Annotated in this window: 47 protein-coding genes (1 of these 47 running past the window's edge); 31 read left to right on the top strand and 16 right to left on the bottom strand. The window is 63.7% G+C overall.

Going from position 1 to position 57,671, the window contains the following annotated elements; genetic code table 11:
* The 7 genes from JWR51_RS18355 to JWR51_RS18325 all read left to right on the top strand — a co-directional run.
* Window positions 1–1,077: the 3' portion of a glycoside hydrolase/phage tail family protein gene (locus JWR51_RS18355; protein ID WP_299750824.1), read on the top strand. It extends 2,652 nt beyond the left edge of the window; the window shows 1,077 of its 3,729 coding nt (coding positions 2,653–3,729); its start codon lies beyond the left edge, outside the window; its stop codon occupies window positions 1,075–1,077.
* The gene (locus JWR51_RS18350) at window positions 1,070–1,837 is read left to right on the top strand and encodes a glycosyl hydrolase 108 family protein (RefSeq protein ID WP_299750821.1); all 768 of its coding nucleotides are present in this window, start codon (window positions 1,070–1,072) and stop codon (window positions 1,835–1,837) included. The genes JWR51_RS18355 and JWR51_RS18350 overlap by 8 nt, the downstream gene beginning before the upstream one ends.
* Before the next feature lie 178 nt (window positions 1,838–2,015).
* Window positions 2,016–2,303, top strand: a complete 288-nt coding sequence (locus tag JWR51_RS18345) for a hypothetical protein (RefSeq protein WP_299750818.1) — start codon at window positions 2,016–2,018, stop codon at window positions 2,301–2,303.
* 28 nt (window positions 2,304–2,331) lie between these two features.
* Window positions 2,332–2,991, top strand: a complete 660-nt coding sequence (locus JWR51_RS18340; protein ID WP_299750815.1) for a response regulator transcription factor — start codon at window positions 2,332–2,334, stop codon at window positions 2,989–2,991.
* Window positions 2,992–3,165: 174 nt separating this feature from the next.
* Window positions 3,166–4,533: a HAMP domain-containing sensor histidine kinase gene (locus JWR51_RS18335; protein WP_299750812.1), complete on the top strand. Its 1,368-nt coding sequence runs from the start codon at window positions 3,166–3,168 to the stop codon at window positions 4,531–4,533.
* A 74-nt stretch (window positions 4,534–4,607) separates the two neighbouring features.
* Complete coding sequence (locus JWR51_RS18330; RefSeq protein WP_299750809.1) at window positions 4,608–5,084, top strand: hypothetical protein; 477 nt, start codon at window positions 4,608–4,610, stop codon at window positions 5,082–5,084.
* A gap of 90 nt (window positions 5,085–5,174) precedes the next feature.
* Window positions 5,175–6,362: a hypothetical protein gene (locus tag JWR51_RS18325; protein WP_299750806.1), complete on the top strand. Its 1,188-nt coding sequence runs from the start codon at window positions 5,175–5,177 to the stop codon at window positions 6,360–6,362.
* Here the strand turns inward: JWR51_RS18325 and JWR51_RS18320 are convergent.
* Both JWR51_RS18320 and JWR51_RS18315 read right to left on the bottom strand, forming a co-directional pair.
* Window positions 6,324–8,372, bottom strand: coding sequence for an FAD-dependent oxidoreductase (locus JWR51_RS18320; protein WP_299750803.1), 2,049 nt, complete (start codon window positions 8,370–8,372; stop codon window positions 6,324–6,326). The genes JWR51_RS18325 and JWR51_RS18320 overlap by 39 nt on opposite strands.
* Entirely contained in the window at window positions 8,369–9,451 is a 1,083-nt protein-coding gene (locus tag JWR51_RS18315; protein WP_299750801.1) for a hypothetical protein, read from the bottom strand. Before JWR51_RS18315 ends, JWR51_RS18320 begins: the two co-directional genes overlap by 4 nt.
* Window positions 9,452–9,574: 123 nt before the next feature.
* On the opposite strand from JWR51_RS18315, the gene ccmI reads away from it, so the two are divergent.
* The 8 genes from ccmI to JWR51_RS18275 all read left to right on the top strand — a co-directional run bounded on the left by ccmI (window position 9,575) and on the right by JWR51_RS18275 (window position 20,672).
* Window positions 9,575–10,660 (top strand): c-type cytochrome biogenesis protein CcmI, encoded by a 1,086-nt coding sequence (gene ccmI, locus JWR51_RS18310; RefSeq protein WP_299750798.1) that lies wholly within the window; start codon window positions 9,575–9,577, stop codon window positions 10,658–10,660.
* Window positions 10,657–11,139 carry a cytochrome c maturation protein CcmE gene (gene ccmE, locus JWR51_RS18305; RefSeq protein ID WP_299750796.1) on the top strand — a complete coding sequence of 161 codons (483 nt, stop codon included), beginning with the start codon at window positions 10,657–10,659 and terminating at the stop codon, window positions 11,137–11,139. Before ccmI ends, ccmE begins: the two co-directional genes overlap by 4 nt.
* A complete protein-coding gene (locus JWR51_RS18300; RefSeq protein ID WP_299750793.1) occupies window positions 11,139–13,112 on the top strand; it encodes a heme lyase CcmF/NrfE family subunit in 1,974 nt (657 codons plus the stop codon). Before ccmE ends, JWR51_RS18300 begins: the two co-directional genes overlap by 1 nt.
* A complete protein-coding gene (locus tag JWR51_RS18295) occupies window positions 13,109–13,573 on the top strand; it encodes a cytochrome c-type biogenesis protein (RefSeq protein WP_299750790.1) in 465 nt (154 codons plus the stop codon). The genes JWR51_RS18300 and JWR51_RS18295 overlap by 4 nt, the downstream gene beginning before the upstream one ends.
* Window positions 13,574–13,792: 219 nt before the next feature.
* Entirely contained in the window at window positions 13,793–15,322 is a 1,530-nt protein-coding gene (locus tag JWR51_RS18290; protein ID WP_299750787.1) for a Do family serine endopeptidase, read from the top strand.
* 96 nt (window positions 15,323–15,418) lie between these two features.
* Window positions 15,419–16,090: a response regulator transcription factor gene (locus tag JWR51_RS18285; protein WP_299750784.1), complete on the top strand. Its 672-nt coding sequence runs from the start codon at window positions 15,419–15,421 to the stop codon at window positions 16,088–16,090.
* Between the two features lie 3 nt (window positions 16,091–16,093).
* A complete protein-coding gene (locus JWR51_RS18280) occupies window positions 16,094–17,503 on the top strand; it encodes a HAMP domain-containing sensor histidine kinase (RefSeq protein WP_299750782.1) in 1,410 nt (469 codons plus the stop codon).
* 289 nt (window positions 17,504–17,792) lie between these two features.
* Window positions 17,793–20,672, top strand: coding sequence for a bifunctional [glutamine synthetase] adenylyltransferase/[glutamine synthetase]-adenylyl-L-tyrosine phosphorylase (locus tag JWR51_RS18275; RefSeq protein WP_299750779.1), 2,880 nt, complete (start codon window positions 17,793–17,795; stop codon window positions 20,670–20,672).
* 37 nt (window positions 20,673–20,709) lie between these two features.
* On the opposite strand, the gene JWR51_RS18270 is transcribed toward JWR51_RS18275, so the two are convergent.
* Both JWR51_RS18270 and pepN read right to left on the bottom strand, forming a co-directional pair.
* Window positions 20,710–22,305 carry a PAS domain-containing sensor histidine kinase gene (locus JWR51_RS18270; RefSeq protein WP_299750776.1) on the bottom strand — a complete coding sequence of 532 codons (1,596 nt, stop codon included), beginning with the start codon at window positions 22,303–22,305 and terminating at the stop codon, window positions 20,710–20,712.
* A gap of 243 nt (window positions 22,306–22,548) precedes the next feature.
* Window positions 22,549–25,188 (bottom strand): aminopeptidase N, encoded by a 2,640-nt coding sequence (gene pepN / locus JWR51_RS18265; protein WP_299750773.1) that lies wholly within the window; start codon window positions 25,186–25,188, stop codon window positions 22,549–22,551.
* 323 nt (window positions 25,189–25,511) lie between these two features.
* Between pepN and JWR51_RS18260 the strand changes: the two genes are divergently transcribed.
* The 3 genes from JWR51_RS18260 to JWR51_RS18250 all read left to right on the top strand — a co-directional run bounded on the left by JWR51_RS18260 (window position 25,512) and on the right by JWR51_RS18250 (window position 31,553).
* Window positions 25,512–27,362 (top strand): ABC transporter ATP-binding protein, encoded by a 1,851-nt coding sequence (locus tag JWR51_RS18260; protein ID WP_299750770.1) that lies wholly within the window; start codon window positions 25,512–25,514, stop codon window positions 27,360–27,362.
* A gap of 318 nt (window positions 27,363–27,680) precedes the next feature.
* A complete protein-coding gene (locus tag JWR51_RS18255; protein WP_299750767.1) occupies window positions 27,681–29,543 on the top strand; it encodes an ABC transporter ATP-binding protein in 1,863 nt (620 codons plus the stop codon).
* A 135-nt stretch (window positions 29,544–29,678) separates the two neighbouring features.
* On the top strand, window positions 29,679–31,553 hold the full coding sequence (locus JWR51_RS18250) for an ABC transporter ATP-binding protein (RefSeq protein ID WP_299750764.1): 1,875 nt from the start codon (window positions 29,679–29,681) through the stop codon (window positions 31,551–31,553).
* A 182-nt stretch (window positions 31,554–31,735) separates the two neighbouring features.
* Here the strand turns inward: JWR51_RS18250 and JWR51_RS18245 are convergent, their stop codons facing one another.
* The 3 genes from JWR51_RS18245 to JWR51_RS18235 form a co-directional block, all read right to left on the bottom strand.
* Complete coding sequence (locus JWR51_RS18245) at window positions 31,736–33,715, bottom strand: EAL domain-containing protein (RefSeq protein WP_299750762.1); 1,980 nt, start codon at window positions 33,713–33,715, stop codon at window positions 31,736–31,738.
* A 235-nt stretch (window positions 33,716–33,950) separates the two neighbouring features.
* Window positions 33,951–34,268 (bottom strand): hypothetical protein, encoded by a 318-nt coding sequence (locus tag JWR51_RS18240; RefSeq protein WP_299750760.1) that lies wholly within the window; start codon window positions 34,266–34,268, stop codon window positions 33,951–33,953.
* Window positions 34,269–34,300: 32 nt separating this feature from the next.
* On the bottom strand, window positions 34,301–35,041 hold the full coding sequence (locus JWR51_RS18235; protein ID WP_299750757.1) for a metalloregulator ArsR/SmtB family transcription factor: 741 nt from the start codon (window positions 35,039–35,041) through the stop codon (window positions 34,301–34,303).
* Window positions 35,042–35,261: 220 nt separating this feature from the next.
* On the opposite strand from JWR51_RS18235, the gene JWR51_RS18230 reads away from it, so the two are divergent.
* The 3 genes from JWR51_RS18230 to JWR51_RS18220 all read left to right on the top strand — a co-directional run bounded on the left by JWR51_RS18230 (window position 35,262) and on the right by JWR51_RS18220 (window position 39,868).
* Window positions 35,262–37,745 carry a glycoside hydrolase family 2 protein gene (locus JWR51_RS18230; RefSeq protein ID WP_299750754.1) on the top strand — a complete coding sequence of 828 codons (2,484 nt, stop codon included), beginning with the start codon at window positions 35,262–35,264 and terminating at the stop codon, window positions 37,743–37,745.
* Window positions 37,746–38,035: 290 nt separating this feature from the next.
* Window positions 38,036–38,950 (top strand): DMT family transporter, encoded by a 915-nt coding sequence (locus JWR51_RS18225; RefSeq protein ID WP_299750750.1) that lies wholly within the window; start codon window positions 38,036–38,038, stop codon window positions 38,948–38,950.
* 3 nt (window positions 38,951–38,953) lie between these two features.
* Complete coding sequence (locus tag JWR51_RS18220) at window positions 38,954–39,868, top strand: DMT family transporter (protein ID WP_299750746.1); 915 nt, start codon at window positions 38,954–38,956, stop codon at window positions 39,866–39,868.
* On the opposite strand, the gene JWR51_RS18215 is transcribed toward JWR51_RS18220, so the two are convergent.
* From JWR51_RS18215 to JWR51_RS18205, 3 genes are all read right to left on the bottom strand, one after another.
* A complete protein-coding gene (locus JWR51_RS18215; protein WP_299750743.1) occupies window positions 39,865–41,127 on the bottom strand; it encodes an NAD(P)/FAD-dependent oxidoreductase in 1,263 nt (420 codons plus the stop codon). The genes JWR51_RS18220 and JWR51_RS18215 overlap by 4 nt on opposite strands.
* A gap of 79 nt (window positions 41,128–41,206) precedes the next feature.
* The gene (locus tag JWR51_RS18210; protein WP_299750742.1) at window positions 41,207–42,568 is read right to left on the bottom strand and encodes an FGGY-family carbohydrate kinase; all 1,362 of its coding nucleotides are present in this window, start codon (window positions 42,566–42,568) and stop codon (window positions 41,207–41,209) included.
* Window positions 42,569–42,675: 107 nt separating this feature from the next.
* Window positions 42,676–43,605 carry an alpha/beta hydrolase gene (locus JWR51_RS18205; RefSeq protein WP_299750739.1) on the bottom strand — a complete coding sequence of 310 codons (930 nt, stop codon included), beginning with the start codon at window positions 43,603–43,605 and terminating at the stop codon, window positions 42,676–42,678.
* 164 nt (window positions 43,606–43,769) lie between these two features.
* Between JWR51_RS18205 and JWR51_RS18200 the strand changes: the two genes are divergently transcribed.
* Together JWR51_RS18200 and dusA are read left to right on the top strand one after the other, a co-directional pair.
* On the top strand, window positions 43,770–44,675 hold the full coding sequence (locus JWR51_RS18200) for an AraC family transcriptional regulator (protein ID WP_299750737.1): 906 nt from the start codon (window positions 43,770–43,772) through the stop codon (window positions 44,673–44,675).
* Window positions 44,676–44,740: 65 nt separating this feature from the next.
* Entirely contained in the window at window positions 44,741–45,754 is a 1,014-nt protein-coding gene (dusA, locus tag JWR51_RS18195) for a tRNA dihydrouridine(20/20a) synthase DusA (RefSeq protein WP_299750735.1), read from the top strand.
* Here dusA and JWR51_RS18190 read toward each other — a convergent pair.
* Both JWR51_RS18190 and JWR51_RS18185 read right to left on the bottom strand, forming a co-directional pair.
* The gene (locus JWR51_RS18190) at window positions 45,715–46,401 is read right to left on the bottom strand and encodes a TIGR02281 family clan AA aspartic protease (protein WP_299750732.1); all 687 of its coding nucleotides are present in this window, start codon (window positions 46,399–46,401) and stop codon (window positions 45,715–45,717) included. The genes dusA and JWR51_RS18190 overlap by 40 nt on opposite strands.
* A 73-nt stretch (window positions 46,402–46,474) precedes the next feature.
* Window positions 46,475–47,317, bottom strand: a complete 843-nt coding sequence (locus JWR51_RS18185; RefSeq protein WP_299750729.1) for an adenosylcobinamide-GDP ribazoletransferase — start codon at window positions 47,315–47,317, stop codon at window positions 46,475–46,477.
* 64 nt (window positions 47,318–47,381) lie between these two features.
* Here JWR51_RS18185 and cobT point away from each other — a divergent pair, with 64 nt between their 5' ends.
* A complete protein-coding gene (cobT, locus tag JWR51_RS18180; RefSeq protein ID WP_299750726.1) occupies window positions 47,382–48,407 on the top strand; it encodes a nicotinate-nucleotide--dimethylbenzimidazole phosphoribosyltransferase in 1,026 nt (341 codons plus the stop codon).
* 304 nt (window positions 48,408–48,711) lie between these two features.
* On the opposite strand, the gene JWR51_RS18175 is transcribed toward cobT, so the two are convergent.
* Complete coding sequence (locus JWR51_RS18175) at window positions 48,712–50,241, bottom strand: HAMP domain-containing sensor histidine kinase (protein WP_299751306.1); 1,530 nt, start codon at window positions 50,239–50,241, stop codon at window positions 48,712–48,714.
* A 205-nt stretch (window positions 50,242–50,446) separates the two neighbouring features.
* On the opposite strand from JWR51_RS18175, the gene JWR51_RS18170 reads away from it, so the two are divergent.
* From JWR51_RS18170 to JWR51_RS18160, 3 genes are all read left to right on the top strand, one after another.
* Complete coding sequence (locus JWR51_RS18170) at window positions 50,447–50,992, top strand: thermonuclease family protein (protein ID WP_299750723.1); 546 nt, start codon at window positions 50,447–50,449, stop codon at window positions 50,990–50,992.
* Between the two features lie 145 nt (window positions 50,993–51,137).
* Window positions 51,138–51,617 (top strand): Lrp/AsnC family transcriptional regulator, encoded by a 480-nt coding sequence (locus JWR51_RS18165; protein WP_299730360.1) that lies wholly within the window; start codon window positions 51,138–51,140, stop codon window positions 51,615–51,617.
* Complete coding sequence (locus JWR51_RS18160; protein ID WP_299750721.1) at window positions 51,614–52,018, top strand: VOC family protein; 405 nt, start codon at window positions 51,614–51,616, stop codon at window positions 52,016–52,018. The genes JWR51_RS18165 and JWR51_RS18160 overlap by 4 nt, the downstream gene beginning before the upstream one ends.
* A gap of 103 nt (window positions 52,019–52,121) precedes the next feature.
* On the opposite strand, the gene JWR51_RS18155 is transcribed toward JWR51_RS18160, so the two are convergent.
* The 3 genes from JWR51_RS18155 to JWR51_RS18145 all read right to left on the bottom strand — a co-directional run bounded on the left by JWR51_RS18155 (window position 52,122) and on the right by JWR51_RS18145 (window position 54,237).
* Window positions 52,122–52,502: a GFA family protein gene (locus JWR51_RS18155; protein WP_299751303.1), complete on the bottom strand. Its 381-nt coding sequence runs from the start codon at window positions 52,500–52,502 to the stop codon at window positions 52,122–52,124.
* A gap of 20 nt (window positions 52,503–52,522) precedes the next feature.
* Window positions 52,523–53,548 (bottom strand): GTP 3',8-cyclase MoaA, encoded by a 1,026-nt coding sequence (gene moaA / locus JWR51_RS18150; RefSeq protein WP_299750718.1) that lies wholly within the window; start codon window positions 53,546–53,548, stop codon window positions 52,523–52,525.
* A 95-nt stretch (window positions 53,549–53,643) separates the two neighbouring features.
* Entirely contained in the window at window positions 53,644–54,237 is a 594-nt protein-coding gene (locus JWR51_RS18145; protein ID WP_299750715.1) for a L,D-transpeptidase, read from the bottom strand.
* Window positions 54,238–54,482: 245 nt separating this feature from the next.
* Between JWR51_RS18145 and rpiA the strand changes: the two genes are divergently transcribed.
* The 4 genes from rpiA to JWR51_RS18125 form a co-directional block, all read left to right on the top strand.
* Window positions 54,483–55,175: a ribose-5-phosphate isomerase RpiA gene (gene rpiA / locus JWR51_RS18140; RefSeq protein ID WP_299750711.1), complete on the top strand. Its 693-nt coding sequence runs from the start codon at window positions 54,483–54,485 to the stop codon at window positions 55,173–55,175.
* A 44-nt stretch (window positions 55,176–55,219) separates the two neighbouring features.
* On the top strand, window positions 55,220–55,732 hold the full coding sequence (locus JWR51_RS18135; protein ID WP_299750708.1) for a DUF2059 domain-containing protein: 513 nt from the start codon (window positions 55,220–55,222) through the stop codon (window positions 55,730–55,732).
* 100 nt (window positions 55,733–55,832) lie between these two features.
* Complete coding sequence (gene gorA, locus JWR51_RS18130) at window positions 55,833–57,206, top strand: glutathione-disulfide reductase (RefSeq protein WP_299750705.1); 1,374 nt, start codon at window positions 55,833–55,835, stop codon at window positions 57,204–57,206.
* Between the two features lie 89 nt (window positions 57,207–57,295).
* Window positions 57,296–57,671 (top strand): 3-deoxy-7-phosphoheptulonate synthase (locus tag JWR51_RS18125; RefSeq protein ID WP_299750702.1); only part of this gene is annotated, 376 nt, incomplete at its 3' end.

Genomic DNA, 57,671 nt, shown 5'->3' with positions numbered 1-57,671 from the left:
CCGGGGGATGTCATCGATCTCGGCATCGCCGAAGGACCATTCGAGGTCACGGAAATCCGCGACGGCGCGGTGCGGCGGGTGACGGCGCGAACGTTGGTCGCACCGGTGCCGATCGCAGTGGCGGTCGATGGGGCGAGGACGGGCGGGGCGAGCAGCTTCACGCAATCGCGGCCGGTCGTGGTAGCGGCGCATCTGCCGCCGGTGCCGGAGGATGCAGGGCGGACGCGGCTGGTGCTGGCGGCGCATGCGCAGCCTTGGCCGGGCGTGGTCGCGATTGCCGATGGCAATGGGGCGAGCCTCGCGCGATTGGGGCGGCGCGCTGTGATGGGCGAAACCGTGGGCGGATTGGCGGCCGGACCAGCCGGACTTTGGGACCGGGCGGCAGCTCTGACGGTCAAGCTTTACGCAGGGCATCTGGCGGCGCTGGATGAATTTGCGGTGCTGGCGGGGGGCAATCGTATTGCGGGGCAGACGATCGGCGGGGATTGGGAGGTCATCGGTTTTGCGCAGGCGGAGCTGATTGCGCCCGCGACGTATCGATTGAGCCGGCTTTTGCGCGGACAGGCCGGGACAGTTCCGGCGATCGGAACAGTGGCGGATGGAGCTCCCGTGTTTCTGCTGGATTCGCGGGTCGGCGTGTTGCCAGTGAGCGCGCAATGGCTGGGGACTGAAGCGAGCCTCATTGCCTATGCGGGAAGCGATGATCTGAAGGGAACCGGCTTCACGGCGGATTTCGCCCTGGCGCCGGTTTTGCCGCTAGCGCCAGTGCACCTTCGAGCCAAGCGGGCAGGGGGCGATATTGCGCTGAGCTGGACCCGTTGCAGCCGGGCCGATGGCGATGGCTGGGGGGCGGGCGATGCGCCGCTCGAACATATGCCGGAGCGTTATGCGGTCAGCATCTTCGATGGGCTGACGCTGCTGCGCAGCTTTGAACGCAGCACTCCGGCAGGGACCTACGCGGCGGCCGATCAGGTCAGCGATTTCGGCGGGCCGGCCTCGGCATTCCAATTCACGGTTCAGCAGATCAGCCCGGTATTCGGGGCGGGCCATAGCGGCAGGGGACAATTCAATGGCTAGGACGCGGTTCGATATCTGCCTCGATCAGGTGCTGCAATTCGAAGGCGGCTATGTCGATCATCCCAGCGATCCGGGCGGCGCCACCAATTTGGGGATCACCCGCAAGACGCTGGCACGCTGGCGGGCGGTTACGCCGTGGTGGGGTTTGGCCAAGAGCGAGGTGCAGAGCCTCGATCGCGCCGAGGCGGCCCAGATTTACAGGGGCGGCTATTGGGATCGCAGCAATGCCGGGAAGTTGCCGCCGGGGCTCGATCTGGCGCTATTCGATTTTGCGGTCAATTCGGGCCCGGACCGGGCGATCAAGACACTGCAAGGGCAGCTCAAGGTCGTGGCAGACGGGCAGGTCGGGCCGCTGACGCTGGGCGCGATCAAGACCGAGATCGCGCTGCGCGGAGCGGCGGGGCTGATCGATGCGCTCTGCGGCAAACGCCTCGATTTCCTCACCCGGCTGGCGACCTTCGCGGTCTTCGGCAAGGGCTGGACGGCCCGCGTGGCGGCCATTCGCAAGGCCGCACTGGCGGCCGCGGGAACCCAATCTTCGACCACTGTTCAATCACCAAACTGGAGTGACACCATGGCTGCATTGTCGGGCTACAAGACCTATATCGTCGCCGCCTTCATGCTGATTGCGGGCCTAGCCCAAGTGCTGGGCATCGACCTGCCGACGCTCGATGGCGGCTCGGCCGGACACCTGATCATGGAGGCGCTGGCGGTGATCTTTTTGCGCAAGGGGCTCAAGGGCGATATCGGCAACGCTTGACCGCTGCCGCCAGCGGCGTAGATGTGGGTGACCCGATATTGCTTATCGTGGCAACGGGTCGCCCGCAGCGGCGTTGGGAACCGGCGTGGCCGTTTCCTGAAAGAGGCGAAATTTTGAAGCTCATGAAGATCTTGTCGTATTCATGTCCCATTCAGCAACATCGTCCTAAGTTGCAAACATGAAAACCCTGACCCAGAAAATTCTTGCGTCGCTGGTGCTTTGTCTCGTCCTTGCGGCGACGACAATCGGCACCGCGCAGGCTGCGTGCCTGTCTCCGCTCGACGCCCAAAAGGCTGCCGAGTCGGGAGAAATCAAGTCGTTCGACCAAGTATTGGCCGAGGCAGGCATCGACGACAGCGTCAAAATTCTCAATCGTCAGGTCTGTGACGAGGGCGGTCGCCTCGTTTATATCGTGGGCATCTTCCAGGATGGACAAGCACAGAACCTGGTGCTTGACGCTCAATAAAAGCTGGCATGGGTTACGGGGGCAAACAATGCGCATTCTGGTCGTTGAAGACGATACCAATCTGAACCGACAGCTCAAGGAAGCGCTGACAGAGGCCGGTTATGCGGTCGACGTCGCCTTCGATGGCGAGGAAGGACACTTCCTCGGTGACACCGAACCCTATGATGCGATCGTGCTCGATATCGGGCTACCGCAGATGGACGGGCTTTCGGTGCTCGAAGAATGGCGCCGGGCGGGCAAGACCACGCCGGTGCTGCTGCTCACGGCGCGCGATCGCTGGAGCGACAAGGTGCAGGGCATCGACGCCGGCGCCGACGACTATGTCGCCAAGCCATTCCATATGGAAGAAATCCTGGCCCGTATCCGCGCTTTGGTGCGTCGTGCGGCCGGGCTTGCCTCCAATGAGATCGTGGCCGGCGCCGTCCGGCTCGATGCCCGTTCGGGCAAGGTCACGGTGGACGGGCAATCGGTGAAGCTGACCAGCCACGAATTGCGGCTGCTCAGCTATCTGATGCACCACAAGGGCAAGGTCATCTCGCGCACCGAACTGACCGAGCATCTCTACGACCAGGATTTCGACCGCGACAGCAATACGATCGAAGTGTTTGTCGGTCGCCTGCGCAAGAAGCTGCCGGAGGATTGCATCCAGACGGTGCGTGGACTGGGTTACCAGATCGCCGAGGATTAAGCCCATGGGGCAGGTGCATTTGCCCGGACGGTGGCACATCGGCACCTCTCCCTTTGGGGGAGAGGTCGACCCTCTTGGGTCGGGTGAGGGGGCCTTCCCCGGACACCTCACCCAGCAAAGGCCCCCTCACCCGGCGCTGCGCGCCGACCTCTCCCCCAAAGGGAGAGGTGAAGCGTGAGAAAGGGTTCGATCGCGGCGTCGCTGTTCTGGCTGTCGGCGGGCTGGCTGATCGTAGCGCTGGTGGCGACGGGCTTTTTGCTGACCGACCTCTATTCGCGCGCGCTCGACACCAGTCTGTCCGAGACGCTGGAATTTCACGTCGAGAGCCTGGCGGGCGACCTGCTGGAAAGCGGCGATCCGCTTAGCCAGGCCATTGCACTGACCGATCCGCGCTTCGACCGGCCGCGGTCGGGCTGGTACTGGACCATCAGGGATGCGGATGGCCAGCTCTACAATCTCTCCACCTCGGTGGTCGGCATCGTGCTGCCGGCGATCGAGGGGCTGGCCGACGCCTCAGGCATGCGCACCGGTGTGGTGGACGATGCCTTTGGCACCCGCATCCGCGTGGTCGAGCGGGCAGTAACCATCGGGGCTAAAACATACGAAATCGTGGTGACGGGCAGCCTGAGCGAAGTGCTCAAGCTGGTTGACGATTTCCGCGGACAGACCTTCATCGTGCTGGGCGCGGTGGGGGCGATGCTAGCGATCATGAGCGTGATCGTAGCGCGTATCGCCATGCGGCCAATCTCGCGGCTGCGCAAGGCCATCGAGCGGGTGCGCGAGGGCGACGCAGTGGCGGTGGACGGCACCTATCCCAACGAAATCGCGCCGCTTGCCGAGGAGGTCAACGAACTTCTGCGCTCCAATGCGCAGATCATCGAGCGGGCCAAAAGCCAGGTCGGCAATCTGGCCCACGGGCTCAAAACCCCGATAGCCGTGCTGCGTAACGAAGCCGCCGCCAAGAAAGGTGCGCTCGCGGACGTGGTGGCGGCCGAGACCGAGAAGATGAGCACCATGGTGTCGACCTACCTGGAGCGGGCCCGGCTGGCGGCGCGCACCTCGGTGGTCGGCAAGAAAGCCGACAGCACCATGATCATGTTGCGGCTGACGCGGGTGATGCGCAAGATTCATCCCGATGTGACGGTGGCATTCCAGCGCCCCGACGCGTCGCTGCCCTGGTTCCGGGGGGACGAGGCCGATCTTGAGGAAATGGCGGGCAATCTGCTCGACAATGCCTGTAAATGGTCCAAGGGGCAGGTGGGGGTGCGCTTGTCGGCCGAACGCGGCGATACCGGCGTGATGCTGCTGATCCGGATCGATGATAATGGGCCCGGGCTTTCCGAGGAAGACGCGCAGAAAGTGTTGCGCCGCGGTGTCAGGCTGGACGAGAAAACGCCCGGAAGCGGACTTGGGCTCGATATCGTCAAGGAACTGGTAGATGTGTATGGTGGCAGCCTGCAACTCACGCGTTCGGCGCTTGGCGGCCTGCTGGTGGAACTGCGTCTGCCCACTTCCAGGCTCACCGGGATGACCAAGAGCTGAAACAACTGGAACCAACCGACGCACTTTCGCCTTATTGCGAAAACATCAAGCCTAGACGCTTCAGAGACCCAGATATGACCCTTGCCCTCCGCTTCGCTACCCCATTGCTCGCCTTGACCCTGGCCGCCTGTGCCAGCACCGGCTCGACCCAGGTAGCGCAGGCGCCCGTGGCGGTTGCCGCGCCAACGTTCATCGCCCCCGTTGGGCCCAGCCCGGCGCAGACAACCCAGGTGGCGCTGGCCGCGACCAGCATCGCCAACGGCTTTGTCGATCCGGCAGCACTGGCACTGATGACAGCCAAGGATTCGGCGGAAGCCAATAGCGCGCAGTTCTATGCGCTGCAGTTCGGCCGTCCGGGCGCGCCACGCCAGTGGTCGGGCGACAAGGGTTCGACCGGCACTGTCGGCGTCGGCCCCTACGTGCGTGTCAACAATCTCGACTGCCGCGACTTCACCCACACCGTCAAGATCGGTGGCGCGGAATACGTCAAGAAGGGCACTGCCTGCCGCGAGAGCGGCAACAACTGGACGGTGGTGCAGGGCGCCGCCTGATCGGTAACAATCGAGAGGCCAAAGCTCAAACATTGTTTACTTCGGCGGGGTAGGGTTTGGGACCTCTTTTTCCTAACCCCGTCTATTTCCATGTCCTCACTTGCCGACCATAGTCCCGCCAGCGCCCCCCTGGAACAACGCCAGCCGACAGCGGCGCCGCAGCCCTTTCTCGGGCTGATCGAGGCGGTGACCGTCGAGGATCCGGTACTGTTTCCATTCGATGGCTCGATCCTGCGCAAGCATGCGCAGAACGCCTGGATCTGGGCAGCACGCGACCTGTGTCCGGACCTGCTCGGCGAAGTCGAGACCATGTCCCAAGCCGATCTCGAAGCGCTGATGCCGCAAGTGGTGACCCGCATGCGCGATGGCCTGAAACAGGCCGAGGATTATGAAACCGGACGCCGGTTGCGGGCCCAATTGGGTGGTCCCGAGGCGCTGGAGCGCCTGCCTTTCGTGATCAACGCCCTGCACAGCCGTGCCTTGCTGATCAAAGCGGAGGCGTTCGGCAAAGCCGCCAATGGCATCGACAACGATCATACGCTCGGTACGGCGCTGCAGGCCATGCCGCTGCAGGATGCTTCCGCCACTGCATTGCTGATGCATGTGGCAATCGGCCAGATCGCCAATCCCACAAGGCTCGTCACCACCGCGCTGCGCATAGCGGGTGGCGGCAGTGAAGCCGCGATTCAGCGCGGTGGTTTTGCGCCGCTGGTGGACGCGATCCTCGCCCATGCGCAGAACCAGCTCCATGCCTTGCAGCAGACCGGCCCCTTCGCCGATGTTGACATGACCTGCCGGGCGCTGGACCGGTTCCACAGGCTGATCCGCTCGCTGACAGGCTACGTCGAATTTGCGCGCAATAGCCGCTGGACCATGGTTCTGGCGGCGCTGACCAAGCACACATCGGACCGCATCGAGCAACGCCTCAAGGAGGTGGTGCCCGATTTGAACCAGGGGTTGCGTAAGATGCCGGGCACGGACCGGCTGGATCATGACCGGCTGCTGTCGGCGCTGAACGGCATGTACCTGCTGGCGGCGGTGCGCGACAGTCGCGACTCGCTGGCGGTCAATGCCCTGTTCGACCATGCCTGGAGCCAGTCGGGCGAGGCGCTGGAACTGCATCTCACCCGCAATCTGGAGCTGCTCAAGCTCAATCCGGATGATGTGCTGATCGGCACGCGGTTGGATGCGGCGATCAAGATGGCCGAAATCCGCTTCAACCCCGAATATGCCGAAACGCTACGCCGGGCTCGGCACACCGCTGAACGTCGGGCTTGATTGCGGCGGGGCGACCGGCTCGACCAGCCTGATCGCTATGGAGCGGCCCTGATCGCGCAGGGTCAGGCCTTCACCGGCATGAGGCGAGGCTTTGCCGATCAACGCGATGGCGCTGTCGCCATCGTGGCCGACCACCGCGCCGATTGCCTGGCGAGAATCGGACTGATCGGAATTGACGAAGATCAGCGCGCCGACCGGCAGGATGCGCGGCTCGGCTGGCGCCACCATCCACACCTGTTGCTCGGGGCCGAAGCGGCCGACGAGAAAAGCTGGCACCCGTGGGGCGGGCGGCGCCGGACGCAGATCGGGCAGCAGAGCCAAGCGAGCCGCATCAATCAGGTCGCCGCTGGCCACGGTGCGCTCCTGCGCCACGATGCCGGCGCTCTCCACCGGGATGCCCCCCAGTTGCACGCCCGCCGCAACATCGACAATGCCCAGCGAACGCGGCTGGTCGGCGAGCGACCACGTCGGCTCGGGCCGGCGGAACGGCCACCAGGGACGCTTGGTTGACGGGCGAGGATCGGGCGGCTGAATCAGGTTGAGGCCGGCATCCAGATAACTCACCTGCTCAGTAGTTTCGGAGCGCGGCACCTTGGGTGTCGGCGCGTCGAGGGTCTCGTAGGCCGGGTCGATGGTGAGTTCGACCACCGGGGTGCGCGGCGCACCGAACAACTTATCCACCGCATCCTGACCGCTCAGCAGGCAGGCATGCTTGCTGAAATGGCCGGCAGCGCTGCCCGCAAGGGCCATCTGTGGCAGGGCGCCGATGGGTTCGATGCGGTGGCGCTCGGCATTCCAGCGGCTGCGGCCGCCCGCCATGTGCCACAGCGTCAAATCCGGCTGCCAGCCGCCGCAGACCAGCAGAAGATCGGTGGGGACCGGCGCTTCGGCATGGGCGGCATAGCCGTCGAAGAACAGCTGTAGTGTGACCGAGAGACCAAGGCCCTTGGCGGCGGGCGCAGCCAATGCCGGGATGGTGCCACCGGCCTGCATGATGCCGTAGGCGCGGGAAAATTCGATGAACCGCGATTGCGGATCGGTCCGGGAGTCGGCGATCTTCTGGGTCGCGACGCCCGCATCGGTCAGCAGCATCGGCAGGCGATAGGCCGCGCTGTGGACGGTGGCGAGGATGGCCGATCGACCGAGCCAGACGCCATAGCGCTCTGCCAGCAGATAGGCCTCCAATGTCGTCATCACGCGGGGCTGGCGATTGCCCGGGAACACCGGCAATCGCTCGATGGCGCCGGTGGCGAGGATGATGCGCGGCGCGGCGAGATCGATGACTTCACCGGTGACTGTGGTGCCGTCCACGAGTACCCGGTGTGCCCTGACCCGGCCGGAATGCACGGCGAGGACCTGGGCGCGCAGGATCACGGTGATCGCGTCGGTTACGGCGATCGCGGCACTGAGTTGGCTGATCGTCTGATCGGGGGTCTCGTCGCCTTCCTGGGAGCCGAAATAGCGGGCGCTCCCGCCCAGCAACGGCGAGGCCTCCAGCAGGGTCACGCTGGCGCCGGTGCGGGCGGCGGCCAGGGCCGCGATCATGCCGGCCACACCGCCGCCAACCACGACCACATCCGTAGTGATCAATGCATGCGGCTGCTGGTCATGCCATGGGGAGGCGAGGGCGGCGCGGTCGAGATTTTGCTGTAGCGAACGGCGCTTGTTGCCGAAAGCCGGCAGGCGCAATCGGCGGAGCCGGCCCCCGAAGGTATGAAATTCCGCCCCGTCGAGGGCAGGGGTGCGCTGCATGGGCAGGGTCTGTGCGGCCTTGCCGCGCCTCTGCGTCATGGCGGGGGAGAACCGCCCGCTGAGCCCGATCGGCTGGCCGTCAAATTCCCCAACCATGTCGATGCCCGACGCCAATGCGGCGCTCAGCACCGTGTCGCCGGCAAACCCCGAAATGGTGCGGCCATCAAGGTGGAATTTCAGCGGCTTGCTGCGATCGATTTCAGTGCCATGAAAGCCATGCTGCTTGTCGATGCCGAGGCGGTTGGGCTGACCCTTCATGCGGCGGCCAGCGCGGCATGTGGTGCATAGTCGGCAACGGTGGAGTGCGCCATTGGCCGGCCCGGTATCCTGGCGGCGAAATAGGCTAGCTCGTCGGTTGTCGCGGCGCCCACGAACCAGCGGGCCAGCGCCGGCGCGAGGAATGCCCCCGTTGCGCCGAGACCAGCCAGCAGTTCGGGGCCAGTCCCATTAATGCTGCCGACAATGGGCGCGCCGTCGTGGCTGCGCAGGCTATCGTGGCTGTTGCCGCCGGCCTGGCGCAACTGGCGATTGGCGCCGAGCAGGACGCCGATGTGGGAGACGCAGGCATCGTGGCCGCCCGCGCCGATGGCAATCACGCCGCCATGACTGCCCTGTGTGAAGCTCAAATCCGCATCGATCTGCAACATGACCCGCGCCGCCAGCGGAAAGGTTGGCTCGGTCAGGATCGTGGTCATTGCCTGGCGGTAAAATAAGCTCGCTACCGCTTCGGGCGGCAGGTGCCCGAGGATGGCCTCATCATCAGCCAAAATGGCGCGGGTGGCCTCGGTGACCTTGCCCTCTAGGTCCATGCTGGCACTGCCATTGGGCGCGATGGTGAGACGAACCTGCACAAGCGGCAGACGGGTTACGCCAAGGCCCTCCAGCCAGCGATCCAGCACCGGCTCCAGCCGGTCGCGCTGCAGATAAAGCGCGTCGCGCAATACAATGCCCTCGCGGCCTTTGCCCAAATGCTCGCTGGGCAGCGGCTCGATGGCCGCACTGAACCCGGCCGCGCTGCTGCACACAAAGGCCATGGCTTGCTGGCCAATAGGCGTATCGGCAAAAAAGATCGGATCGAGCCGCATCGTGCTGGCCTTGCCACCTGCCTTGGCCAGCAGTTTGACCGTCTCCGGCACGGCCTGGCTGAGCAGCGCCCACGACTCGGGCCGGGTCATCGGGCCGACCGACAGATCGATCCCGCGCGGCAGGCGAAATGCCGCATGGCTGTCGCCGACCCAGATGACGCGCTTGCCATGCACACCGGCCAACAGGCCCGCAACCAGCCGCGCCAAAGGGGTTGAGCCAACCACGGCAAAGTCGGCTGGGGCCTCGCTCATGGCGTCTGGCGAGCCTGTGGCAATGCGTCCGCGTCACCCTTGCGTGTTTTGGTGGTTTTTCGCCGCATTTGGCTTATAGCTCGCTTCTCTTGCCGCATGACGGCGTCAAGCATCTCAGGGCCCATGCTTTTCTGGTTTATTGCCATCGCCGTAACCGCCATTGCTTGCGCTGCACTGTATTATGCGGCGGCTGGTCGCATGGTCAACGCGACTGGACCCGATTCACCGCCCGCCAACAATCATTTTCGCCTTGTGCTGGCTGGGATTGACGCCGATTTGGCCAACGGCAAGCTCGGCGAACCCGAGGCCATCGCCGCCAAGGGCGAACTGGCGCGCGAAATGCTGCGCCAGCAGGCCGAAGTGGACGCCAAGGCAAAGCCCAAAGCTGAGATCAGCCGCGGCACCATTGCCGCCTTTCTCGGCGCCGTCGCAGTGCTGAGTCTGGTCACCTATTGGATGCTGGGCAGCCCCGAATTGCCAAGCCAGCCGCTGGCGGGACGCACCCAGGCTGCGGCGCAGGATATCGACCTCCCGGCCGCCATCGCGCGCATCGAGCAGCAACTCGCGGTCACGCCCAATGACCTGCGCGGCTGGTCGGTGATTGCTCCGGTCTATCTGCAAACCGGGAAGTATGCCGAAGCCGAACACGCCTATCGCCGCATCATCGAACTGGGCGGCGGCAATGCCGATATCCAGACAGCCTTGGCCGAAACCCTGATGCTGCAGTCCAATGGCAGCGCCGCCGGCGAGGCCCTGACCCTGCTGCAAAGCGCGGCCGCGAGCGATCCAACTCACGTGCTATCCCGGCTCTACATCGCCGCGGAACTAACCCGCAGCGGCCAATACGACGACGCCGTCAAAGCCTGGGATGCGGCTTTGGCGCTGTCCAAGGGCGACGAGCCCTGGGTCACCGCGGCCAGCGAAGGCCGGGCCGTAGCGGTGAACAAGGGCGTCATGCCCGCTGGCACGCCCACCCCCACCTCCGACGCCATTGCCAGCATGGTCTCAGGCCTCGCGGCGCGGCTCGATACGCAAGGGGGCTCGATCGAGGAATGGACGCAATTGGTGCGTGCCTATGTGGTATTGAAAGACTTGACCAAAGCGCAGGCGGCCTATGACGATGCGCTCAAGGCCTATCCGAAGGCATTCGATCGCGGCGATCTCGATGCTGTCGCCCTCGAAGCCGGCCTCAAGGGAGCCACACCATGACCATGCCATCGGCCGTTCGCCGTAAGGGCTGGACCCGCAAGCAGAAACGCCTGGGGCTGATCGCGGGCCTCGCGGTCGTCGTTGCGCTGGCGACCACGCTGGTGCTGGTGGCTTTGCGCGACCAGATCGTGTTTTTTTATTCGCCCTCCGACGTGGCGACGCGTGAGGTTGTTGCCGGCCAGGCGATCCGGCTAGGCGGATTGGTAAAGGACGGCTCCTGGGTGCGAAATGGCGACAGCAACGTGTTCGTCGTCACCGATGGCAAGTCCGAGCTCACGGCCTCCTATACGGGCATCCTGCCCGACCTGTTCCGCGAGGGGCAGGGCGTGGTGGCCGAGGGCAGCATGACGCCGGACGGCAAGTTCGCCGCCACCAATGTGCTGGCCAAGCACGACGAAAACTACATCCCGAAGGAAGTGGTCGAGGCGCTCAAGGCCAGCGGCGAATGGCGTCCGGAAACGGCGGGGGTGACCAAGTAATGTCGATCGAACTCGGACATTTCGCGCTCGTCCTGGCCTTTGCCATCGCCACTATTTCCACCATTGGCGGCTACATGTTCTGGCGCACCGGCGAGCGTATTTCGCTGTTCCTCAGCCAGGGCGCGGTGTTGCAATTCGTGCTGGTGGCGGCGGCTTTCGCGGCGCTGATTCAGGCCTTCGTGACGTCGGACTTTTCGCTGGCACTGGCCGCCAATAATTCCCATTCGCTGAAACCCCTGATCTTCAAGATTTCCGGCGTCTGGGGCAATCACGAGGGCTCGATGGTCCTTTGGGTGATGATCCTCGTCGCCTTTGGCGCCATGGTTGCGGCCTTCGGACGGCGCCTGCCGCCTGACCTGCTGACCCTGGTGCTGGCGACGCAGAGCATGCTGGTCGCGGCCTTTTCCGGCTTCACCCTGTTCACCTCCAATCCATTCGTGCGCATGATTCCGCCGCCGCTGGAAGGCGCCGATCTCAATCCGGTGCTGCAGGATATCGGCCTCGCCATCCACCCGCCGCTGCTTTACGCCGGCTATGTGGGCTTTTCGATCTGCTTCTCCTTCGCCATCGGCGCGCTGATTTCCGGCCGCATCGACCAGGCCTGGGCGCGCTGGGTACGGCCGTGGGCCGTGTTGAGCTGGATGTTCCTCACCCTGGGCATCACCATGGGTTCCTACTGGGCCTATTACGAGCTTGGTTGGGGCGGCTGGTGGTTCTGGGACCCGGTAGAAAACGCCAGTTTCATGCCCTGGCTGGCGGGCACCGCGCTGTTGCATTCGGCGCTGGTGATGGAAAAGCGCAATGCGCTAAAAATCTGGACGGTTTTCCTGTCCATCATCACCTTTTCGCTGTCGCTGCTCGGCACGTTCCTCGTGCGTTCGGGCATCCTGACCTCGATCCATACCTTCGCCAGCGATCCCACTCGCGGGCTGGTCATCCTCGCCTTGCTCGCGCTGATCATCGGTGGCGCCTTCGTGCTGTTCGCCATGCGCGCCTCGGCCCTGCGCACCGGCGGCCTGTTCGCGCCCGTCAGCCGCGAGGGCGCGCTGATCCTCAACAATCTGTTCCTCGCCACGGCGATGGGCGCGGTGCTGGTCGGCACGCTCTATCCGCTACTGCTCGACGCTATCGCGGGCACCACCATCTCGGTGGGCGCTCCATTCTTCAATCTGACCTTCACCGCGCTCATGGCGCCGCTGCTGCTGGTGCTGCCGTTCGGGCCGATGCTGGCCTGGAAGCGCGCGGATGTCGTCGGCGCGGCGCAACGCCTGATCGGGGCGGCGGCGCTGGCGATTTTCCTCACCATCCTGATTTCGGCCCTCGGCGGCATCTCGATTTCGCTCGCGCCATTGGGCCTGCTGCTGGGTTTCTGGGTGGCCTTCGGCGCCGTCGCCGAATTGATCGACCGCAGCAAGCTGGGCCGCATTCCCCTGGTGGAAAGCTGGCGCCGCCTGGTCGGCCTACCGCGCTCGACTTACTCGACGGCCATCGCCCATTTCGGCATCGGCATTGCCGTGTTGGGCATCGTGGCGACGACCGCATGGGAAACCGAACTGGTGACCACCCTAAATCCGGGCGAAAGCGCACAGCTGTCCGGCTACACCATCGCCTTCGACAAATCCTCGCAAGTGCAGGGCCCCAACTACATCGCCGATCAGGGTGATTTCACCATTACCGCGCCGGGCGGCGGCACGCGCCCCATGGTGGCCCAGCGCCGCACCTATGTGGCCAGCGGCATCCCCACCACAGAAGCCGCCATCGGCACCTACGGCTTCTCGCAGCTCTATCTGCAACTGGGTGAGCCGCTCAAGGACACCCATGTCGTCCGCGTCTGGCACAAGCCCTATATCACGCTGATCTGGCTCGGCGCCTTGCTGATGGCCGGGGCAGGGGCCCTGTCGCTCACCGATCGCCGCCAGCGCATTGGCGCCCCCCGCCGCGCCGTCAAGGCCATGCCGGAGCCTGCCGAATGAGCTGGCTTCGCCCGGTCCTGCTTGGCCTTCTACTGGCGATCGCACCCGTCGCATGGGCCGTCAACCCAGATGAAATGCTGGCCGATCCCGCACTGGAGCAACGTGCCCGCGATATTTCCGGCGAGCTGCGGTGCCTCGTCTGCCAGAACGAGTCGATCGACGACAGTGACGCCGACCTCGCCAAGGACATCCGCGTCCTGGTCCGTGAACGCCTGACGGCCGGCGATACCGACGATCAGGTGCGCCAATTCCTCGTCGACCGCTATGGCGAATTCGTCCTGCTGCGCCCCCGCGTCGAAGGCCACACGCTGCTGCTGTGGTTCGCCGCCCCAGGCCTGCTGGTCATCGGCCTGATAGTGCTGTTCGTCATGGCCCTCCGCCGCCGCAGGCCTGTTGCAGTGGACGAGTTGAGCGCTGAAGAGCAGAAGGCGCTGGATTCCCTTCGGGGCGACCGACCTTAGGCCCCCTCATCCGCCCTTCGGGCCACCCCTCTCCCCTCGTGGGAGAGGGACAGACCTGACGCGTTCAGCGGAAGGTCAGGGTGAGGGGGCCTTCTACCTGACCCACACCTTCTTTCCGACTTACTAAACTTTAATGTCGGCGCAACCTCGCAGCAAGGCGAGGGCTTTCATAACTACAGCCACAAGCTGTTGAGAGCTTTTCCAAGGAGACCGATTCTCATGCGCCCGACTCTTCTTTCACGTACCCGCCGCTGGCTCGGAGCGTCCATGCTGGCGCTGATCGTGGGCATTGGCGGGGTGTCCACCGCCTACGTGCTGACCGGCCTGCCCGCAACCGCTCAGGTCCAGAAGGCCGCCCAGATCGTCGTGCCGGAAGCCGCTCAGCCGCAGTCCGGGTTCGCTGACCTCGTCGAAGCCGTCAAGCCTGCCGTGGTGTCGATCCTGGTCGAGGCCACTGAAGGTCCGCAGGACGTGCAGCGCGGCGGCAATTTCAATATGCCCGACCTGCCCAAGGATCACCCGTTCCACGATTTCTTCCAGCAATTCGGTGACCAGTTCGGTGGCCAGGGCGGCGATCAGCAGGAACAGCAGGCCCCGCGCAAGTTCATGGCAGCCGGCTCCGGCTTCGTGATTTCGGCCGACGGCTATATCGTCACCAACAACCACGTCGTCGAAAACGCCACCAAGGTGACGGTCGTGTTCGACAATGGCGATGAAGAGACCGCCAAGATCATCGGCACCGATCCTCGCACCGATCTGGCCGTGGTCAAGATCGAGGGCAAGGACCTGCCGTTCGTCCAGTTTGAAAGCACCCCGAGCCGCGTTGGCGACTGGGTGGTTGCTGTCGGCAATCCGTTCGGTCTCGGCGGCACGGTGACGGCCGGCGTGATTTCGGCCAAGGGCCGCAATATCGGCGGCTCCAACTATGGCGATTTCCTGCAGATCGACGCCGCGGTGAACACCGGCAATTCGGGCGGCCCGACCTTCAACACCAAGGGTGAAGTCGTTGGCGTCAATACCGCCATCTATTCGCCGAATGGTGGCAATGTCGGTATCGCCTTCGCCATCCCGGCCTCGACCGTCAAGACCATCGTCGACCAACTCAAGACCGGCGGCACCATCACCCGTGGTTATCTGGGCGTATCGATCCAGGACGTGACCCGCGACATCGCCGATGGCGTTGGCCTGGAACACGCCAAGGGCGCCATCGTTCGCGAACCCACCGAAGACTCCCCGGCCGGCAAGGCCGGCGTCAAGTCGGGTGATATCGTGACCGCCGTTGACGGCGATCCGATCGATGACGCGCTCGACCTGAGCCGCACCATCGCCGGTAAGGCCCCGGACTCCACCGTCGAGCTGACCATCTGGCGCGATGGGGCCGAGACCAAGGTTTCGGTCAAGCTGGGCACGTTGACGGAAGACGCCGCCCAGAGCGAGCCTTCCAAGCCGACGCCTCCCGCCGAGGTCAAGCCTGCGCCCTCGAGCGTTGGCCTGACGCTGGTGCCGAACTCCGATGGTTCGGGTGGCCTGTTGATCCAGGACATCGACGAGAACAGCCCAGCCGCTGAAAAGGGCTTTGCTGTCGGCGACGCGATCCTGGAAGTTGACAACAAGCCGGTCTCAACCGTTGACGACTTCGAAACGGCTCTTGCCGCCGTCAAGGCGAAAGGGCTCAATACCGCCCTCGTCAAGGCCAGCCGTGGTGGCGAAGCCCGCTTCATCGGCCTGCCGCTCAGCGACGGCAAGTAATGTGCTTGGCTCCGGTGTTTGCGCCGGGGCCAGTCCTTCAAGCTCAACAGGCTCCGGTGTCCGCACCGGAGCCAATCTTTCAAGGGGAGCCCCGCGGTGAAAATATTACTGATCGAAGATGATCGGGAGGCCGCGAGCTACCTCATCCAGGCGCTCGACGAGGCCGGCCACGTCACCCACCACGCCGCCGATGGCGAAACCGGGTACGCCATGGCCTCCGGCATGGACTATGACGTGCTGATCGTCGATCGCATGCTGCCGCGCCGTGATGGCCTCTCCATCGTCGAAAGCCTGCGCGCCGAAGGCGACAAGACCCCCGTCCTCATTCTCTCCGCCCTTGGCGAAGTCGACGACCGTGTCACGGGCCTCCGCGCCGGCGGCGACGACTACCTCACCAAGCCCTACGCCTTCACCGAACTGCTGGCGCGCGTCGAAGTCCTCGCCCGCCGCTCCAGCCCCTCGGAGGCCGCCACCAGCTATGACGTGGGCGACCTGTCGCTTGACCGGCTCAGCCGCAAGGTCGAGCGCGCTGGCGAGGCCGTGTTGCTGCAGCCGCGCGAATTCCGCCTGCTCGAATATCTGATGAAGAATGCCGGCAAGGTGGTGACCCGCACCATGTTGCTGGAAAATGTCTGGGATTATCATTTCGATCCCCAGACCAATGTCATCGACGTGCACATGTCGCGCCTGCGCTCCAAGATCGACAAGGGCTATGCCACCCCGCTGCTGCACACCGTGCGCGGCGCCGGCTACATGATCCGCGAGTAGGCCTTGTATCGCCTTTCCCAAATCTGGCGCACTTCCACGGTCCGGCTGACGGCGACGTTCATCCTGATTTTCGTGCTGTTCGCTATACTGCTGCTGGCCTTCATCACCTGGCAGTCCAGCGTGCAGATCCAGCGCCAGCAGACCGACGACATCGACCGCGAAATCCGCCAGTTGCAGCGCATCGAGAGCAATCAGGGCATCCGCGCGCTAGCCTTCGCCGTCGACCGTTTTTCGAGTCGTCCCGGTCCGGGCGTCTACTATCTCGGCGACGCCGCGGGCCAGTACCTGCTGGGCAATGTCACGCAAATCCCGGTCGAGGCCCTACGCGATCCCGGCGTCTACAGTTTCGATTATGAACCGGCCAATCCCGTCGAAGACGGTGGTGGGGACGACGACCGTCCGCCCCGTCCGGGCTTTGCCGTGGTGCGCTCGGTGCAGCTCGATAATGGCATGGTGCTGGTGGTCGGCCGCGACGTGGTCGAGCGCCGGGGCTATTCGGCCATCATCGTGCAGAGCTTCCTCGTCGGCGTCATCGGCATCATTCTGTTCTCGATTGTCGCCGGCGGCATCACCGCGCGCCGGGTGTTGCGCCGCATCGATGCCATCCGCGATACCTCCACCAAGATCATGTCGGGCAATCTCTCCGAGCGCGTGCCGATCACCCGCCGCAATGACGAATTCGATGGGCTGGCAACCAACCTGAACGCCATGCTCGACCGCATCGAGCAACTGCTGCAGGGGCTCAAGGAGGTCACCGACAATGTCGCGCACGACCTCAAGACCCCGCTGACCCGCCTGCGCAACCAGGCCGAGGCCGCCTTGCGCGACGGCGCAAGCGACCAGTCGCGGCAGAAAGCGCTCGAAACCACCATCGCCGAGAGCGACCGCCTGATCCAGACCTTCAACGCCCTGCTGATGATCGCCCGCGCCGAGGCCGGAGCGCCTTCCGGCGCCCTCGCCGATGTCGATGTGAGCGCCGTCGTCGCCGACGTGGCCGAGCTCTACGGCCCGGTGGCGGAGGACGAGGGCATCTCCATCGAAACCGCGATCACCCCCGATGTACACCTGCACGGTAATCGCGAACTGATTGGCCAGGCTATGGTCAACCTGCTCGAAAACGCCGTCAAATACGCCAAGCCCCTGGCCGGTCCCGCCGGCCGCATCGCCGTCGGTCTGCGCCAAGTCGACGGCCGCGTCATCATCGAAGTCGCCGACAACGGCCCCGGCATTCCCCTCGAAGACCGCAAGCGCGTGCTCGAACGCTTCGTGCGCCTCGACGCCAGCCGCACCGAAACCGGCTCCGGCCTCGGCCTGTCTTTGGTCGACGCCGTAACCCGCCTGCACGGCGGCACCTTCACCATTGAAGACAATGCCCCAGGTGTGCGTGCAGTAATGGATTTGCCGGGGGCTTAACACCCTTCTTCCCCTCGCCCCTTGCGGGAGAGGGACAGACCCGACGCGTCCAGCGGAGGGGCAGGGTGAGGGGTGCTGTGCATGCCTATGCGCAAACCCGGCAGCAAGCACCCCTCATCCGCCCTTCGGGCACCTTCTCCCGCAAGGGGAGAAGGGAGACCCCCACCAATCTTCGTATCCACCAGCGCTGGGCAAGCGGTTCCATCGTCTCCCTCCCCCTTGTGTGGAGGAGGGGTGGGGGACGTTTGGCCCGCTTGCCCCTGCTGGTCCGCCAAGCTATCCCTGCTGCATGATCAAGCTCCTGCCACTGCCGCCCATGCCCCATCCCCTCTTCGACGCCTGGCTCACCAGCCTGCCCGCCGAAGACCGCGAGGCCATCGCCCCGGCAGCTCCCACCCTCGGCCCACTCCTCGAATCCGCCCCCTACCTGTTCGACCTCGCCCAAGCCAATGCCGGCTGGCTCGCGACCACCCTCGCGCTCACCCCTGACACCGCCTTCGCCACCATCCTCGACACCGTCACCACTGCCGGCCAAAGTGTCCCCGAGGAGGACACACTCTCCCCCATCCTCCGCCTCGCCAAAGGCCGCACCGCGCTGCTCGCCGCCATCGCCGAAACCGGCGCCGCCTGGACCACCGCGCAATCCACCGCCGCGCTATCCGACCTTGGTGACGCCGCCCTCGACGCGGCTCTGAATTTCCTGATGCGCCAGGCCCACGCCAAGGGCCTCCTTGCCATCCCGCTCGAACAAGCGACCGCCGCCAATTCCGGCCTCGCCCTCTTCGCCTTGGGCAAACACGGCGGTCGCGAGCTGAACTACTCCTCCGACATCGACATCGTCGCCTTCTACGATCCCGAAAAGCCCGTTCTGGCCGACCCCTCCGAGGCCGGCAAAACCTATTCCCGCATGGTGCAAAAGCTCGTCGGCTTGATGGAGGAACGCCGCGCCGGCGGCTACGTCTTCCGCACCGACCTGCGCCTGCGCCCCGATCCGGGCTCGACCCCGCTGGCCCTCTCCTTCGACGCCGCGCTCGCCTATTACGAAAGCCGCGGCCAGAACTGGGAGCGCGCCGCCTGGATCAAGGCCCGCGCCTGCGCCGGCGATAAGGCCGTGGGCACCGCCTTCCTCAGGGAGCTGACGCCCTACGTTTGGCGCAAGCACCTCGACTACGCCATGATCGCCGATATCCAGGCCATGAAACGCCAAATCAACATCGCCAAGAAGGTCGGCGATATCCGCGTCGAAGGCCACAACGTCAAGCTCGGCCGCGGCGGCATCCGCGAGATCGAGTTTTTCACCCAGACCCAGCAGTTGATCGCCGGCGGCCGCGATCCTGACCTGCGCGTCAAGCCCACCGCCCACGCGCTGGCGGCGCTCGCCAAGGCCAACTGGATCACCCCCAAGGCCGCCACCGAACTCACGCAAACCTACTGGTATCTCCGCGCCGTTGAAAACCGTCTGCAAATGCTGCGCGACGAGCAGACCCACATCATGCCCTCGACGCCCGACGAGGTCGCCGTCATCGCCCGCCTGATGGGCGAGCCCGACCTGGAACAATTCGAAACCGCCTACCGTGCCGCCCTCGAACTGGTGGCCAGCTACTACGCCGAACTGTTCACCGAAGGCGAATCCCTGGGCAGCGGCGAGGGTAACCTGGTCTTCACCGGCAGCGACGACGACCCGGAGACGCTGGAAACCCTCGGCCGCATGGGTTTCTCCAATGCCCATCTCGCCAGCGAAACCGTGCGCAAATGGCACTATGGCGGTTACCCCGCCACCCGCGCCGCCGCCGCCCGCGCTCAACTCACCGAACTGCTGCCCTCCCTCCTGGCCACGCTCGGCACCGCCGGCAATGCCGACGAGGCACTGGCCCGTTTCGACAATTTCCTGTCGCGCCTCCCCTCCGGCGTGCAGCTCTTCGCCCTGCTGCGCACCCATCCGCAATTGCGCACCCTGCTGGTGCAATTGCTGGCCTCGGCACCGCGCATGGCCGAGTCGGTCATCCATCGCGCCCACGTCATGGATGGCCTGATCGATCCCGCTTTCGCCGACGACATTACCCGACGCGAGGTGCTGGTCGGCAAGGTCGACAGCTTCCTTGCCGAAGCGCGCTCCTATGAGGAAATCATCGACCGCGCCCGTATCATCGGCCAGGAACAGAAATTCCTCATCGCCGCCGGCCTGCTCTCGGGCACCGTGACTGCCACCATGGCGGGCGAACAATTCACCGCTTTGGCCGAAACGCTGCTGCAGCGCCTGTTCGGCAATGTGCGCGCCGAGTTCGAACGCCGCCATGGCAACATTCCTGGGGGCAGGGTGGCCCTGCTGGCCTTCGGCAAGATGGCCAGTCGTGAAATGACTGTCACCTCCGATCTCGATTTCATCATGCTCTACGAGGCCCCCGACGCCGAATCCGATGGCGCCAAGCCCCTCAGCACCAATCATTATTTCACGCGCCTCACGCAGCGCCTTGTCGCCGCCATCACCGCGCCGACGGCCGAAGGCGTGCTCTACGAGGCCGATATGCGCCTACGGCCCTCCGGCAATGCCGGCCCGCTCGCCACCGGCCTACCGGGCTTCCGTAGCTACCACCGCGACAACGCCTGGACCTGGGAGCATCTGGCGCTCAGCCGGGCGCGCGTCGTCATGGCCGATGGCGAGCTTGGCTACGAGGTCGACGCCGCAATCGCCGAGGTCATGCAGCGGCATCGCGATGTCGAAAAGACCATCACCGAGGTGGTCTCGATGCGCGCCCTGATGGCCCGCGAACGCCCAGCCCGGCATCCCTTCGATCTCAAGCTGGCCGAGGGCGGCCTGGTCGACCTCGAATTCATCGCCCAATCGGCCCAACTCGTGGCCGGCGAAGCCATCGGCCTGCCGCAAGCCCTCACCGCCCGCGTCCTCGCACGGCTAGGCGAAACCGGCCTCGTCCCCGAAGGCGCCCGCCTGGCGGAAATCCACGATGTCTATTCCACCGTCCTGCAAGTCATGAGCAGCGCCCTGGTCCATCCCTTCAAGGACGAAGCCTGGACCGACGCCTTTAGGGAATTGCTTGCCGGCCTGACCCACTACCCCGATTTCGGACGGCTGGAACTCGACCTGAAGTCCATGCAGTCGGAAGTCCGAGCCGCCGCTGAAACTTGGTACGCCAAGGCAAGGACGCTCTGATCTTCACCTCTCCCTTTGGGGGAGAGGTGAAGGAAGGTCACTCCGCCGCCACCATCGTGGTTGCGCTCTGCTGCAGCGGCAGGGAAATCGCCACCGTCGTCCCCAGCGACAGGCTGGAATCGATGGCGATGCGTCCACCGCTGAGTTCGGCAATCGCGCGGGCAATGGAGATGCCCAGCCCCGGGCCCATGCCCTCGCGCGTAAACGTCGCGTCGCCCAGCGCGAAGGGGTGCGACAGCGTCGCCAGCCGTTCCTCGCTCATACCAAAGCCGGTATCGGAAATCTCGATCACGAGGCCATCCCGCGCCGCATAAGCCGCCATGGTCACGCGGCCGCCTGTGGGGGTGAACCGGATTGCATTGTCCACGATATTGCCCAGCATGCGCTGCAGTCCCAGCCGGTCGCCCTGTAATACCGCCCCGGTGGCGCCGCCCATGACGAGGGTCAATCCGGCCCTCGCTGCCTGCCCCCGGAAACGCTGGGCCACATCCTCGACAAGGCCATCCACCGCTATCGGATCGGCGCGCAACTCCTTTTGCCCACTTTCCAGTTCAGTGAGGTCCAGAATGGTCGCGAACGAAGCCAGCAGATGCTCGCCACTGGTCTTGATCGACTGCACATAGTCGACATACCGCGCGTCCCCCAGCGGCCCGTAAGTCTGGTGCCGCATCAGCTCGGCAAAGCCGATAATGTGGTTGAGCGGGGTGCGAATATCGTGGCTGAGATGCGCCAGGAAATTAGTCTTGGCGACGCTTGCTGCCTCAGCCTTGAGCTTTTCCTCGTGATAGCGCCGCGCCAGCAGCCGCTGTTCCTCGCGGATCGACCGCAACATGCTATCGGTCTTCTTGCGCTCCGTGACGTCACTGACCAGCGTCATGAAACTGCCGTCGCCAATCGGCCGCTCATCGATCAACAGGCACGTGCCGTCTTCGCGATGCAGTTCCAGTAGCCGGTTATCGTCGTCGCCATTGATCAGTTTCATATGGCCGCCAGCGATCAATTGCTTGACCACCTCATGATAGGCCAAATCCTTGCCGCCCAGCATGAAGCCGTCCCGATATTGTTCGTTGCAGACGATCAGCCTTCCGGCCGCCGTCCAGCAGGCGACACCCATGGGAATGGCCGATGCCATGGTCTGGTAGTTCTGCCGCTGCATGGCGTTGGGCATCGGCGTCGTCCTGGCGCGAAAGTAGGCCAGTCCGATAATCAGGAAAGCGACCAGATAAGCGCCAAGCCCCCGCTGCCAGACACCCGCAAGCGCCTCGGTCTGCTCCCGCGCCAGCGACAGTACGCCGAAACTTCCGGCCGGAATATCCTGGCTGACCAGACCCATATCGACCGGGGCATTGGCTGCCCGAAAGCTGGCGCGCGTGTTCAGGGAATAGCGGCTGACAGTGCCGGACAAGCCAGCTTGCGCCGTATCGGGGGAGAGATCGGCAATGTCGTTGAGGATCGAGCGGCCGATGCTGGACAATTCTGCGCGCGCATCCTGCAAGGTGCGGATGCCGTCAGAGATCACGAACAGTGTTGCGGCGAGGATCGCGGTCAGGGCGACGGCGGACGTCACGGGCGAAAGGCCTTGCCGGATTGCCGGCTTGGGTTCCGGGGCGTTGTTGCCCCGTTTTCCGCGCATGTTCGCCGCTCCTTCATCAACGCTGAATCGTTCAGCGCCGACGCCGGACAAGTCCGCCGACCGCATGCAAAACTCCATGAATGTCAGGGAAATCAGCCCGCCCGATTTGCCCTTAACAAACAATGAATCAAGCCACCCCACGCTGTCCAGAGTCGCTTTTCGTACAGTCCGGGCGGCCCGCGAAATTCGCGAGTCGCTTGAATCACTTAGCTCAAAAGAAAAATTTTGCTACTGCGGCGGAATTTAACCCGCCAGCGTACGGGTCAGGATGTCCGCCGTGTTGCGGCTCAAGTGGCCCTTGGCCTGCAGCGCGGTGAGGGCAGATTTTGCCGCTGCCCGGCGCACCGGTTCGAGCATCGGCCAGATGCGGAAGCCGGTCAGCACCCGCGCTGCGACCTGCGGATTGCGCGTGTCCACATCGGCCACGAAGTCCGCCACGAACCGGAATCCCGCGCCGTCCGGCCGCGCGAATTGCGTCGGATTGTTCATCGCAAACGCCCCCACCAGCGCCCGCAATCGGTTCGGGTTGTTCTTGGGGAAATTGGGGTCGCCCAGGATAGCCCGGACCCGCTCCAGCACGCCATCGTCCTGCGCGCTGGCCGATACGCTCAGCCACTTGTCCAGCACCAGCGGATCGCCGCCGAACTTGGTGCGGAAATCGGCCAACAACATCGGCGCTTCTGCCGTCCAGGCCGCACCGGATACGGCCAGCGCCGCAAATCGGTCGGTCATGTTGGCAGCTGCCTCATATTGCTGCGCCGCCAGCTTCGGCCCTTCCGACGCACCGCTGGCAACCAGTAGCCCGAGCAGCCGATTGCGCAGCGCGCGACGGCCCGAACTTGCCGCATCGGGCACATAGGGCAGGTCGCTCGTCAGCTTGATATAGGCCACCGTCAATTGGCTGGTCAGCGGCCCGAACACGGCACGGTTGAGCTGGTCGCGCACATCGTGGATCTTGGCCGGATCGATATCCTTGCCGATCGTGCGGGCGATCAGCGCTTCGCCTGGCAGCACCAGCGCCAGCGCCTTGAACGCATCGTCCAGATTGTCGTTGGCCAGCGTATCAGCCATCGCCTGGCGCAATGCGGTGACGGCGTCGTCCGCCCATGGCGTGCCATTCACCGCGCCAACCGCCAACGCCATGCTGACATCCTGCAGCGCCTGCCAGCGTCCAAACGGATCGCTGTCGTGCCGCGCCAGGAACAGCCGGTTCTCCTGCGTCAGCGTCGTCGTCATGTTGACCGGCGCCGAAAAGCCGCGCAGCAGCGACGGCACTGGCCTGTTGGCCACCCCGGTAAACACGATCTCGGCGCTGTCGCCGCTCAGCACGATCATGTCGTCGCGCACATCGCTGCCGCTGACGCTGCTCCAGCCCATCGGGCTGCCATTGGGCCCGATCAGCCCGAACTTGATCGGCATGACCAAAGCTTGCTTGGTCGGTTGGCCCGGCGTCGGCTCGGTCTTCTGCTCCAGTTTGAGCCGATAGGTCTGCGCCGCCGCGTCATAGCTGTCGCTGACCGTCAGCTTGGGCGTGCCCGCCTGCAGATACCAGGTCTGGAACTGGCTGAGGTCAATCTGGTTGGCTTCGGCGAACACTGCGAGGAACGCCTCGATCGTCGTCGCCCGTCCGTCATGGCGCTCGAAATAGAGGTCCATGCCCTTGCGGAAGCCCGCTTCGCCCAACAGCGTCGCCAGCATGCGCACGATTTCGGCGCCCTTTTCGTAGACCGTGGCCGTGTAGAAATTATTGATCTCGCGATACTGATCCGGCCGGGCAGGGTGGGCCAGCGGCCCGCCATCCTCGGGGAACTGCGCGCTGCGCAAAGTCTGCACGTCCGAGATGCGCTTGACCGCCCGCGAACGCTCGTCGCTGGTGAATTCCTGGTCGCGATAGACCGTGAGCCCTTCCTTGAGGCAGAGCTGGAACCAGTCGCGGCAGGTGATGCGATTGCCGGTCCAGTTGTGGAAATACTCGTGCGCGATGACGCGCTCGATATTCTCGTAGTCGCCATCGGTCGCCGTGTCCGGCTTGGCGAATACCAGCTTGTCGTTGAAAATATTGAGGCCCTTGTTCTCCATCGCGCCGAAGTTGAAATCGGAAACGGCGACGATGTTGAAGATATCGAGATCATACTCGCGCCCGAACCGGCGCTCGTCCCAGCTCATCGAGCGCTTGAGGCTGTCCATCGCCCAATGGCACTGGTCTTCCTTGCCGTGCTCGCAATAGATCGCCAGATCGACCTTGCGGCCCGACGCGGTGGTGAAATTGTCGGTGATCGAGCCCAGATCCCCCGCCACCAGCGCGAACAGATAAGCCGGCTTCGGATGCGGGTCTTCCCACACCGCATAATGCATGCCGTCGCCCGCATCCCCGGCGCCGATCTTGTTGCCGTTCGCCAACAGTACCGGCGCGATATCGCGCGGTGCCGTCATCGTCACCTTGAACACAGCCAGATTGTCCGGCCGGTCCAGATAATAGGTGATCCGCCGAAACCCTTCCGGCTCGCACTGCGTGCACCAGGTGCCGCTCGAACGATACAGCCCCATCAGCCGCGTATTGGTCTGGGGCTTTAGCGAAACCTCAGTCTCCAGCACGAACCGGCGCAGCGGTGGTTCCACGATCGTCAGGCTATCGGCATCGGCCGCATAGGACGACACCATCAGCGGCGCCCCGTCGATCGCCACCGAGGTCAGCGTCAACTCGTTCCCGTCCAGCACCAGCGGCGTGCCCGGTTCGGTCCCCTCGCGCGGCTCCACCGTCAGCAGCGCCCGCACCCGCGTGCTTTCGGCGGTAATCCTGAAATCGAGATCGACGGCGACGATCGCATAGGGGCTCGGCGTGTAGTCCTTGAGATAGATCGTGTGTTCGCTGTCGGTGCGCATGAACTGGTCCGTTTAAATCGATACTCTTGAAATCGATTGTGGCCAGCCCGCAACAGCAGACTCGACACAATCGTGTACTCTGGGCGGCTAGCGACCGCGCGAGCATTCTTCTACGCCAATTGGGACGGCATTGGGGAGGGGGTATTGCGGGTGGCGCTACACCGCTCCTCTGCGCAATTGTGCGTATCGAACGGTACCCAAAATTTTCTCGTCGGCGTCGTTTTGCCATCAGTCCATTCGTCCTTGACCTCAGCCACGCTTGAGGTTGTACGAGCTGTGGCCATATCAACGATCCCTGCGGGACCAGAACTATGGTGATTTCGATGCTGCGCTGGTTTGAACGACGCCTCGATCCGTATCCGGCCAACGAGCCCAGCGAGCCCCCCAAGGGCCTGCTGGCTTTCTGCCTCTATTACAGCCACGGCGCCAAGAAGTGGCTGGCCTTGATGGCTGTCACCGCGGGCCTGATCGCCGCCGGCGAAATCACGCTGTTCGGTTTCATCGGCGACGTCGTCAATTGGCTTGCCGCCGCCGACAAAACCACCTTCCTTGCCACCGATGGCTGGAAGCTCGCGCTTATGGGCGCTTTCATCGCTATTGTGCTGCCCGGCCTAGCGCTGATCAGCACCATGACCATGAACCAGACGCTGCTGGGCAATTTCCCCCAGCGCATCCGCTGGATGAGCCATCGCTACCTCATTCGCCAGTCGATGAGCTATTTCCAGGACGAATTCGCCGGCCGCATCGGCGCCAAGCTGATGCAGACCTCGCTCGCCGTGCGCGAAGTGGTAATGAAGATCCTCGACATGCTGGTCTATGTCGTCGTCTATTTCACCGGCGCCGTCGTGCTGGCCGCTGCCACCGACTGGCGTCTGGCCGTGCCCTTCCTGGTCTGGCTCGTCGCCTATGTGTCGATGATGCGCTACTTCATCCCGCGCATGGGCAAGATTTCCCAAGCCCAGGCCGATGCGCGTTCCTCGATGACCGGCCGCATCGTCGATAGCTATACCAATATCGCGACGGTCAAGCTGTTCTCCCATTCCAACCGGGAGGAGAGCTACGCCCGCGAGGCGATGGACGAGTTCCTGCAGACCGTCTACCGGCAGATGCGCATGTTCACCGTGCTCAACATGCTGGTGATCTGGTCCAATGCTTTGCTGCTGGCCTCGGTCGGCGGCGTCGGCATCTGGCTATGGCTCAACAATGCCATGTCCCCGGGCGCGCTCGCCGTGTCGCTGGGTCTGGTCATGCGCTTCCAGGGCATGAGCCAGTGGGTGATGTGGGAAATGTCCGCTTTGTTCGAAAATATCGGCACGGTTCGCGACGGCATTTCCTCGTTCTCGCTGCCGCGCGTCGTCTCCGACCAGAAGGGTGCGCAGCCCATCGGCACGGTCAAGGGCGATATCGCCTTCGAGGACGTCGCCTTCCATTACGGCAAGGCTAGTGGCGTCATCGAGGGGCTGAACCTGCACATCAAGCCGGGCGAAAAGATCGGCCTCGTCGGCCGCTCCGGCGCCGGCAAGTCCACCATCGTCAACCTGCTGCTGCGCTTCTACGACCGCGAGTCCGGCCGCATCTTGATCGATGGCAAGGACATCGCCACCGTCACGCAAGACTCGTTGCGCGCCAATATCGGCGTGGTGACGCAGGATACCTCCCTGCTGCATCGCTCGGTCCGTGACAATATCGCCTATGGCCGCCCCGACGCGACCGAAGCCGATATCCACCACGCCGCCGAGCAGGCCGAAGCCTCGCTCTTCATCGAAACCCTCAGCGACTTCAAGGGTCGCGCGGGCCTCGACGCCCATGTGGGCGAGCGCGGCGTCAAGCTCTCGGGCGGTCAGCGCCAGCGCATCGCCATCGCCCGCGTTCTGCTCAAGAACGCGCCTATCCTGGTGCTGGACGAAGCGACCTCCGCGCTCGATAGTGAGGTGGAGGCCGCGATCCAGAGCCAGCTTCAATTGCTGATGGCCAACAAGACGGTCATCGCCATCGCCCACCGCCTGTCCACCATCGCCATGATGGACCGCCTGGTGGTGATCGACGGCGGCACCATCATCGAGCAGGGCACCCACGCCCAACTGCTCGATCTCGGTGGCGTCTATGCCAGCCTGTGGAACCGCCAATCCGGCGGCTTCATCGACGCCGACCAGGTCGAGGACGCCGCGCAATGAGGGGTGATACACAATGAGACGTGTTGTTCGCGAAATGCGCTCCACACTCAACCTTCCCGCGGACTTGATCCGCGGGCCTCTCGCCGCCTCGCCGGCGGGAATAGTGACCCCCGGACCAGGTCCGGGGCAGCCCGGTGATGTGATATCACCGTACCTAACTGCCTTAGAAACCAACCCAACCAAGGAGTCTCAAATGAACCATCCCGGAACCGATAACGCCGCTGTCCTGCAGCTCTTCCGCAAACCCATGGACCGATACCGACCCTGATCTGAGCCCAGAAACCTCAGTCAGGCGCGGCTCACAATAACGAGCTAAAAATGTTCAACCGCGTCATCACGTTCTTCGACCGTCTCTATTCGCCCGTAGCGCTCGCCAAAAACCGGCAGCCGCCAATGGGCCTCACGCCATTCGTCAAATACTTCATCGGCCAGTTCCGGACAGCTTTCCTGATCCGCATGGTCCTCGTCGCCATCGGCTCCATCGCCGATGCCCTGATGCCAGTCTTTGTCGGCCTCGTGGTCGGCATGCTGGCCACCACCGCGCCGGGCGAAATCTTCAATGTCCACGGCCATACGCTGCTCTGGATGATCGTCGTCGTGGTGCTCGTTCGCCCCTCGACCTTCATGCTGGACACGTTGGTTCGTAACCATGCCATCGTCCCGAGCCTGGTCAATCTGGTGCGCTGGCAAAGCCACTACCACGTCATCCGCCAGAGCTGGACCTTCTTCCAGAACGACTTTGCCGGACGCATCGCCAACAAGATCATGCAGGCCGGCGACGCTATCGAAACCGGGGTGAACCTGGCCATCGATGCGGCCTGGTACGCGCTGATCTTCGTGGTCGTCGCGGTCGTCGTGCTGGCCCAGCTCGATCTGGTGCTGCTGGTGCCCATCGCGGTGTGGTTGCTGCTCTATGCGATCCTGTTTTCCATCACCATGCCGCTGATTGCCCGCTATTCCGAGGAAATGTCGGAGAGCAAATCAGTGATGACTGGCCGGATCGTCGACAGCTACACCAATATCCAGACGCTCAAGACCTTCTCCACTGGCGAGCACGAAGACGTCTACGTGTCGGACTCGATCACCGAGCACACAGTGTCGTTCCGCAAGCTGATGCGGGTCTTCACCTACATGTGGTCGATCCTGTTCATGCTGAACGCAGGTCTGGTGGTCTCGATCACCTGGCTGGCTTTGGCAGGTTGGAACAATGGCATCCTGGCTGCGGCGGCCGTTGCCACGGCAATCCCGTTCGCGCTGCAGATCATGAACATGAGCGGCTGGATTTTGGAAATCGGCTCCAACATCTTCCGCCAGATCGGCACCATCCGCGACTCGATGGATACCATCGCCCAGCCGCTGACCATGCTCGATATCCCCGATGCCAAGCCCATGGTCGTGACCAAGGGCGAGCTGGTTTATGACAATGTCAGCTTCAATTACTGGCGTGGCAAGCAAGGCAGCGTCATCGACAACTTCGACCTGACGGTGGCGGCGGGCGAAAAGATCGGCCTTGTCGGCCGCTCCGGCTCCGGCAAGTCGACGCTGGTGAACCTGGCCCTGCGCATGTTCGACGTGCAGGACGGCGGCATCCGCATCGACGGACAGGACGTGCGCAACGTCACCCAGGAAAGCGTCCGCGCGGCCATCGGCCTCGTCAGCCAGGACACGTCCCTGCTGCATCGCTCGATCCGGGAAAATCTCAAATATGGCCGCCAGACCGCGACCGACGAGGAGATGATCCGGGCCGCCGAACAGGCCAAGGTGCATGACGTCATCCTGGCTTTGACCGATCCCAAGGGCTTCACCGGCTACGACGCTCATGTGGGCGAGCGTGGGGTCAAGCTGTCGGGCGGCCAGCGCCAGCGTGTCGCCATCGCCCGCGTTCTGCTCAAGAATGCCCCGATCCTGGTGCTCGACGAAGCCACCTCCGCCCTCGACAGCGAGGTGGAAGCGGCGATCCAGGAGCAGCTCACGACGCTGATGCAGGGCAAGACGGTGATCGCCATCGCCCACCGCCTGTCCACCATCGCCGCCATGGATCGCCTGGTGGTGCTGGAGCAGGGCCGCATCGTGGAGGAGGGCACCCATGCCCAACTCCTCGCCTCGGGCGGGCACTACGCCCACCTGTGGGAACGCCAGTCGGGTGGTTTCCTCGATCTGGATACCGTCGCAGCGCAATAATTGCCCAGCGCGGGGACGGCGACATCAGCCGCCCCCGCGCTGACCTTTCTGCGAATTAACCTGGGATACCTAAGAACGACTGGACCGCGACCTGCGTCGGAACCACAATCGCCACCGCACAGCTCCGGATGTCCAATGAGTCTCTTCGACCCCCTCCACCGCATCGTCGAGTCCTGGCTGGACCCCTTCAAGACCCCGGCCAATCTGGAACCCCCGCTCGCGACGTCGCGCTTCTTCTGGCACTATATCAGCCAGGCCAAGCTGCCGTTCCTCGCGCTGCTGATCCTGGGCGGCGCGGTGGCGCTGGTCGAAGCCGCGCTGTTCTACTATGTCGGCCGCCTCGTCGATATTCTCGACGCCGCCAACCAGGCCGATGGCTGGGCCGGCCTGATCGGCAATTCCGGCCTCGAACTCGTCATTATGCTCGTCGTTGTGCTCGGCGTTCGTTTCATCGTCACCTGGCTGTCGGCGACCGTCGAAGAGCAGACGGTCAATCTGGGCTTCTACAATCTCGTGCGCTGGCAGGCCTATGCCCATGTGGTGCGCCAGAACCTCGCCTTCTTCCAGAATGATTTTGCTGGCTCCATCGCCTCCAAGGTTTGGCAGAGCGGCGGCGCTGTAGGCGACTTCATGGTGGCGCTGCTCCAGGTCGTCTGGTTCATCGCCATTTATACCCTCACCACTATCGTGCTGGTCGGCCAACTCGACTGGCGCCTCGCCGGCGCCGTGATCCTCTGGGTCATCCTGTTCTCGGGCCTCGCCTGGTACTACGTTCCGCGCATGCGCAAGCGCTCCGCCGCCGGCGCCGAGGCCGCCTCGGCCCTGACCGGCCGCATCGTCGACGGCTACAGCAATATCCAGACCCTCAAGCTGTTCAGCGTCGCCGACGAGGACGACCGTTTCGTCCGCCGCGGCTTCGATACCTACATTGCCGCCATGACCAAGCTGGCGCGCACCCTGGTCGGCGTGCGTTCAGCCATGGGCATGCTGTCCGGCGTCGCCATCGCGGGCATCGGCGCGCTCTCGGTTCAGCTCTGGACGCAGGGTTTGATCACCGTCGGCGGCGTCGCTTTCACTCTTGGCCTCGTGCTGCGCCTCTACAACCTGTTGGGCCGCATGATGAACCAGCTCAATGGCCTGATGCGCAACTACGGCACCGCCCAGAACTCCGCCGAATTGATCGGCCGCCCGCTCGGGCTCATCGATGTCCCCAACGCCACCGAGCTCCAGGTCACCGCTGGGGCCATCGATTTCAAGGGCGTCTCGTTCCATTACGGCAAAGTCGCCGGCATCATCGACAATCTCGATCTGTCCATCGCCGCCGGCGAACGCGTCGGCTTGATCGGCCGCTCTGGCGCCGGCAAGTCCACCATCGTCAACCTGCTGTTGCGCTTCTATGATCTGCAGGGCGGGCGCATCACCATTGACGGGCAGGACATTTCCCAGGTCACCCAGGCCTCGCTGCGAGCCAATATCGGCCTTGTCACCCAGGATACTTCGCTACTGCACCGGTCCCTGCGTGCCAACATCGTCTTCGGCCGCCCCAGCGCCAGCGAGGAGGAGATGGTCAGTGCCGCCGAGATGGCCGAGGCCGACGAGTTCATCGCCACCCTGTCCGACTTGCGCGGTCGCACCGGCTATGACGCGACCGTCGGCGAGCGTGGCGTCAAGCTCTCCGGCGGCCAGCGCCAGCGCGTCGCCATCGCCCGTGTCCTGCTCAAGAACGCGCCCATCTTGGTGCTCGACGAAGCCACCTCCGCCCTCGACAGCGAAGTGGAAGCCGCCATCCAAAGCCAGCTCGAAAACCTGATGACCGGCAAGACCGTAATCGCCATCGCCCATCGCCTCTCCACCATCGCCTCGATGGACCGTCTGGTGGTGCTGGATCAGGGCCGTATCGTCGAAATGGGCACCCACGCCCAACTGCTGAAACAGGGCGGCCACTACGCCAGCCTCTGGCTGCGCCAGTCCGGTGGTTTTCTCGATCTCACCGATACCGCGGCGCAGTAGGTGGGGCCTATTCACCCCACGCCGTAGGCGGAGAACCGGGGTAAGCACTCAAACGCCCCCACACTCGATCTTCCCGCGGGCTTGACCCGCGGGCCGCTATCAGCAAGCGCGGTGGTATGGTGCGAGGCCCGCGGGTCAAGCCCGCGGGAAGGGGGGCGGTGGATGGGGAAACAAAGGTGCCCCTAACTCGCCACATCCAACAGTGTCGGCACATAAATACCGTCGCCGCGCTGTTCGCGGGCATGGTGTTGCAACACCATATCCTCGCTCATCGGTCGGCCGAACAGATAACCCTGCATGACCTTGCCGCCGAGCCCCACCAGAACGTCCAGCTGCTCCTCGGTCTCGATACCCTCGAACACGCATGAAATCCCCAGATTGCGGCATAGATCGACGGTGGTCTTGATGATCGCCCGGCTTGTCGGGTCGCTGGTGACTTCGGCCACGAAGCTGCGGTCGACCTTGATGCGATCAAGGGGAAGCTTCTGCACATAGGTCAGGCTCGAGTGGCCGGTGCCGAAATCGTCCAGCGCGATGCGCGAGCCCAGCGACAGCAGCGACACCAGCGCCGCATTGGCCTGGCCCATGTCATGCATCACCGAAGTCTCGGTGATCTCGAAATCGATACGGCAGGGCGTGCCGAAGCTTTCGACCTGCGCCACGATCGCCTCGATGGCGGTATGGGACGCCAGATCGTGGGCTGACAAATTGACCGACAACCGCAACGGCCGCGGCAATTGCGCCACCATGGCCAGCGCCTTGCGCAGCACGGTCTGGGTGATCTTGGAAATCACCCCGATCCGTTCCGCCATCGGGATGAAGTCGACCGGCGACACCTCGCCCAGCACCGGATGGCGCCAGCGTGCCAAAACCTCATAACCCGTGGTCCGGTTCTGCGACATGTCGAACTGCGGCTGAAACAGGATGTAGATTTCAGCATCCAGGTCGGCCGTATGCAGCGCGTGTTCCAGCGCCCGAACCCGGCGGATATCGTTGGCATGGCAATCGGAAAACACCACGGCCCTGCCGCGCGCTTCCTGCTTGGCCACGAAGATCGCGTAATCCGCCCGGTCGCAAAGCGCTTCGGCGGTGTCGTGCGGCTGGGACGCGGCGAAGCCGGCGGAAGCCGACACATGCGGGTTGGCGCCCGGCAGCACAAACGGCTGCCGCACGGTGGAACACAGGAGCTCGCCACAATCGGCCAGCCGTTTTTCGCTGATCGGGCCCTGCAGGATCAGCCCGAGCACATCCGCCTCAAGCCGTGCCACGAAAGTGGATGGGCTGCGCAGCGCCATCACCCGGCGCGCCATTTCGATCAGCACGCGATCGCCGGTGGCATGGCCAAAGATATTGTTGAGCGATTTGAAGCCGTCGATATCAAGCCGCGCCACCGCGATATCGGTGCCATCGGTATTGGCCTGCTCCAGCATCAGGTGCAGGGCATGGTCGAACTGGCGCCGGTTGGGCAGCCCGGTCAGCGCATCGATATTGGCTAGTCGGTTGTTCTCGTCGCTCAGGTGCTGCGTTTCGTCCTGCCGGCGCGCCATCTCGCCGCGCGACGCCACCAGTTCGGCAAAAGTTCTGAAATTCAGGGACGTCACGAACAGCAGGGCACACACCACGATGATCAGGTTCAAGGCCATCGCCATGAAAACCGGGTTGCCCTGGATCGCCACGAACAGCGAGAACGGTATCACCACGCAGATCGAGGCCATCAATGCGGCGGCGCGCAGATGCATCAGGCAGAAGACGCAACCGATCGAAGTGACGCCGATATAGAAGACGACGTGAGCCTGTTCGAAGGGACTGCCATAAGAAAAGAGGCTCAAGGCCCAGGCGCAGAACCCGAAGCCCATTACGGCTGCGACCGGCACTGAGCGGTTCAGCAATTTGCGCGCTTGCGCGTCGCTGAGGGGCGCGTTGCGCTTGCCCCACAACTGGGCGATGCGAGTCAGGCAGACAACACCCAGGATGGCGGGCACGACCATGCTCAAGAGGGGCGGGGCGCTCATGTGGGTCAGTGACAGGATGGCCGCATTGACCAGCAGGATCGCGTACATCAGCGGGACCTGACGGGCAAAACCGTGTGCCTGCGACTGGATCAGTTCTGGTTTGTCCGGTGGCACGGAAAAGAACCTCTCAAGGTTCTTTAGTAGCGTCATGGCTGTCCCCTCATGCGCTCAGCCTACGCGTAAAAATCCTAACACAGATGTAAATATGGCCCCTGCAATTGCGGCCGCTGCCCTTTAAGCAAAATATTCGCCCAAGGCGGGTTGGTCGCTGCTTGGAAACGGTTTCAGCAACTCCATCCGGGAGAGAGTGGTCGTCGGCCGGCCTAGCGGCAAACCCGTCAAAGATTGAGATGGGGCGGCACCCTACGGAGTGCCGCCCCGTCAACTACATGGCGTTGAATGTCTCGGCGACCTGCACCGTGCCGCCCGAGGCCAGGTGCGGACAACCCTGGGCCATCATGGCCGCCATATCGAGATTGTCGGCCTCGATGACGCTATAGCCGCTCAGCGGGTTGGCGCCGCCGCCATCGCTGATGCTGCCATTGGCTGCAATCGTCTTGGTGGCGCCGATCGGATTGCCGACATCGACCATGGCAGGCCCCATCTTCTCGATCCACGCGCCCCAGGCGGCCATGACCTTGGCGCCTTCCTCCGGTGTCCCCGGCATCCCGCCACCATGGTATCCCAACAGATATTTTGGCATTTGCTGTCTCCCTGTTCGTTGTGAAGTCTCGGCTACATAATCGGAATGTCGAGCGACCTTCCGGTTTCCAGCAGGCTCTTGAGCCCGGCAGTGATGATCGGCCAACCGGTCTCAACCCCGGCATTGGCCTTTTCATAGTCATGGTGGGTGATGGTCAGCTTGCAGACATCGCCCATCTGCTCGATTTCGAATACCACCCGCGTCGGCTGCGGGTTTTCCGCCCAGGGCGGCATAAAGGTCGACACCAGCCGCTTTTCCGGCGTGACCTCGATCAGTTCGCCGTCGAGCATCACCTCATTTTGCGGGCCGGTATAAAAGAAGCGACTGCCCACCTTCAGGTCGGTCTGCACCTTGCCGCCGTAATAATACTGCTGCGTCAATTCAGGGTTCACCAGCGCGTCCCACAGTGCGGCGGGCGTGGTGCGGATATAGGTCTGCAATACGAAATCGGGCTTGTCGGCCATCTTCTGCCGGTTCTCCAGGGTCGTCTTAAGATCAAGCGCAAAACGCGCCAGCGGCTTGGCGTAAGGCGCAATCCAGCGGTCGGCGACCTCCTGGATCGGCGCGGCATTGAGATAGTGATATTTGAAACGCCCAGCCCGTTTTGTGACAACCAGGCCGGCTTCCTCCAGCACCCTGAGGTGTTTCATCACCCCAAAGCGCGTCATCCCCAAGCCGGCTTCCAGATCGGTGAGCGTTTGCCCGTCCCTGTCGCGCAGGGAGTCGAGCAATTGCCGCCGTGTCGGGTCGCTGAGGGCTTTGAAGATGTCCACATCCCGACCATAGGTGACTAAATGGTCACCTGTCAAGCGCGGTACGATATCGCCAAGCCCGTCGGCCCTGGTGAAGCGAAAATCGCCGCGCCGCCCCATTGGCACCCGTGCCGAGTCCGATTAGAAGCGACGCCTATGGAAACGATTGAAATGGCCTTGTGGCCATCAGAATATCGTTAATATGGTACGCGGCCGGTCAACCGGCTCAGGGAGAACACAAGTGTCGGAACTCATGTCACGCAGCGCGGCCACATCGCTCGATCTGGCCGGCTCCTTCATCCTGACCTCCCCGGCCAATGACACGCGCGTGCCCATCACGCTGCCCGGCGACGTGCACGGCGCCCTGCTGGCCGCCGACAAGATTCCCGATCCCTATTTCGGCGAAAACGAGAAGGTCGTCGATTGGGTCAACCGCACCCAGTGGCATGTCGAGCGCACGTTCACCGCCACTGAGGCCGATGTCGACGGCTACCTGACCCTCACCCTGGCCGAGGTCGATTGTATCGCCACCATCTTCCTCAACGGCGAAGTCATCGCCAAGACCCAGAATGCCTTCATCCGCTACGACCTCGACGTCACCGGCAAGGTCCACGCCGGCGACAACACCCTGCGCCTCGAATTCGACGTCACCCGCGACGTCGCCAAGGCCCGCTCCGACGCTCACCCGTTCCCCATTCCCTTCACCTACAACTACCTGACCAATGGCCTTGAAGGCGTGCACATGAATTTCGTGCGCAAGGCCGCCTGCCATGCCGGTTGGGACTGGGGCGTCTGCCTCATGCCGATCGGTGTCTACGGCACCATGAGCCTGCGCAAGACGCGCCTCGCCCGCCAGGACAGCGTCCAGGTCGATCAGGCCCATGGCAAGAATTCCGTCGAACTCGCGATCAAGACTCACATTTTCGTCTTCGCTCATGGTGAGGTGGAACTTGAACACTCCATCGATGGCCAGACCATCACCGACAAGGTCGCGGTTCGTCAGGGCGACAACGTCGTCACCCACAACATCACCATCCACAATCCAAAACTGTGGTGGCCGGCGGGGCAGGGGGAGCAGCCGCTCTATGAGCTGACCACCAATCTCGAAGGCGAAAAGACCAGCCGCAAGATTGGCCTGCGCAAGCTCGAATGGATCATCGAAAAGGACGATATCGACCACTCGTTCAAGTGCCGCGTCAACGGCCGCGACATCACCATGATGGGCGCCAACTGGATTCCCGCCGACGCTATCCCCTCGCGCATCACCCCGGCGGTCATCCGCGACCTGCTGGAAAGCGCCAAGGCCGGCAACATGAACATGCTGCGCATCTGGGGCGGCGGCCAATACGAGCCCGATTACTTCTACGAGCTCTGCGACGAACTCGGCCTGCTGATCTGGCACGACTTCATGTTCGCCTGCATGAGCTATCCGTCCGATCGCGATTTCCTCGCCGACGTGCGCACCGAGATCACCCAGCAGGTCCGCCGTCTGTCCCACCATGCCTGTATCGCGCTGTGGTGCGGCGATAACGAAGTCATCGGCTCGCTGCACTGGTATCCCGAAACCAAGGCCGCGCCCGAGCGCTACGTCGCCAATTACGACCGCCTCAACAATATGCTCGGCAATATCGTCGAGGACGAAGACCCGATCCGCCGCTTCTGGCCGTCCTCGCCCTCGCAGGGCTACATGGACTTCTCGGACGGCTGGCAGTCGGACACCCGCGGCGACACCCACTACTGGGACGTCTGGCACTCCGCCAAGGCCTTCGAGGCCTACCGCACCGTCAATCCGCGCTTCGCCTCCGAGTTCGGCTTCCAGTCCTTCACCTCGATGAACGTCATCGAGACCTTCTCTGAGCCCAAGGACCGCAACCCGTCCTCGCCGGTCATGGAAATGCACCAGCGCAACAATGGCGGCAATGCACGCATTCTCGAGACCATGACGCGCTACTTCCGCTTCCCGCGCGATTTCGACCAGATGGTCTTCCTCAGCCAGGTCCAGCAGGGACTCGCCATCAAGACCGCCATCGAATACTGGCGCTCCACCAAGCCGCGCTGCATGGGCACGCTCTATTGGCAGATCAACGACATCTGGCCGGTCGCCAGCTGGGCGAGCCTCGACTACGGCGGGCAGTGGAAGCTGCTGCACTACATGGCCAAGCGCTTCTACCTGCCCATAAACGTCGTCGCCGTGCCCAACGCCGACAACACCGTCATCGCCTTCCGCGGCATCAACGACACCGCCGACAAGGTCGAAATCCACCTGGAAATCCGCGCCGTCAAGGTCGGCGGCGGCGAGCGTGTATTGCATGAAGGCAAGGCCAAGATCGGCCCCGACGCCGCCAAGGAACTCGAGACCATCAAGTTCAAGAAGCTCGAGGCCGACGAGTTCCTGTTCTTCTCATGGACCGACAAGGACGGCACCCTGCTGGGCGAGAACGACTTCTTCCCCAAGCCCTACAAGGCCTACGAGATCGCCACCCCGGCAATCACCACAGAGTGGTCGACCGTCCATGGTAAGCCCGTGCTGACCCTGATCACCGACAAGCCGGCTTTGTTCACCACCGCCACCGTCGACGCCCCCGGCTATTTCTCCGACAACGCCATCACCCTGCTGCCGGGCCGCCCAACGGTGCTGACGTTCACGCCACGTCACGGCGCCACCCCGTCGGTCGATACCCTCGCCGCCAGCCTCAAGGTGCGAGACCTGTCCCAGACCTTCTAGGGCCTCTGCATTAAACCCTTCTTCCCGCGGGCTTGACCCGCGGGCCTCCACCCGCACGGCACAAGCGACCAATGGGCCGCGGATCAAGTCCGCGGGAAGGGCGGTGGGTGGGATGGCAAAGCGCCCCCCATAAAGGCGCTTGTTTCAGCGAGGCAAACCGCCTCCTTCCCCGCGCCCACCGGGGACGAAGGCCCCTACCATACAAGAATCCACACCCCACCATTGACAACCCCAACCCGATCTCGCAACGGTTACCCGGGCGCATCCTCCTGCCGCCTGTCGGAATTGTCATGTCGAGCATTATCGCGCCCGTCGAGGAGCGCCGCCTGTTGGGCATCGGCCTCGTGCTGGGGGCCTTTTTCTTTTTCACCTGCATCGACAGTTCCGCTAAGTGGCTGGGCCTTGCCGGGCTGCCGGTGATGCAGATCGTGTTCATGCGCTATGCCGGCAGTCTGGTCATCGTTTCCGCAACCTCGCTGTCGCGTCAGGGCACCGGTTTTCTCCGCTCCGCCAACATCGGCATTGAGGTCCTGCGCGCTCTAGCGCTGCTCGGCTCGTCGCTGTGCAATCTCACCGCCGTGCAATACCTGCCGCTGACCGTCACTGGCTCCATCGCCTTCACCATGCCGCTGATCCTCTGCGCCCTGTCGGTGCCGCTACTGGGCGAACAAGTCGGCTGGCGCCGCTGGACCGCCATCGCCGTCGGCTTCATCGGCATCCTCATCATCGTCCAGCCCGGCACCAGCGCCTTCCATCCGGCTGCGCTGCTCTGCATCGGCGGAGCATTCTTCTCCGCCCTCTATTTCCTGCTGACGCGCCGCCTTGCAGGCATCGACTCGACCGCCACACAGCAGTTCTACGGCAGCGTCATCGCCGCCGTCGTGCTGGCGCCGTTCGCCATCGTCCACTGGGTCTGGCCAACCCGACCCGTGGATTGGGCTGTCTTCATCTTCATCGGCGTGGTCGGCTATGTCGGCCACCAGTTCTCCACCATCGCGCACCGCTTCGCGCCCGCCTCGACGCTGGCGCCGTTTGCCTATCTGCAGATCATCTTCATGGCCGTTTCAGGCTGGCTGATTTTCGGACAAGCACCCGAGTTTTCGCTCTATCTCGGCGCCCCTATCGTCATCGCCAGCGGCCTCTATATCTGGCTGCGCGAACGTGCCTTGGCCCGCCCCGTGACCCCGATCGCGGAGGAACGCTAGACCATGGCCATCGCCCCCGTCGAAGAACGCCACAATACCGGCATCGGCATCCTGCTGGCGTCTCAACTCATCCTGATCTTCCTCGACACCTCGGCCAAATGGATGTCCACCCAGGGCATTCCGACCGGCGAAATTGTCTTCATCCGCTACGCTGTCCATGTGGCGCTCATCCTGGTCTTCGTCTGGCCGCTGCGCAGAACCGCGCTCTTCCACACCGCCAATTGGAAGCTCGAAGTTCTGCGCGGCGTCTGCCTGCTCGGCACCACCGCCGGCAATTTCCTCGCCATGCGCTACCTGCCGCTCACCGTCACCGGCGCGCTGATCTTTACCAGCCCCCTCATGGTCTGCGCCATGTCCGGCCCATTGCTCGGCGAAACCATCGGCTGGCGGCGCTGGCTCGCCATCGGCGCCGGCTTCATCGGCATCCTGATCATTGTGCGCCCCGGCACCGAGGCGTTCCAGCCGGCCTCGCTCCTCGGACTCGGCGCGGCCTTCTTCGTCGCCCTGTTCTCGATCATTACCCGCAAGCTGGCCGGGGTCGATACCGCCATGACCCAACAGTTCTACGCGGGCGCCGTCGCACTCGTGCTCGTCACGCCATTCGCCTTCACCGGCTGGACCTGGCCCAGCAATACCATCACCTGGCTGGCCTTTTTCGGCGCCGGCACGGTTGGCATGGTCGGCCACATCCTGATTTCGGTCGCCCACCGCTTCGCGCCGCCCTCGACCCTGGCGCCGTTCAACTACCTGACGCTGCTCTATCTCGCCTTCGTCAGTTGGATCGTCTTCAGCCAACCACCCGACGCCTGGTTCTTCCTCGGCGCCGGCATCATCATCGCCAGCGGCCTCTACATCTGGCTCCGCGAACGCTCCCTCAACAAGCGGTCGACATCGGTGGACGAGGCAATCGTCGATTAGGGCTTGTCATCACCCTGCGTGATCAGCCGCGCACTCCGCTGGCCGCTCAGGTAAATCCACAGCCAACTCAGCGCCACCGCGATGCGGTTCTTGGTGTCGATCAGGAAGTAGATATGGGCTAGCCCCCAGGCCCACCAGGCGATCCAGCCCTTGAGCTTGATCCAGCCAAAATCGATCACCGCCGCGCGCTTGCCGATGGTCGCCAGGTCCCCCGCATGCTTGTAGCGAAATGGCTTGATCGCGCTGTCGCCCGCCAGCCGTGCCTTGATGATCGCCGCCGCATGCTTGCCGCCCTGCTTGGCCGCATCGCCGACACCGGGCACCGGCTTGCCATTCGGCATCACTATGCTGGCCGTGTCCCCGACCACGAAAATCTCAGGGTAACCCGGCACCGTCAAATCCGGCTCGACCTTGACCCGTCCAGCCCGATCAGGCTCCAGCCCCAGCCATTTTGCCGCCGGCGATGCCTGCACGCCCGCCGCCCACAGCACCGTCTTGGCCGCCAGCCGCTTGCCGCCATATTCGACGCCCTCGGCATCGATCACCGTCGCCGGACTGCCCAGGTCGACCTCGACCCCCAGATCAACCAGCGCCTTGTGCGCATACGCCGACAATTCGGGCGCAAAATTGCCCAACACAGCCTTGCCCCCTTCGATCAGCACCACGCGCGCTTCATTCGATGCGATGCTGCGGAATTCGCCCTGCAGGCTGGTATGCGCCAGTTCGATGATGGCGCCGGCCAGCTCCACTCCGGTCGGCCCGCCCCCGATGATCACGAATGTCAGCAGCGCCTTGCGCAATTCCGGATCGCTCGTGCGCTCAGCCTGCTCGAACGCCAGCAGCAGCTTCCGCCGGATCGTCGTCGCATCCTCCAGCGTCTTGAGCCCCGGCGCGAACGCCTCCCACTCGTCATGCCCAAAATAGGCATGCCGCGCCCCGGTCGCGAGTATCAGGCTGTCATAGGGGACACTGCTGCCGTCATTGAGCTGTACGGTCTTGTCCGCTTTATCCACACCGACCACGCTTGCCAGTATCGTGCGGACTTCTGGCCGATGCTTCAAAATATGGCGGATCGGCCAGGCAATCTCCGACGTGCTCAGCGATGCCGTCGCCACCTGATAGAGCAGGGGCTGAAACAGATGGTGATTGCGCCGGTCGATCAGGGTGATGTCCACATCAACCCCCCGCAGCGCCTGGGCCGCCGCTAGTCCGCCGAACCCCCCACCGACGATCACGACACGATGTAGCTTGCTGGTCATTTGTGCCTCCAACGTGCCCCTAATGTGGTGCGAGATGTTAGCACTAACAACGCGATACCAGGACATTGCTGTCCTGCGTTCAGAGCCGCTCCCGCCAGTGCACGCAATAGGCGTCGAAGCCCTCCACCTGCAACGGCAGGCGCACCAGACCCGGACTGGCCGCTACATGTTTGCCGCCGAACAACATGCTCGCTCCCAGGCTCGTCCCGGTCGCGTCGCCCGAAGCGCTCACCGGAACGCCGGTCAACCGCGCCAGCGCCTGCCCGAACAGCACATTGCGCGCCAGCGGCCCCTCGATGACGATCTGCTTGCCGACCCCAGCCAGTTCCAGGCACGCCTGCGTCACCAGCGCCAGATACAGCGACACCGCCGCCGTCCGCTCGCCCGCGCTCAAATGTTCGGGATCCTTCGTCCACCGGCCGACCGAGCTGGGGAAGGGCCCCACACCGGGCATAAAGCTGGGCAGCGCCTGCACATCATCATTGATAACATTGGCAATTTCGCTCTCGTTCGGCTCGACCGCCCCCGGCGCCAGCATGTCGAATTCCCGCCCGCCCATGAATCGCGCGGTCGGCACCGCACGGCCAAACGCATCCACATTGGCTAGGCTATCCCGGCCCGCATCCAGATGCGTGGTGTCGCCACCCACCGTCATCGCGATCACCCACGTCCCCGTCGACAGGATCGTGAACGGCGCCTCATGCGCCCCCAGATGCGGGATCAGCGACGCGTTGGAATCATGAATACCGCACGTCACCGGCGTGTCACCCGCCAGACCCGTCGCCGCCGCAACCTCTGGCAAAATCGTCCCCAGCACCGAATTGGCCGGCTTCACTGGCGGAAACAGTCCCGCCCAGCCTCGCTCGGCCACCATGCTGGAAAACGTCCCCGTCTGCGGCGCCCACAGATCGGTATGGCACCCCAGCGACGTGACCTCGCTCGCCATCACCCCGGTCAGCCGCCACGCCCAATATTGTGGATAGGCCAAGATCGCCGTGACCTCGGCAAACCGCTCGGCAAACACCTGCGATTGCCAGAAAATCTGGGCGCCCAGGTTCAGCCCATTCGGCAGCCGAGGCGACAAGCTCTCGCTGAAATCCGGCCGCACCTGCGCATAAGCCCCGCTGGTCTCCTCCGGCCCATTATGCTCATAGTCCAGCACCGGCATCGCCAGCCGCCCACCCGCCATCAGTGCCCCGGTCGCCCCATGCGTGGTGATCGAAATCCCCTCGATACCGTGCTCGGCGTGAATATCCCGCAGGCTTGTGGTGATGAACGCCGCCAGCCGCTCCACATCGGCATGCGGATAAATCCCATCCCGCCGCACCGTATTCGGTGTGCTCCGCGCCGCCAACTGGCCGCCGGTCTCCGCGTCGATCAGCACCACCTTGGCATTGGTCTTGCCGATATCGATCACGGCGATCAAACGGGGTGCGGTCATGAACATACTCGACGCTGGATTCGGAACAGCGCGCCAATACCGCACTTTCGCCCGCCGCGCGATAGCTGACATGTTAGCCTCGCGGGGAGCACCGGTCCCCATCGCACTCAGTCCGGCACTGCCGCCGTCAGGTTGGCCCTGAAGAACGGATCGAGCCGGGCAATCGCCGGGGTCACATGTTCGTCCTTGTCGTAGAGGCTGACATGGCTGGCGCCCTCCACCCAGCACACCTCCTTGGGCTCCCGCGCGGCGATATAGGCCTCGCTTGCCATCCACGATGTGACAGCCTTGCTCCCCACCACCATCAGTATCGGACGCGGCGCGATCAGGTCGATGAAGCGGAACGCATCGAACGACGCCAACTGATCCACGCTGCTCCAGGTGAACGCCTTGGCCGACCGGGGATGCTGCGCGCGTTCCGTGCAATAGTATTCCCAGCCCTCGAACGCGTGCTGGCCACCCGCCGCCAGCGCCTCTTCTCCACTCGCCGGAAAAATCGGGAACGTCCCGACACCCTCGCCGCGCGCCTCCGCCGTACGCGCCGTTGCGGCAGCATCGAGCATGCCCTGGATGACGGCCGGCGCCTGCGTGCCGTCCGGCCCATGACGAAACTGCCGGGCGACATCGACGCCGCTGACCGTCGCCACGGCCTTGATGCGATGGTCGGTGGCGGCGGCCGACAGCGCATAGCCGCCCGAAGCACAGATGCCCAGCACCCCGATCCGCGCCGGATCGACCGCGCCGTGCGCGCTGAGGAACGACACGGCCGCCTTGATGTCCTCGACGCGATGCGCCGGGTCCTCGAGACCGCGCGGCATCCCCTCGCTTTCGCCCTGATAGGCGGCATCGAACGTCAGGGTCGCATATCCCAGCGCTGTCAGCCGCTGCGCATAGAGGCCAGCAGCCTGTTCCTTCACGCCACTTGCCGGATGGCTGACGACGATGGCGGCGCGGGGGCCAGCGGCATCGTCGTCGGGACTATAGAAATGGCCGGCAAGCTGTAGGCCGGCACTGTCGAATCTGACGTCGGTCTTCATATCCGTTTGTCCATGGAAGGGGGTACGAGGCTCCACGCCTCTTGCCATCCGATAGGATCAGACGGGCCGCTTCCAGCGGTAGATTGAAGCGGCCAGATTTATGCACAATCCTGCCAATGCTGACACTATCGCATATTGCGCGTAGCCGTAGTAACCATGCTCGCATGGATCTCTCCCTGCAGACTGAATTGCAGACACTGGTGACGCGCCACGGCTCGCCCGACGGCGCCGCGGTCCGCGTCCTTCCCAATGTCATCGTGATGTCGGCCTATGCCACGACCTTGCCGATCGCCGAAATGACGGAGCCCATGTTCGCGCTGGTGGCGCAGGGTGCCAAAGGCGTCGGCCTCGGCGAGGGGGTCTTCGACTACAGCGCCGGCCAATACCTGATCGTCTCCGTCGATCTGCCCTTGCAGGCGCATGTCGCCGTGGCCACTCAAGAAACTCCCTATCTGGGGATCGGCATTACGCTTCGGCCGGACGCCATCGCGGCTCTCTTGCTCGAGGTCGGCTCGACCCCCGCCACCCGATCCGATCCCCCCGGCATTGCGGTCAGCGAGCTCACCAACGAACTGGCTGATCCGGTAGTGCGGTTGCTCCGGCTCCTCGACCGGCCCGCCGATATCCCCGTTCTCGCGCCGGCCATCGAGCGCGAAATCCTCTGGCGGCTAATCAATGGCCCACAGGGCGACATAGTGCGCCAGATTGGCCTGGCGGATAGCCGAATGGCCCAGATTGGTCGCGCTATTCGCTGGATTCGCGGCCACTATGCGCAACCGATGCGGATCGAGGACCTTGCCGCCCACGTCAATATGAGCGTCACGTCGTTTCACCGGCATTTCCGCGGTGTTACCTCGATGACGCCGATCCAGTACCAGAAGCAAATCCGCCTGCAGGCCGCTCGCTCCCGGCTGATGTCGACGGCAGCCGATGTGGCCGAGGTTGGCTTCTCCGTCGGCTACGACAGTCCCTCCCAGTTCAGCCGCGAATACCGCCGCCTGTTTGGCCAGCCTCCGGGCAAGGACGGCAAGAGCCTCCGTCGATCCCAGCCATTGACCCAGATCGCCTAGCCCCGCAACCCAGCCCTGCCGCTGCGCCCTAGCCGCCGCTGCTCAAATCCTGTATTTCCCCGCCCATGAACGACGCTTTGACCCTCAGCCGCCGCTTTTCCGTTGCCCCCATGATGGACTGGAGTGACCGCTACTGTCGGTTCCTCCACCGGCAATTGTCGCGCCACGCCCTGCTGTTCACCGAAATGGTCACCAGCGCCGCGATTATGCACGGCGATACCGAGCGCCTCCTGGGCTTCGATCCCGTCGAGCAACCCGTCGCCGTGCAACTGGGCGGCTCCGATCCCGCCGAGCTCGCCAAGGCAACAGCCATCGCCAGCGCCTTCGGCTATGCCGAAATCAACCTGAATGTTGGCTGCCCGTCCGATCGCGTGCAATCCGGCCGCTTCGGCGCCTGCCTGATGGCCGAACCCGATCTGGTTGCCGAATGCGTCCGCGCCATGCGCGGCGCCACCGATCGCCCCGTCACCGTCAAATGCCGCATCGGCATCGACGATCAGGATACCGAACAGAGCCTCGACCGCTTCGCCGACGCGATGGTCGCCGCGGGCGTCGGCGCCCTCTATGTCCACGCCCGCAAGGCTTGGCTCAAGGGCCTCTCGCCGAAGGAAAACCGCACCATCCCGCCGCTGGACTACGACCGCGTGCACCGCCTCCACGCCCGCCTACCGATCCCCACCATGATCAATGGCGGGATCGAGACGCTGGACCAGGCCGAAACCGAACTGGCCCACATGGACGGCGTCATGCTCGGCCGCGCTCCCTATCACAATCCAATGCTGCTGGCCGACGTCGACGCCCGCATCTTCGGCGACACGTCTGCGCCCGTAACCCTCGACGCCATCATGCACACCATGGCCGATTACGCTGCCCGCGAAATGGCGCGTGGCACCCGCATCAACCAGATCACCCGCCACATGCTGGGTCTCGCCAATGGTTTGCCCGGGGCGCGCCAGTTCCGCCAGATCCTCAGCGTCGAAGCCTGCCGCCCCGGCGCTGGCCCCGAAGTGATCGAGCAGGCGCTCGCCGCCGTCCAGCGTCAGTCCGTCAGTTCAAGCGAATTGCTGGTTACCGCATAACGCGTCAGCGTTTCCAGGAACGTCATCCCCAACAGGCTCGTATCCAGCGCCCCGTCCTCCGCGACGAACGCGCGAACGCCCTTGCGCTTGATCCCGCCGACCTCAATCCCGTCCAGCGACACCCGCGCCGCCTGCCCGGTGCCATTGGCCGTCGAAACCGGAATGGTGAACTGCAGCGTCGACGTGTCGATCCCCGCCGCCTTCGCATCCGCCAGCGTCAGCACCACCGCGCTGGCGCCGGTATCGAAAATCATTGGCGTGGAATGCCCGTTGATGTCCGCCATCAGCTCGAAATGCCCGCCGGGGCCACGCCGGAACGTCGCCGTGCCGCGTTCGTCATCGACCACCGCGACACTCGGCCGGAACTCTCCCGCGACCCGCCCCACCAGGCCATTCAACTCATCCCGATAGGCATAGGTCACGCCCGCCAGCGCAAAAATGCCGATCCACAGCACCAGGCTTCCCAGCAGTTCCTTCACCCGATGGGACCGCCCGAAAGCGCCTCCGGCGAAAATGATCAGAATCAGCACCAATGGAATGACTTGCGCCGTCTGCATCTGCGTCAGCCCGACGAAGCTGCCCGCATCCGTGCCGACGATCAGTGCCAGCCCGCACGCAACCAGCAGGGCAATCCCAATGAAAATCATGCGGTAATCGCCCCGTGCTGCGCTCTGGTCTTCATCATAAAGGCACGCGGCGCGGTATTTTCAAGGCGCAACGTCAAACGAACGGCAGCAGCGCGGTCAGCACCGCGATTTCCACCAGCGCTCCCAGCGCGCCGATCAGGTCCCCGGTCTGCCCGCCCACCAGTCGCTTGCACCACGCCGTCCAACCCATGATCACGCCCACCGCCAGCACAATAGCCAGTGCCAGCCCCAGCACGCTCGTCGCCGGCCCACCCAGCACAAACAGCAGCATCAGCGCCAGCACCGCCCCCACCGCAAAATTCCGCACCCTTAGCCGCCCCACCGTCGCCGCCGCCCCATCCGCCCGCGCCGGCGGCAAAACCACCGCTAGCCACAACGCCCCGGACCGCCCGACAATCCCGCTCGCCAGCCAGATCGCCCCCGCTGCTAACGGATTGACCGCCGCCACGCTCCCAATCCCCACCACGCGCAGCACGACAAACAGGCACAGCGCCGCCACCCCATAAGTGCCGTGTCGGCTGTCCTTCATGATCTCCAGCCGTCGCTCGCGCGTCGATCCGCCAAACAGCCCGTCCGCGCTATCCGCCAGCGCATCCTCCGCCATGCCGCCACCCGCCATCACCGCAGCCCCCACCGCCAGCGCCGCCGCGAAATAGGCCGGCAGCCCCAGCAACGACCCGCCCACCAGCAACAGCGCCGGCAAAATCCCGATCGCCACACTCGCCAGCGGCAACGCCATCGCAATCCGGTTCAAATCCGGCACCTCATGCGGACTATCCCCCGTCGGCAACCGCGAAAAGAACCGCAGCGCCATCACAAAATCGGCCGCCAGCCCACCCCCAGGCTTCGCCCCAAGCGGCACATGCGGCTCACGCACCGCGCCGCCGCCAATGGTCTCTCCACCCTCGTCGTTCAATTGCTTTTCCCGCCCGATTGCGCCACAAGGTCCCTCCTCCTAGCATCATCATGCCGGACCTTCCATGCCCGCACCGCTCAACGCCGCCTATGCCGATGTCCTCGAACTGCTCACCATCGTCCCCGATGGCGACGAGGCCGCGGTGGCCGCCGTACGGGCCCATGATGCGCAACTGACCAAGCCTGCCGGCTCGCTCGGCCAGCTCGAAAAGCTGGTCGAATTCCTCGCCCGCTGGCAGGGCCGCGCCAAGCCGCGACTCGATAATCCCATGGTCACCATCTTCGCCGGCAATCACGGCGTCACCGATCAGGGCGTCTCGGCCTTTCCGCGCGAAGTGACGGCCCAGATGGTCGCCAACTTCACCAGTGGCGGCGCCGCCATCTCCCAAATCTGTGCCTTGCACGAAATCAACCTGCGCGTGTTTGAACTGGCGCTGGAACTGCCCACCGGCGATATCACCAAAGAAGCGGCGCTCGATGACAAGATGTGCGCCGCCACCATCGCCTATGGCATGGAGGCGATCGCCGGCAAGCCAGACCTGATCTGCATCGGCGAAATGGGCATCGGCAACACCACCATCGCCGCCGCCATCTACGCGGCGCTCTACGGCGGCACCGGCGCTGATTGGGTCGGCCGCGGCACCGGCGTTGATGATGCGGGCCTCCTCCGCAAAGCCGACGCTGTCGACCGCGCGCTGGCCTTCCACGGCGATGCCCTCGACCACCCGCTGGCCATCCTCGCCCGCGTCGGCGGCCGCGAGATCGCCGCCATGCTCGGCGCGCTCCTCGCTGCCCGCCACCAGAAAGTCCCCGTCATCATCGACGGCTTCGTCGCCACCTCCGCCGCCGCCATCGCCCACGCTGTCAATCCCGAAGCGATCGACCACTGCATTTTCGCCCACGTTTCGGCCGAGGGCGGCCACGCCCGCGCCCTCGCCGCCATGGGCCAGACTGGCCTGCTCGATCTGGGCATGCGGCTAGGGGAGGGCAGTGGCGCCGCCCTGGCAGCAGTGCTGGCTAAGACGGCCCTGCACCTGCACAACAACATGGCCACCTTCGAAAGCGCCGCCGTCAGCGGTAAGGCGAACTGACCGTAACCGGATGGATTGGGATGGTACCCAACAAGCTGGCCAGAAATGAGCGCTCACCTACGGGAACTTCGCCGGTCCGATAGGGCTTGACGCAGTAGCTTTAGGCTCTGCTGTTTGCATAATTGTCAGCCTGAGCCTACATGCTTGCAAGATATATTCTGAAGGGGATCGAGGAATGACCGATCTGACCTATATTGTGGCGGTAAGCGTTTTGCCACTGAGCGCGATCATTGTCGCAGCCGCTGTGTTCCTGATGACACGTAGCGATCGGCAGCCACGCCACCACGTCTGAAGCACCGCTCGATTAACCCGCTTCCGAGAAAATCTCCAACCGGTTCCGCTTCTCCACCACCGGCGCCAGCGCGTCCATCACACGTGCGCGCGGGAACGTCCCGATAACTTCCGTACCGAAGCGCAGCTTGGAGAACAGGTCGAACCGGCCCTGATGCAGGTCCATGATTTTCTGCACGATGGGCAGGCCAAGGCCCGCGCCCTGTTCGGCAGTCTTCTGTGCCAGCGAGCCCTGGCCGAAGGATGACAGCACCGTGGAGATTTCATCCTCGGGAATGCCCGGGCCGTTGTCCTTGACCGAAACCATCTGCCCGCCGTCGACGCTGCGGGTCACCATCAGCGTCACCTTGCCCTGCTGCGGGGTGAACTTGATGGCATTGGACAACAGGTTCAGCACCACCTGGCGGATAGCGCGCTCGTCGCCCCACAGTTTTGGCAGGTTATTGCCAAAGGTATAGACCAGCTCGATCCCCTTGGATTTGGCGCGCAGTTCCATCATGCGGCGGCAGTCCTCGGCGATATCGACCAGCGACACCACTTCTTCGTTCAGCTCATACTTGCCCGCCTCGATGCGGCTGAGGTCGAGCAGTTCGTTGATCAGATTCAACAGATGCTGCCCGCTGGAGTGAATGTCGCCCGCATATTCCTTGTATTGCGGCACCTGGTGTGGCCCCAGCAGTTCCGATTTCAGCACTTCGGAAAAGCCGATAATGGCGTTGAGCGGCGTGCGCAGCTCATGGCTCATGGTGGCCAGGAACTGCGACTTGGCGATATTGGCCTGCTCGGCGTGGCGCCGCGCCTCGTCCGACATATGCCGGGCCTCTTCCAATTCGCTGATCAGCGAGTCTTTTTCCGACTGGTGGGTAATGGTTTCGAGTTCGGATGCGTGCAACTGCCGCGCCAGGTAGACGAAGAAAATTTCCCCGAAAATGGCCACCGCGCCGAGGGTGTAATTGAGCGTGCCGCCAATGGCGATCAGGTTGATCGATACGGTCAGGGTGACCGGCAGCGTGCTCATCAGGGTCGCAGGGGGGAGTGTATTGGTAGCAACCGCGTTGGCGGCGACACCAACAAGCACCATGGCGAACATCACTGGCGTCAGCTCGGCCGGGTCTGCCACCAGCGTGAACAGCGCCAGCAGCGACCATGACAGCCCATAGACGGTTTCGCCGAAAACGAAACTGGTCGTCCATTGCCCCGCATTGAATTTGGATGGATCGCTGGATTTGAAGCGCTGCGCCATCAGCACCAGCGTCAGCAGGCTGATCAGCACCATACCGGCCCACAGCGCGGTGAAGATTGCCGGCACCCAGAAGCTGGACACGAAGGCCAAAATGCCCACGATCGCCGCGATCGGCAGCGCCGATGCCAGGCGCGAGCCCGCATAGTCGTGCATCAGCTCGAAATCATAGGAGGCGCGCGTGCCCGAACTCGATGTGAGGCGCTGACGCGCGTCGAGCACGGTTTTGTTGGCGGTGCGCTTGCTGTCGCGCCCCATCAGGGAACGGACGTCCGCATCGATGTCAGCCGGCTGGGACGGCATCAAACTCTTACTCGTTACTAAAAGCCGCGAACGGGGTACGCATTCGCACGGGAAGACAAAATCAGCTCGGGTCGAATCAAAAATAGTGGTTTGCAAAGCCGCCATTTGCAGCCGGGCACCACCGGAATATCGGCAGACCTCGGGCTGGTGAATAAACACTAGCGATGCGTAGTTAACGGGCGGTGAAGTGCGACCATCAAACCTCATGCAGGGACGTCCCTTTCGCGGCCGTTTTGGCGCCGTGCTGGCGATTCTGATTTTGGCGGCCTGCGCCCTGCTGGTCGACCGGCTGACACCCGCCGAGGCGCCCGTCTCCGGCCGGGCTCGGATCAGCGACGGCGACAGCTTTCATCTCGGCGACGAGCGCATTCGCCTTCTGGGCATCGATGCGCCCGAACTCGACCAGATCTGCGCCGATGCCGGCGGCCAGAGCTGGACCTGCGGCCGCACCGCGCGCGACAAGCTGGTGGCGTTGGTCGCCGGTAAAGCGCCGCTCTGCCAGCCCGATGGCCATGACCGCTTCGGCCGCATCCTGGCGACCTGCAGTGTCAATGGCCGCGACCTGGGCGCGCAAATGGTCGAGGCGGGCCTCGCCATATCCTCGGACGACTACGGCGGCGAAGAGACCGACGCCCGCAATGCCAAGCGCGGTCTCTGGGTCGGAACATTCGATTCCCCCCGCGCCTGGCGCGACCGGCACGGGCGCGAGGCCGAAACCAATCCCGGCTGGGACTGGCTGCCGCGCTTCTAAGGAAGCGTTAAGAAAACCGGCTGGCTTTGTATTCCCGCATTCCGCGCAAGATTATTGCGTGCAAATGCGACTTGTGGCACTCATTAAGAAAATTGACGAAGATTTCGCGCTAATGCCGAAATCTGATTTCGGGGGCATGATGGCGCTGGACAAGATAGATCGCAAGATTCTCACGCTGCTGCAGAAGGATGCCACCATGCCGGTGGCCGAGATCGGCCGCAAGGTCGGCCTTTCGACCACGCCGTGCTGGCGCCGCATCCAGAAGATGGAAGAAGACGGCGTCATCAAGCGCCGCGTCGCCGTGCTCGACCCGGCCAAGGTCAATGCCGGCGTCACTGTGTTTGTCTCCGTCAAGACCAACGAGCACAGCGAGGGCTGGCTGCGCAAATTCGCCACCGTGGTTGAGGATTTTCCCGAGGTCGTCGAATTTTACCGCATGAGCGGGGACGTGGACTATCTGCTGCGCATCGTCGTGCCCGATATCGGCGCCTATGACAGTTTTTACAAAAAGCTGATTGCCAAGATCGCGCTGACCGATGTCAGCTCCTCCTTCGCCATGGAGCAGATCAAGTACACCACGGCCCTGCCCCTCGATTACGCCCTCATCACCGACGATGACAAATGACCCAACTGCTCGGTTTTGAACACATCGGCATGACGTCGGGCGATCTCGATCGCACCATCGCCTTCTATTGCGGGCTGCTCGGCTTCAAACTGGTCCTGCGCAAGCCCCAGATCAAAGGCGAAGCCGCGTTCCTCGACGCCGGCGGCGGCATGCTGGAGGTCTTTGCTCCCGGCACCGTCGATCCGGCCCGCGATGTCCCGCCAGATGAGGCGGGCGTCCGTCACCTCACTTTCGCCTTCACCGATATCGGCGTCATGATCGAAAAGCTGGCCGCCGCCGGCGTCGAAATCATCGAGCAGCCGCGCATCGCCCACAACCAGGAGATGTTCAAGCGCGTCTCCTTCGTCCGCGACCCCGACGGGATCATCGTCGAACTCGTAGAACGCGCCGACGGCAGGTAAGGGGTACCCGCCCGACTCTCAGTCGACACCCTCCCACTCGCGGGGAGGGATCAAGGGTGGGGGACGTTTGGCCACCGTCGCTTGGACCGAGACCTGACGAGCACTACTGCAAGTTCTGCGGCAGCCCATCCGTAATGTCGTAATAGTCGCCCTTGTCGGCCACGAAGATGTGGTAGGCGAGCTTGGTATTCGTCGGCGTATCGAACGCGCCCATCATGATACCAATCCAGTCCAGCGCAGGCGGATCGAAAAATAACGACGAACCGCAGATCGAGCAAAATCCACGCTTGACCTTCTCCGACGATCGAAACCAGGTCAGATTGTCTTGACCGGTAATTGTAACGGCCGATCGCGGCACATCGGTGCCAGCTTCATAGTGCCCCGTATGCTTGCGGCACATCGAACAGTGGCAGGCATTTGGTGCCGGCAGCTCCCCCTGGACCTCGAAACGAACGCCGCCACACAGGCACGATCCTTTGTGCACTATGTCCGCGGTCAATTGGCCTAGCCCCCGGTCACCGACATATGCCGGCCCAGCGCCGGCTGCGGCCGGGCGCGGTCGATGACGAAATCATGCCCCTTGGGCTTGAGTAGCATGGCGCGATCCAGCGCCGCGTCGAGCCCGTCCATGCCCTCGTCCCGCAAGGCATCGCGCAGGTTGACCTGGTCGTCCTGCCCCAGGCACATGAACAACTGCCCGGTCGCGGTCAGCCGCACCCGGTTGCAGCTCTCGCAGAAGTTATGGCTCATCGGCGTGATGAAGCCGAGCACGCCCCCCGTCTCGGCCACCCGCACATAGCGGGCCGGCCCACCGGTGCGTTGGTCCAGCTTTTCCAACGTGTAGCGTTGCGCCAACCGGTCGTGCAGTTCCTTGAGCGGCAAATAGCTGTCGACCCGGTCGATCCCGACCTCACCCAGCGGCATGCCCTCGATCAGCGTCAGGCCCATGCCGCGCCCATGCGCCCAGGCCATCATCGGCTCGATTTCGTCGTCGTTGACGCCGGCCATCGCCACCATGTTGATCTTAACCGCCAGGCCTGCCGCTTGCGCGGCGTCGATCCCCGCCATCACGTCGGCGATCCGTCCCCGCCTCGTAATGGCTGCAAAACGGTCACTATCCAGCGTGTCGAGCGATACGTTCAGGCGACGCACTCCGGCATCAGCAAGAAATCCAGCATGCTTGCTCAATTGGCTGCCATTGGTGGTGATCGTCAGCTCGTCCAGGCCATGGCCGATATGGCGGCCGAGCGAGCGCACCAGATCGAGGATATCTTTTCGCACCAGCGGCTCGCCACCGGTCAATCTTATCTTGTTGACCCCGCGCGCTACGAACGCCGTCGCGATGGTTTCGATTTCCTCGAACGACAGCACGTCCTTTTTGGGCAGGAAGGTCATGTTTTCCGCCATGCAGTACACACAGCGAAAATCGCAGCGGTCCGTCACGGAAATCCGGAGGTAGGAAATATGCCGTCCATAGCGATCGACAAGCGGTCTGGTGGTCGGCGCGATACTGGCGGCGGAGAGGTTCATGGGCCAAATCTAGCCCCGGCGAGGCGATTTTCAAAGCCAAATGCAAATAAAAAAGGCCAGCCCGAAAGCTGGCCTTTTCAATTATCCGGCACTGCTTAGTGGTGAACGACCACCAGCGCACCGACCTTGACGCGATCATAGAGGTCGATCACGTCTTCATTGGTCAGGCGGATGCAGCCCGAGGAGACGGCCTGGCCGATAGACCAGGGTTCTGAGGTGCCGTGCAGGCGATAGAGCGTCGAGCCGATATACATGGCCCGGGCGCCAAGCGGATTGTCCGGGCCACCAGGCATGTATGCCGGCAGATCCGGAACGCGCTTGCGCATCTGTGCCGGCGGGGTCCAGCCCGGCCACTCGGCCTTGCGGCTGACGCGGTGGGTACCGGCCCAGGTGAAGCCGTCACGGCCGACGCCGATGCCGTACTTCATGGCGCGGCCATCGCCGAGCACGAAATAGAGGCGGCGCTCGGAGGTCTCAACGATGATCGAGCCCGGGGCATAATTGCCCGCATAAGCGACTTCTTCGCGCGGAATGGCGCTGCGGCCATGGCTGCGCTGGGCAACCACAGCAGGTTCTTCCCAGGTATTGGTGTCGGCGTTGTAAACACGCGCCGCCATCGACGGCGTAACGAGAGCGAAAGATAAAAGTATCGACAGCGCGATCGCTATCGTGGATTTCAACTTGGACATTTGCCGACTGTGCCTCTGACAGTTGAACAAGCCGCAACGATTCGGGCCGCTCAAGAATTTGTGTTGCATACGCGGTTCGATGAATAGCGGAAAGGGCAGGTGCCCCTTTTTCGCCACACTCTCAATACCTTCGTCAAATTGTGTTGCTGTCCGGTTACAATGACCGTTCACTAATGCGTGATGCCCGGCTTGACACCGCCTCGGCACGACGCCATGACGACCCAAATGGCAGCGGGGATAAACCAGTGAACGATGCGTTGAAGCGGCAGGCAGCGGCCATGGCCCTGGGCGATATCCGCTCCGGCATGCGCTTGGGGCTGGGGACCGGATCTACCGCCAGGCACTTTGTTGATCTGCTGGGCGAAAAGGTCGCCGCCGGGTTCGAATGCCTCTGCGTGCCGACCTCCGAAGTCACTGCGGCCCAGGCGCGTTCCCTCAATATCCCGCTGACCGATCTCGATACCATCGACCGTCTCGACGTTACCGTCGACGGTGCCGACGAAATCGATCCCGGCCTGAACCTGATCAAGGGCGCCGGCGGGGCACTCCTGCGCGAGAAGATCGTCGCCGCCGCCTCCGACATGATGATCGTCATCGCGGACGCCTCCAAGCTGGTCGAGACACTGGGCCGCTTCCCGCTGCCGATCGAGGTCAACCGCTTCGCGTTGGGCGCCACAAGGCGTTCGCTGGAGACGGTTTTGGCGCAGCATGGCGCCGAAGGCGGCCTGCGACTGCGACAGACGGCGGGGGGTGAAAGCTTCGTCACCGATGGCGGACACTTGATCCTGGATGCTTTTTTTGGCCGCATTTCGCAGCCAGAAGCGCTGTCTCGCGCATTGCTGGACGTTCCCGGCGTGGTGCAGCACGGGCTGTTCCTCAACATGTGCAAAAAGGCTTATGTGGCAACGGCGGATGGCGTAAGAACCATTCTGAAGTGAACACTGATCCAGAGCATGGCTCTGGACAAATGGGGTATTGCAGGATGACGGGTGTTTTGACGCGCGCCAAGGCGCTGTTCGCAGTGGTGCTGAGCGCAACGATTATTGCGCTGGCGATGCCGGCGATCGCGCAGGAAGTGCCGCCCGAGCAGTTGGCGCTGGCGCGGAAATATGTGGACCTGACGGACAAGTCGGCGATCTACGAAACCACGCTGGTCGAGACTGCTGTTCAGTCGATGAAGCAGATCATCCAGCAGAATCCCGAGATTTCGGACCAGACCAACGATGCCATCTCCAAGGTTCTGGAAGAGTACAAGGGTCATAAGGGCGATCTGCTCGACCAGTTCGCCCGTGTCTATGCCATCCGCTTCTCGATGGAAGAGTTGCAGCAGATCGTGGATTTCTACTCCTCGCCGACCGGCATGAAGCTGGCCTCGGCCAATTCCGAGATCAACACCGATCTGCAGCGCGTGATGCAGGTCTTCAGCGGCAACGTGAAGCAGGAGTTCTACGCCAAGGTGCGCGCCGAACTGCGTTCCAAGGGCGTCGCCATCTAGGCGCCTTGCCGCTGACGTGACCCGGACCCCGCCTTGTGCGGGGTCTTTTTTTATGCGATGCGCCACCCGATATAGGGCATCCCGCAGGAGAGCTTCCCACATGAGCGATGGCTATGATTTGGTCGTGATCGGCGCCGGTTCCGGCGGCGTTCGCGCAGCGCGCATGGCCGCCACCTATGGCGCGCGCGTCGCCATCATCGAGGAATTCCGCGTCGGCGGCACCTGCGTTATTCGCGGCTGCGTGCCCAAGAAGCTCTACGTCTATGCGGCCCGCTTCAGCGAAATGTTCGATGTCGCGGAAAGCTTCGGCTGGCAGGTCGATGCCAAGTTCGACTGGCCCACGCTGGTGGCCAACAAGGATAAGGAAATCACCCGGCTCGAACAGGCCTATGTTGCCAATCTGGAAAAGCCCGGCGTCGAGATCATTCGCGACCGGGCCGTCGTGACCGGCCCCAATTCGGTGCATCTGGTCAATGGCAAGCGCGACTTGCAAGCCAAGACCATCCTGATCGCCACCGGCGCGCATCCGTCCATTCCGCACATTCTCGGTGCCGAGCTTGGCATCAGCTCCAACGAGGCGTTCGACCTGCCCAAGCTGCCCCATTCGATCCTGATCGAGGGCGGCGGCTATATCGCAGTGGAATTCGCCACCATCTTTGCTGGGCTCGGCGTCGATACCACCATCATCTACCGCGGCGACTGCATTTTGCGCGGCTTCGATGACGATATGCGCCGTGGGCTGGAAGCTGGTTTGCAGGATCGCGGCATCAAGCTGATCTACCAGACCACCATAAAGTCGTTGGCCAAGGCCGGGGACAACATCTCGGCCACCTTCAGCGACGGCGTCGTCGCGCCCTATGGCGCCGTGATGTTCGCCACTGGCCGCGCGCCAAACGTCAGGCATCTGGGCCTCGAAACCGCCGGCGTGAAGCTGACACCGATGGGCGCCATCGCCGTCGACGGCTATTCGCAGAGCTCGTGCCCCTCGATCTACGCAGTGGGCGACGTGACCGGCCGGGCTGCACTGACGCCGGTGGCGATCCGCGAAGGCTGGTATTTTGCCGAGACGGTGTTCAACAACAATCCCATGATGGTCGATCACTCGCTGATCCCTACCGCGGTGTTCTCCGATCCCGAAATCGGCGTCATTGGCCTCACCGAGCCCGAAGCCGCCACCCATGGCGACATCGACGTCTATGTCGCCCGCTTCCGGCCGATGATGAACACGCTCTCCACCAAGACCGAGCGCACCATTCTCAAGCTCATCGTCGGCGCCAATGGCGGCAAGGTGCTGGGCGTTCACATCCTGGGGCCAGGTGCCGCTGAAATGATCCAGCTCGTCGCCATTCCGATGGGCATGGGCGCCTCCAAGGCCGATTTCGATCGGGCCATGGCACTGCATCCGACCGCGGCCGAGGAGCTGGTGACCTTCAAGGCGCCGACTTACACCTATCGCAATGGGGCCAAAGTCTAGCCCGATTGCCCTTGGCATGGGCGTCCGGCCTTGATAGACCGCCCGCAATGGCCCGCGGGCCACGAGCAATGGCGTAAGCGAGGCGTAAGATGAGCAACTGGACCCCGGCAAGCTGGCGCGACAAGCCCATTTCGCAGGTCCCGGCCTATCCGGACCTTGCGGCGCTGCAAGAAGCCGAACGTCAACTCGCGACCTTCCCGCCACTGGTGTTTGCCGGCGAGGCTCGCGATCTCAAGACGCGGCTCGCGGCAGTATCGCGCGGCGAGGCCTTCCTGCTGCAGGGCGGCGACTGCGCCGAGAGCTTTGCCGAGCACGGCGCCAACAACATCCGCGATTTATTTCGTGCCTTCCTGCAGATGTCGGTGGTGCTGACCTATGCTGGCGCGCTGCCGGTGGTGAAGGTCGGCCGCATTGCCGGGCAGTTCGCCAAGCCGCGTTCGTCGCCGATGGAGAAGCTCAACGGCG

This window comes from Devosia sp. (assembly GCF_028290625.1).
Taxonomy (GTDB): domain Bacteria; phylum Pseudomonadota; class Alphaproteobacteria; order Rhizobiales; family Devosiaceae; genus Devosia.
Note: the sequence above shows the minus strand (reverse complement) of the source record. Positions and strands in the feature narration are given on the sequence as shown.

Bases quoted from the DNA above. Each gene is read 5' to 3' on its own strand.
- JWR51_RS18350 (WP_299750821.1), top strand. From the start codon at position 1,070: ATGGCTAGGACGCGGTTCGATATCTGCCTCGATCAGGTGCTGCAATTC.
- JWR51_RS18345 (WP_299750818.1), top strand. From the start codon at position 2,016: ATGAAAACCCTGACCCAGAAAATTCTTGCGTCGCTGGTGCTTTGTCTC.
- JWR51_RS18340 (WP_299750815.1), top strand. From the start codon at position 2,332: ATGCGCATTCTGGTCGTTGAAGACGATACCAATCTGAACCGACAGCTC.
- JWR51_RS18330 (WP_299750809.1), top strand. From the start codon at position 4,608: ATGACCCTTGCCCTCCGCTTCGCTACCCCATTGCTCGCCTTGACCCTG.
- JWR51_RS18325 (WP_299750806.1), top strand. From the start codon at position 5,175: ATGTCCTCACTTGCCGACCATAGTCCCGCCAGCGCCCCCCTGGAACAA.
- JWR51_RS18320 (WP_299750803.1), bottom strand. From the start codon at position 8,372: ATGAAGGGTCAGCCCAACCGCCTCGGCATCGACAAGCAGCATGGCTTT.
- JWR51_RS18315 (WP_299750801.1), bottom strand. From the start codon at position 9,451: ATGAGCGAGGCCCCAGCCGACTTTGCCGTGGTTGGCTCAACCCCTTTG.
- ccmI (WP_299750798.1), top strand. From the start codon at position 9,575: ATGCTTTTCTGGTTTATTGCCATCGCCGTAACCGCCATTGCTTGCGCT.
- ccmE (WP_299750796.1), top strand. From the start codon at position 10,657: ATGACCATGCCATCGGCCGTTCGCCGTAAGGGCTGGACCCGCAAGCAG.
- JWR51_RS18300 (WP_299750793.1), top strand. From the start codon at position 11,139: ATGTCGATCGAACTCGGACATTTCGCGCTCGTCCTGGCCTTTGCCATC.
- JWR51_RS18295 (WP_299750790.1), top strand. From the start codon at position 13,109: ATGAGCTGGCTTCGCCCGGTCCTGCTTGGCCTTCTACTGGCGATCGCA.
- JWR51_RS18290 (WP_299750787.1), top strand. From the start codon at position 13,793: ATGCGCCCGACTCTTCTTTCACGTACCCGCCGCTGGCTCGGAGCGTCC.
- JWR51_RS18275 (WP_299750779.1), top strand. From the start codon at position 17,793: ATGATCAAGCTCCTGCCACTGCCGCCCATGCCCCATCCCCTCTTCGAC.
- JWR51_RS18270 (WP_299750776.1), bottom strand. From the start codon at position 22,305: ATGCGCGGAAAACGGGGCAACAACGCCCCGGAACCCAAGCCGGCAATC.
- pepN (WP_299750773.1), bottom strand. From the start codon at position 25,188: ATGCGCACCGACAGCGAACACACGATCTATCTCAAGGACTACACGCCG.
- JWR51_RS18260 (WP_299750770.1), top strand. From the start codon at position 25,512: ATGCTGCGCTGGTTTGAACGACGCCTCGATCCGTATCCGGCCAACGAG.
- JWR51_RS18255 (WP_299750767.1), top strand. From the start codon at position 27,681: ATGTTCAACCGCGTCATCACGTTCTTCGACCGTCTCTATTCGCCCGTA.
- JWR51_RS18250 (WP_299750764.1), top strand. From the start codon at position 29,679: ATGAGTCTCTTCGACCCCCTCCACCGCATCGTCGAGTCCTGGCTGGAC.
- JWR51_RS18245 (WP_299750762.1), bottom strand. From the start codon at position 33,715: ATGACGCTACTAAAGAACCTTGAGAGGTTCTTTTCCGTGCCACCGGAC.
- JWR51_RS18240 (WP_299750760.1), bottom strand. From the start codon at position 34,268: ATGCCAAAATATCTGTTGGGATACCATGGTGGCGGGATGCCGGGGACA.
- JWR51_RS18225 (WP_299750750.1), top strand. From the start codon at position 38,036: ATGTCGAGCATTATCGCGCCCGTCGAGGAGCGCCGCCTGTTGGGCATC.
- JWR51_RS18220 (WP_299750746.1), top strand. From the start codon at position 38,954: ATGGCCATCGCCCCCGTCGAAGAACGCCACAATACCGGCATCGGCATC.
- JWR51_RS18215 (WP_299750743.1), bottom strand. From the start codon at position 41,127: ATGACCAGCAAGCTACATCGTGTCGTGATCGTCGGTGGGGGGTTCGGC.
- JWR51_RS18210 (WP_299750742.1), bottom strand. From the start codon at position 42,568: ATGACCGCACCCCGTTTGATCGCCGTGATCGATATCGGCAAGACCAAT.
- JWR51_RS18205 (WP_299750739.1), bottom strand. From the start codon at position 43,605: ATGAAGACCGACGTCAGATTCGACAGTGCCGGCCTACAGCTTGCCGGC.
- JWR51_RS18200 (WP_299750737.1), top strand. From the start codon at position 43,770: ATGGATCTCTCCCTGCAGACTGAATTGCAGACACTGGTGACGCGCCAC.
- dusA (WP_299750735.1), top strand. From the start codon at position 44,741: ATGAACGACGCTTTGACCCTCAGCCGCCGCTTTTCCGTTGCCCCCATG.
- JWR51_RS18190 (WP_299750732.1), bottom strand. From the start codon at position 46,401: ATGATTTTCATTGGGATTGCCCTGCTGGTTGCGTGCGGGCTGGCACTG.
- cobT (WP_299750726.1), top strand. From the start codon at position 47,382: ATGCCCGCACCGCTCAACGCCGCCTATGCCGATGTCCTCGAACTGCTC.
- JWR51_RS18175 (WP_299751306.1), bottom strand. From the start codon at position 50,241: ATGCCGTCCCAGCCGGCTGACATCGATGCGGACGTCCGTTCCCTGATG.
- JWR51_RS18170 (WP_299750723.1), top strand. From the start codon at position 50,447: ATGCAGGGACGTCCCTTTCGCGGCCGTTTTGGCGCCGTGCTGGCGATT.
- JWR51_RS18160 (WP_299750721.1), top strand. From the start codon at position 51,614: ATGACCCAACTGCTCGGTTTTGAACACATCGGCATGACGTCGGGCGAT.
- moaA (WP_299750718.1), bottom strand. From the start codon at position 53,548: ATGAACCTCTCCGCCGCCAGTATCGCGCCGACCACCAGACCGCTTGTC.
- JWR51_RS18145 (WP_299750715.1), bottom strand. From the start codon at position 54,237: ATGTCCAAGTTGAAATCCACGATAGCGATCGCGCTGTCGATACTTTTA.
- JWR51_RS18135 (WP_299750708.1), top strand. From the start codon at position 55,220: ATGACGGGTGTTTTGACGCGCGCCAAGGCGCTGTTCGCAGTGGTGCTG.
- gorA (WP_299750705.1), top strand. From the start codon at position 55,833: ATGAGCGATGGCTATGATTTGGTCGTGATCGGCGCCGGTTCCGGCGGC.